Origin of the sequence: Ensifer sp. PDNC004, assembly GCF_016919405.1 — a bacterium.
Lineage (GTDB): Bacteria > Pseudomonadota > Alphaproteobacteria > Rhizobiales > Rhizobiaceae > Ensifer.
In genome coordinates this window covers 1,669,045-1,724,731 of the sequence record NZ_CP070353.1, presented here as the reverse complement: position 1 = coordinate 1,724,731, position 55,687 = coordinate 1,669,045, and the positions used below count along the sequence as shown (strand labels likewise).

General features: G+C 63.0%; 58 protein-coding genes (2 of these 58 running past the window's edge). 38 read left to right on the top strand and 20 right to left on the bottom strand.

Translation table 11 applies throughout. The features are described 5' to 3' along the window. Positions 1-2: a 2-nt sliver of a 4-hydroxy-tetrahydrodipicolinate synthase gene (gene dapA / locus JVX98_RS16645; RefSeq protein ID WP_192447422.1), read on the top strand. 883 nt of this gene lie to the left of the window's left edge; only 2 of the gene's 885 nt are visible here; its start codon lies off the left edge, out of view; only part of the stop codon is in view: it crosses the left edge, with 2 bases visible at positions 1-2. Next, on the top strand, positions 2-481 hold the full coding sequence (gene smpB, locus JVX98_RS16640; RefSeq protein ID WP_043616668.1) for an SsrA-binding protein SmpB: 480 nt from the start codon (positions 2-4) through the stop codon (positions 479-481). The genes dapA and smpB overlap by 1 nt, the downstream gene beginning before the upstream one ends. Before the next feature lie 185 nt (positions 482-666). Here the strand turns inward: smpB and JVX98_RS16635 are convergent, their stop codons facing one another. Continuing rightward, entirely contained in the window at positions 667-1,248 is a 582-nt protein-coding gene (locus tag JVX98_RS16635; protein WP_043616666.1) for an NYN domain-containing protein, read from the bottom strand. Positions 1,249-1,712: 464 nt separating this feature from the next. Here JVX98_RS16635 and rpoZ point away from each other — a divergent pair, with 464 nt between their 5' ends. From rpoZ to era, 8 genes are all read left to right on the top strand, one after another. Continuing rightward, positions 1,713-2,120, top strand: coding sequence for a DNA-directed RNA polymerase subunit omega (gene rpoZ / locus JVX98_RS16630; protein ID WP_034804144.1), 408 nt, complete (start codon positions 1,713-1,715; stop codon positions 2,118-2,120). Between the two features lie 213 nt (positions 2,121-2,333). After that, complete coding sequence (locus JVX98_RS16625) at positions 2,334-4,568, top strand: bifunctional (p)ppGpp synthetase/guanosine-3',5'-bis(diphosphate) 3'-pyrophosphohydrolase (protein WP_192447421.1); 2,235 nt, start codon at positions 2,334-2,336, stop codon at positions 4,566-4,568. Between the two features lie 165 nt (positions 4,569-4,733). After that, positions 4,734-4,883, top strand: a complete 150-nt coding sequence (locus JVX98_RS16620) for a DUF3563 family protein (protein ID WP_065377015.1) — start codon at positions 4,734-4,736, stop codon at positions 4,881-4,883. Positions 4,884-5,070: 187 nt separating this feature from the next. Beyond that, positions 5,071-5,625, top strand: a complete 555-nt coding sequence (locus JVX98_RS16615) for a DUF2062 domain-containing protein (protein ID WP_205239226.1) — start codon at positions 5,071-5,073, stop codon at positions 5,623-5,625. After that, a complete protein-coding gene (gene acpS / locus JVX98_RS16610) occupies positions 5,622-6,041 on the top strand; it encodes a holo-ACP synthase (RefSeq protein WP_034804122.1) in 420 nt (139 codons plus the stop codon). The genes JVX98_RS16615 and acpS overlap by 4 nt, the downstream gene beginning before the upstream one ends. Before the next feature lie 160 nt (positions 6,042-6,201). After that, complete coding sequence (gene lepB / locus JVX98_RS16605) at positions 6,202-6,945, top strand: signal peptidase I (protein WP_205239225.1); 744 nt, start codon at positions 6,202-6,204, stop codon at positions 6,943-6,945. Then, on the top strand, positions 6,945-7,661 hold the full coding sequence (gene rnc, locus JVX98_RS16600) for a ribonuclease III (protein ID WP_156134075.1): 717 nt from the start codon (positions 6,945-6,947) through the stop codon (positions 7,659-7,661). The genes lepB and rnc overlap by 1 nt, the downstream gene beginning before the upstream one ends. An 8-nt stretch (positions 7,662-7,669) precedes the next feature. Continuing rightward, complete coding sequence (era, locus tag JVX98_RS16595) at positions 7,670-8,599, top strand: GTPase Era (protein WP_043616701.1); 930 nt, start codon at positions 7,670-7,672, stop codon at positions 8,597-8,599. A gap of 80 nt (positions 8,600-8,679) precedes the next feature. Here era and arsC read toward each other — a convergent pair whose 3' ends face one another. Both arsC and JVX98_RS16585 read right to left on the bottom strand, forming a co-directional pair. Then, the gene (gene arsC / locus JVX98_RS16590; RefSeq protein ID WP_205239224.1) at positions 8,680-9,108 is read right to left on the bottom strand and encodes an arsenate reductase (glutaredoxin); all 429 of its coding nucleotides are present in this window, start codon (positions 9,106-9,108) and stop codon (positions 8,680-8,682) included. Positions 9,109-9,210: 102 nt separating this feature from the next. Beyond that, the gene (locus tag JVX98_RS16585; RefSeq protein ID WP_205239223.1) at positions 9,211-10,200 is read right to left on the bottom strand and encodes a glycerophosphodiester phosphodiesterase family protein; all 990 of its coding nucleotides are present in this window, start codon (positions 10,198-10,200) and stop codon (positions 9,211-9,213) included. 180 nt (positions 10,201-10,380) lie between these two features. Here JVX98_RS16585 and JVX98_RS16580 point away from each other — a divergent pair, with 180 nt between their 5' ends. The 4 genes from JVX98_RS16580 to JVX98_RS16565 all read left to right on the top strand — a co-directional run bounded on the left by JVX98_RS16580 (position 10,381) and on the right by JVX98_RS16565 (position 15,986). Beyond that, positions 10,381-11,379 carry a glutathione S-transferase family protein gene (locus tag JVX98_RS16580; RefSeq protein WP_205239222.1) on the top strand — a complete coding sequence of 333 codons (999 nt, stop codon included), beginning with the start codon at positions 10,381-10,383 and terminating at the stop codon, positions 11,377-11,379. A 337-nt stretch (positions 11,380-11,716) separates the two neighbouring features. Next, on the top strand, positions 11,717-13,024 hold the full coding sequence (locus JVX98_RS16575) for a cyclopropane-fatty-acyl-phospholipid synthase family protein (RefSeq protein WP_205239221.1): 1,308 nt from the start codon (positions 11,717-11,719) through the stop codon (positions 13,022-13,024). A gap of 140 nt (positions 13,025-13,164) precedes the next feature. Next, entirely contained in the window at positions 13,165-15,474 is a 2,310-nt protein-coding gene (locus JVX98_RS16570) for a Tex family protein (RefSeq protein WP_205239220.1), read from the top strand. Between the two features lie 194 nt (positions 15,475-15,668). After that, positions 15,669-15,986, top strand: coding sequence for a hypothetical protein (locus tag JVX98_RS16565; protein WP_205239219.1), 318 nt, complete (start codon positions 15,669-15,671; stop codon positions 15,984-15,986). A 30-nt stretch (positions 15,987-16,016) separates the two neighbouring features. Here JVX98_RS16565 and rkpK read toward each other — a convergent pair whose 3' ends face one another. The 3 genes from rkpK to JVX98_RS16550 all read right to left on the bottom strand — a co-directional run bounded on the left by rkpK (position 16,017) and on the right by JVX98_RS16550 (position 18,917). Next, positions 16,017-17,330 carry a UDP-glucose/GDP-mannose dehydrogenase family protein gene (gene rkpK, locus JVX98_RS16560; RefSeq protein ID WP_205239218.1) on the bottom strand — a complete coding sequence of 438 codons (1,314 nt, stop codon included), beginning with the start codon at positions 17,328-17,330 and terminating at the stop codon, positions 16,017-16,019. A gap of 169 nt (positions 17,331-17,499) precedes the next feature. Continuing rightward, positions 17,500-18,516: an NAD-dependent epimerase gene (locus JVX98_RS16555; RefSeq protein WP_205239217.1), complete on the bottom strand. Its 1,017-nt coding sequence runs from the start codon at positions 18,514-18,516 to the stop codon at positions 17,500-17,502. 77 nt (positions 18,517-18,593) lie between these two features. Further along, positions 18,594-18,917: a helix-turn-helix transcriptional regulator gene (locus JVX98_RS16550; RefSeq protein ID WP_034804089.1), complete on the bottom strand. Its 324-nt coding sequence runs from the start codon at positions 18,915-18,917 to the stop codon at positions 18,594-18,596. Positions 18,918-18,967: 50 nt separating this feature from the next. Between JVX98_RS16550 and JVX98_RS16545 the strand changes: the two genes are divergently transcribed. Together JVX98_RS16545 and JVX98_RS16540 are read left to right on the top strand one after the other, a co-directional pair. Then, positions 18,968-19,450: an SRPBCC domain-containing protein gene (locus JVX98_RS16545; protein WP_205239216.1), complete on the top strand. Its 483-nt coding sequence runs from the start codon at positions 18,968-18,970 to the stop codon at positions 19,448-19,450. A 184-nt stretch (positions 19,451-19,634) separates the two neighbouring features. Next, entirely contained in the window at positions 19,635-19,994 is a 360-nt protein-coding gene (locus tag JVX98_RS16540; RefSeq protein WP_192447409.1) for a hypothetical protein, read from the top strand. 28 nt (positions 19,995-20,022) lie between these two features. Here JVX98_RS16540 and JVX98_RS16535 read toward each other — a convergent pair whose 3' ends face one another. Further along, positions 20,023-20,766, bottom strand: coding sequence for a L,D-transpeptidase (locus JVX98_RS16535; RefSeq protein WP_205239215.1), 744 nt, complete (start codon positions 20,764-20,766; stop codon positions 20,023-20,025). A 215-nt stretch (positions 20,767-20,981) separates the two neighbouring features. On the opposite strand from JVX98_RS16535, the gene recO reads away from it, so the two are divergent. Together recO and JVX98_RS16525 are read left to right on the top strand one after the other, a co-directional pair. Then, positions 20,982-21,728, top strand: coding sequence for a DNA repair protein RecO (recO, locus tag JVX98_RS16530; RefSeq protein ID WP_192447407.1), 747 nt, complete (start codon positions 20,982-20,984; stop codon positions 21,726-21,728). Positions 21,729-21,743: 15 nt separating this feature from the next. Next, positions 21,744-22,253 (top strand): PaaI family thioesterase, encoded by a 510-nt coding sequence (locus tag JVX98_RS16525; RefSeq protein WP_192447406.1) that lies wholly within the window; start codon positions 21,744-21,746, stop codon positions 22,251-22,253. Between the two features lie 232 nt (positions 22,254-22,485). On the opposite strand, the gene JVX98_RS16520 is transcribed toward JVX98_RS16525, so the two are convergent. Beyond that, positions 22,486-24,498 (bottom strand): PhoX family phosphatase, encoded by a 2,013-nt coding sequence (locus tag JVX98_RS16520; RefSeq protein WP_205239214.1) that lies wholly within the window; start codon positions 24,496-24,498, stop codon positions 22,486-22,488. Between the two features lie 195 nt (positions 24,499-24,693). Here JVX98_RS16520 and JVX98_RS16515 point away from each other — a divergent pair, with 195 nt between their 5' ends. The 3 genes from JVX98_RS16515 (at position 24,694) to JVX98_RS16505 (ending at position 29,215) form a co-directional block, all read left to right on the top strand. After that, positions 24,694-27,528, top strand: a complete 2,835-nt coding sequence (locus JVX98_RS16515) for a DUF2339 domain-containing protein (RefSeq protein WP_205239213.1) — start codon at positions 24,694-24,696, stop codon at positions 27,526-27,528. 6 nt (positions 27,529-27,534) lie between these two features. Continuing rightward, positions 27,535-28,191, top strand: a complete 657-nt coding sequence (locus JVX98_RS16510; protein ID WP_192447403.1) for an HD domain-containing protein — start codon at positions 27,535-27,537, stop codon at positions 28,189-28,191. Between the two features lie 172 nt (positions 28,192-28,363). Continuing rightward, on the top strand, positions 28,364-29,215 hold the full coding sequence (locus JVX98_RS16505; RefSeq protein WP_205239212.1) for an MOSC domain-containing protein: 852 nt from the start codon (positions 28,364-28,366) through the stop codon (positions 29,213-29,215). 57 nt (positions 29,216-29,272) lie between these two features. Here the strand turns inward: JVX98_RS16505 and JVX98_RS16500 are convergent, their stop codons facing one another. Further along, the gene (locus tag JVX98_RS16500) at positions 29,273-30,205 is read right to left on the bottom strand and encodes a phytanoyl-CoA dioxygenase family protein (protein WP_192447401.1); all 933 of its coding nucleotides are present in this window, start codon (positions 30,203-30,205) and stop codon (positions 29,273-29,275) included. Positions 30,206-30,332: 127 nt separating this feature from the next. Between JVX98_RS16500 and JVX98_RS16495 the strand changes: the two genes are divergently transcribed. From JVX98_RS16495 to nadC, 5 genes are all read left to right on the top strand, one after another. Next, positions 30,333-31,199: an AraC family transcriptional regulator gene (locus JVX98_RS16495; RefSeq protein WP_205239211.1), complete on the top strand. Its 867-nt coding sequence runs from the start codon at positions 30,333-30,335 to the stop codon at positions 31,197-31,199. A gap of 98 nt (positions 31,200-31,297) precedes the next feature. Then, positions 31,298-32,536, top strand: coding sequence for an MFS transporter (locus JVX98_RS16490; protein ID WP_192447399.1), 1,239 nt, complete (start codon positions 31,298-31,300; stop codon positions 32,534-32,536). Between the two features lie 173 nt (positions 32,537-32,709). Further along, positions 32,710-33,789 carry a quinolinate synthase NadA gene (gene nadA / locus JVX98_RS16485; RefSeq protein ID WP_205239210.1) on the top strand — a complete coding sequence of 360 codons (1,080 nt, stop codon included), beginning with the start codon at positions 32,710-32,712 and terminating at the stop codon, positions 33,787-33,789. A 55-nt stretch (positions 33,790-33,844) separates the two neighbouring features. Beyond that, positions 33,845-35,443 (top strand): L-aspartate oxidase, encoded by a 1,599-nt coding sequence (locus JVX98_RS16480; protein ID WP_205239209.1) that lies wholly within the window; start codon positions 33,845-33,847, stop codon positions 35,441-35,443. Positions 35,444-35,493: 50 nt separating this feature from the next. Then, entirely contained in the window at positions 35,494-36,402 is a 909-nt protein-coding gene (gene nadC, locus JVX98_RS16475; protein ID WP_192447397.1) for a carboxylating nicotinate-nucleotide diphosphorylase, read from the top strand. Positions 36,403-36,414: 12 nt separating this feature from the next. Here nadC and JVX98_RS16470 read toward each other — a convergent pair whose 3' ends face one another. The 9 genes from JVX98_RS16470 to JVX98_RS16430 form a co-directional block, all read right to left on the bottom strand. Continuing rightward, entirely contained in the window at positions 36,415-36,660 is a 246-nt protein-coding gene (locus tag JVX98_RS16470) for a hypothetical protein (RefSeq protein ID WP_192447396.1), read from the bottom strand. Between the two features lie 156 nt (positions 36,661-36,816). Next, complete coding sequence (locus JVX98_RS16465) at positions 36,817-37,851, bottom strand: NAD regulator (protein WP_192447395.1); 1,035 nt, start codon at positions 37,849-37,851, stop codon at positions 36,817-36,819. Next, the gene (locus JVX98_RS16460; protein ID WP_192447394.1) at positions 37,787-38,326 is read right to left on the bottom strand and encodes a tyrosine phosphatase family protein; all 540 of its coding nucleotides are present in this window, start codon (positions 38,324-38,326) and stop codon (positions 37,787-37,789) included. The genes JVX98_RS16465 and JVX98_RS16460 overlap by 65 nt, the downstream gene beginning before the upstream one ends. 1 nt (position 38,327) lies before the next feature. Next, complete coding sequence (locus JVX98_RS16455; RefSeq protein WP_192447393.1) at positions 38,328-38,936, bottom strand: YfbR-like 5'-deoxynucleotidase; 609 nt, start codon at positions 38,934-38,936, stop codon at positions 38,328-38,330. Beyond that, entirely contained in the window at positions 38,933-39,781 is an 849-nt protein-coding gene (locus JVX98_RS16450; protein WP_192447392.1) for a folate-binding protein YgfZ, read from the bottom strand. Before JVX98_RS16450 ends, JVX98_RS16455 begins: the two co-directional genes overlap by 4 nt. A 156-nt stretch (positions 39,782-39,937) precedes the next feature. After that, positions 39,938-40,732, bottom strand: coding sequence for a hypothetical protein (locus JVX98_RS16445; protein WP_205239208.1), 795 nt, complete (start codon positions 40,730-40,732; stop codon positions 39,938-39,940). A 15-nt stretch (positions 40,733-40,747) separates the two neighbouring features. After that, positions 40,748-41,017, bottom strand: a complete 270-nt coding sequence (locus JVX98_RS16440) for a hypothetical protein (protein WP_089043914.1) — start codon at positions 41,015-41,017, stop codon at positions 40,748-40,750. Positions 41,018-41,175: 158 nt separating this feature from the next. Further along, complete coding sequence (locus tag JVX98_RS16435; RefSeq protein WP_192447390.1) at positions 41,176-41,628, bottom strand: TIGR02301 family protein; 453 nt, start codon at positions 41,626-41,628, stop codon at positions 41,176-41,178. Further along, positions 41,625-42,098 (bottom strand): NUDIX hydrolase, encoded by a 474-nt coding sequence (locus JVX98_RS16430; protein ID WP_205239462.1) that lies wholly within the window; start codon positions 42,096-42,098, stop codon positions 41,625-41,627. Before JVX98_RS16430 ends, JVX98_RS16435 begins: the two co-directional genes overlap by 4 nt. Positions 42,099-42,156: 58 nt before the next feature. On the opposite strand from JVX98_RS16430, the gene JVX98_RS16425 reads away from it, so the two are divergent. Continuing rightward, a complete protein-coding gene (locus tag JVX98_RS16425; protein ID WP_205239207.1) occupies positions 42,157-42,936 on the top strand; it encodes an SOS response-associated peptidase in 780 nt (259 codons plus the stop codon). Positions 42,937-42,956: 20 nt separating this feature from the next. On the opposite strand, the gene JVX98_RS16420 is transcribed toward JVX98_RS16425, so the two are convergent. After that, a complete protein-coding gene (locus JVX98_RS16420; protein WP_192447388.1) occupies positions 42,957-43,100 on the bottom strand; it encodes a hypothetical protein in 144 nt (47 codons plus the stop codon). Positions 43,101-43,513: 413 nt separating this feature from the next. On the opposite strand from JVX98_RS16420, the gene cysS reads away from it, so the two are divergent. The 8 genes from cysS to rarD all read left to right on the top strand — a co-directional run bounded on the left by cysS (position 43,514) and on the right by rarD (position 50,629). Continuing rightward, a complete protein-coding gene (gene cysS / locus JVX98_RS16415; protein WP_205239206.1) occupies positions 43,514-44,905 on the top strand; it encodes a cysteine--tRNA ligase in 1,392 nt (463 codons plus the stop codon). A gap of 107 nt (positions 44,906-45,012) precedes the next feature. Then, positions 45,013-45,396 (top strand): VOC family protein, encoded by a 384-nt coding sequence (locus tag JVX98_RS16410; protein ID WP_192447386.1) that lies wholly within the window; start codon positions 45,013-45,015, stop codon positions 45,394-45,396. Between the two features lie 12 nt (positions 45,397-45,408). Continuing rightward, positions 45,409-45,900, top strand: coding sequence for a GFA family protein (locus JVX98_RS16405; protein WP_192447385.1), 492 nt, complete (start codon positions 45,409-45,411; stop codon positions 45,898-45,900). Beyond that, positions 45,897-46,373, top strand: coding sequence for a GFA family protein (locus JVX98_RS16400; RefSeq protein ID WP_192447384.1), 477 nt, complete (start codon positions 45,897-45,899; stop codon positions 46,371-46,373). Before JVX98_RS16405 ends, JVX98_RS16400 begins: the two co-directional genes overlap by 4 nt. Next, positions 46,346-46,867, top strand: a complete 522-nt coding sequence (locus JVX98_RS16395; protein ID WP_205239205.1) for a GFA family protein — start codon at positions 46,346-46,348, stop codon at positions 46,865-46,867. Before JVX98_RS16400 ends, JVX98_RS16395 begins: the two co-directional genes overlap by 28 nt. A 2-nt stretch (positions 46,868-46,869) precedes the next feature. Then, positions 46,870-47,838 carry a prolyl aminopeptidase gene (gene pip / locus JVX98_RS16390; protein WP_205239204.1) on the top strand — a complete coding sequence of 323 codons (969 nt, stop codon included), beginning with the start codon at positions 46,870-46,872 and terminating at the stop codon, positions 47,836-47,838. 24 nt (positions 47,839-47,862) lie between these two features. Beyond that, entirely contained in the window at positions 47,863-49,479 is a 1,617-nt protein-coding gene (cimA, locus tag JVX98_RS16385) for a citramalate synthase (protein WP_205239203.1), read from the top strand. Between the two features lie 217 nt (positions 49,480-49,696). After that, on the top strand, positions 49,697-50,629 hold the full coding sequence (gene rarD / locus JVX98_RS16380) for an EamA family transporter RarD (protein ID WP_043616557.1): 933 nt from the start codon (positions 49,697-49,699) through the stop codon (positions 50,627-50,629). Positions 50,630-50,696: 67 nt separating this feature from the next. Here rarD and JVX98_RS16375 read toward each other — a convergent pair whose 3' ends face one another. Beyond that, complete coding sequence (locus JVX98_RS16375) at positions 50,697-51,317, bottom strand: TIGR00730 family Rossman fold protein (protein WP_192447381.1); 621 nt, start codon at positions 51,315-51,317, stop codon at positions 50,697-50,699. Positions 51,318-51,560: 243 nt separating this feature from the next. Here JVX98_RS16375 and JVX98_RS16370 point away from each other — a divergent pair, with 243 nt between their 5' ends. The 3 genes from JVX98_RS16370 to JVX98_RS16360 form a co-directional block, all read left to right on the top strand. After that, positions 51,561-53,324 carry a LysM peptidoglycan-binding domain-containing protein gene (locus tag JVX98_RS16370; protein WP_205239202.1) on the top strand — a complete coding sequence of 588 codons (1,764 nt, stop codon included), beginning with the start codon at positions 51,561-51,563 and terminating at the stop codon, positions 53,322-53,324. A gap of 205 nt (positions 53,325-53,529) precedes the next feature. Next, on the top strand, positions 53,530-55,416 hold the full coding sequence (locus JVX98_RS16365; protein ID WP_192447379.1) for an ABC transporter ATP-binding protein/permease: 1,887 nt from the start codon (positions 53,530-53,532) through the stop codon (positions 55,414-55,416). Positions 55,417-55,594: 178 nt separating this feature from the next. Further along, positions 55,595-55,687, top strand: the 5' portion of a protein-coding gene (locus JVX98_RS16360; protein WP_192447378.1) for a phosphatidylserine decarboxylase. Its footprint extends 606 nt past the window's final position; 93 of the gene's 699 nt are visible here — the first part of the coding sequence; its start codon is at positions 55,595-55,597; the stop codon falls past the right edge of the window.

The window sequence follows — 55,687 nt, the reverse complement described above, 5'->3', positions numbered from 1 at the left end:
GATGGCACCCAAAGGAAGCCAGCGCACGGTCAACAAGGTTGTGGCGGAAAACCGCAAGGCCCGCTTCAACTACGAGATCGTCGATACCTACGAGGCCGGTCTGGTTTTGACCGGCACCGAGGTCAAGTCGTTGCGCGAAGGCAAGGCCAACATTGCCGAGTCCTATGCGACGGACGAGGGCGGCGAGATCTGGCTGATCAACTCCTATCTGCCGGAATATCTGCAGGCGAACCGCTTCAACCATGAAACGCGGCGGCGGCGGAAACTGCTTCTGTCGAAGCGCGAGGTTAACCGGCTACAGGGTGCTGTCAACCGCGAAGGCATGTCGCTGATCCCGCTGAAGATCTACTTCAACGATCGCGGCCGCGCCAAGCTGGAACTGGCGCTGGGCAAAGGCAAGAAGCTGCACGACAAGCGCGAGACGTCGAAGGAACGCGACTGGAACCGCCAGAAGAACCGCCTTCTGAAGGACCGCGGCTAAGAGAAATCCCTTTGCGTTGCATCCGCCAAAGACGGCCGGTGCAACGCGACAGTCACCCACCGCGCGCTGAAAAACCTGCCGGCAATTTTGAGATTTTTGAGAGAAGTTCAACGATCGACGTCGTTGATGCGGGGCGTTTCGAACGGCGCTCGGGCAATCGCGCGCCTTGCGTTCGGATGAACGCTTCAGATCTCGACCGGATCGGCCACCGGCTCGGTGTTGTGGCGCGGGGTGCGCTCGGACGGTTCGCGGCCGATTTCGGCACGCAGCGTTGCAAGATCGATAAAGTGGTCGGCCTGACGGCGCAGGTCGTCGGCGATCATCGGCGGTTGCGTCGACATCGTCGAGACGACGGAAACCTTACGCCCCTTGCGCTGCAGCGCTTCCACCAGAGTGGTGAAATCGCCGTCGCCGGAGAAAATGACGAGGTGATCGACAGTTTCGGACTGCTCCATGGCATCGATCGCCAGCTCGATATCCATATTGCCCTTGATCTTGCGGCGACCGAGCGAGTCGGTGAACTCCTTGGCCGGCTTCGTCACGACCTTGTAACCGTTATAGTCTAGCCAATCGATGAGCGGGCGGATTGAAGAGTATTCCTGATCCTCGATGAGAGCCGTGTAGTAGTAGGCGCGCAGCAGATAGCCGCGCTTCTGAAATGCTTTCAGGAGCTTACGATAGTCGATGTCGAAGCCGAGGCTTTTCGATGCCGCGTAAAGATTCGCGCCGTCGATAAAGAGTGCGATTTTTTCGCGGGGGTCGAACATCGTCTTTCCTTTTTCAATAGCGGCGCATCAAAGGCCGCCTGCCGGCGGGTGCGCAAAAGTAAGTCGATTACATTAATAATTGCTGATATGGCAAATAATGTAGCTTATGTATTGCATTATTCCAGCCGCGCGCTCGCGAATATAGCTAGTTTTAGCAGTTGCTATAGATCGTCCACACCTCTGGGCCGCCTTTTCCATCAGGGGCTTCATTCCTGATCTAAAGATGCAACCTAAATGTGTGAGCGACGTTTCCAGCTCATTCGCATCGCATTTTATCACGAAGTGTGACGTTACGTGAGCGTCCCTTGAAGGAAAAACTTGAACTTGCCTTGTTTTGATTGTATCCGGGCGCTTAATTCCAGAAATCGGACCCGATGAGGCGCCATCAGGCGACTGCTCCGGTTTCGTGTTGTCAATCCGTGCAGCGGCGATGCCGCCGCGCTTCGAGCCCAAAAGGACAGGCAATGGCCCGCGTCACCGTCGAAGATTGCATCGACAAGGTCGATAACCGTTTCGAACTCGTTCTGCTTGCCAGCCACCGCGCGCGCCTGATTTCTCAGGGCGCCGCCATCACCATCGACCGCGACAACGACAAGAACCCCGTCGTCGCACTCCGCGAGATCGCAGATGAGACCTTGTCTCCTGGCGACCTCAAGGAAGACCTGATCCACTCGCTGCAGAAGCATGTTGAAGTGGACGAGCCCGAGCCCGATCCGGCTTCGCTGCTCCAGACCGATGCCGAGACGACCTTTACCGAAGTCGCCGAGGACGAAGATCAGCCGGAAGCCATCACCTTCGACCGCATGTCGGAAGAAGAACTGCTTGCCGGCATCGAAGGTCTCGTGCCGCCGGAAAAGAGCGACGACTACTGAGATCCGTCGCGGAACGCCCGTTCCCACGTGTTTTCAAAGCAGTGCGCCACTCGTATGATTGGCGCACTTTTTTATTGATTTCTTCTAGAGCGGGAAATGGAAAGTGTTTGCGGTTTTCCGCCTGCATCCCGCTCTAAATTAGGAGAACGATCACGTTTATGATTTTAGGTCGGTGGGACCTGAAATCATCATGATCTAGAGGATCGCCAGCGAATGATGCGCCAATACGAGCTCGTTGAGCGCGTGCAAAAATACAAGCCCGACGTCAATGAGGCCTTGCTCAACAAGGCCTACGTCTATGCGATGCAGAAGCATGGCCAGCAGAAGCGGGCAAGCGGCGATCCCTATATATCCCACCCCCTGGAGGTGGCGGCGATCCTGACGGAGATGCGTCTCGACGAGTCGACCATTGCCGTTGCTCTTCTGCACGACACGATCGAGGACACGACGGCCACGCGGCAGGAGATCGACGATCTCTTCGGCGAGGATATCGGCGCGCTCGTCGAGGGGCTGACGAAGATCAAGAAGCTCGATCTCGTTACCAAGAAGGCCAAGCAGGCGGAAAACCTGCGCAAGCTGCTTCTCGCCATTTCGGACGATGTGCGGGTTCTGCTCGTCAAGCTCGCCGACCGGCTGCACAACATGCGTACGCTCGACCACATGTCGGCGGAGAAGCGCGCCCGCATCTCCGAAGAGACCATGGATATCTACGCGCCGCTCGCCGGCCGCATGGGTATGCAGGACATGCGTGAGGAGCTCGAAAACCTTTCGTTCCGCCATATCAACCCCGAGGCGTTCGAAACGGTCACCCGGCGGCTGGAGGAATTGTCCGAGCGCAATGAGGGCCTGATCAAGAAGATCGAAGACGAGCTTCGCGAACTGCTTCAGGCGGAGGGCCTGAAGGCGGCACAGGTCAAGGGCCGGCAGAAGAAGCCCTATTCGGTCTTCCGCAAGATGCAGTCGAAGTCTTTGTCCTTCGAACAGCTGTCCGACGTCTGGGGCTTCCGCATCATCGTCGATGATATCCCGTCCTGCTACCGTGCGCTCGGCATCGTCCATACGCGCTGGCGCGTCGTTCCCGGCCGTTTCAAGGACTACATCTCCACCCCGAAGCAGAACGATTACCAGTCGATCCACACGACCATCGTCGGCCCGTCCCGCCAGCGCATCGAGCTGCAGATACGCACGCGCCGCATGAACGACATCGCCGAATACGGTATCGCGGCCCATTCGCTCTACAAAGACGGGGAGGGGAAAGAGGGTGCGTCGGCAGATGCGGCCCTGTCGCCGACGTCGAATGCCTACTCCTGGCTCCGGCGCACGATCGAATCGCTCGCGGAGGGCGACAATCCGGAAGAGTTCCTGGAGCACACCAAGCTCGAACTGTTCCAGGATCAGGTCTTCTGCTTCACGCCCAAGGGCCAGTTGATCGCGCTGCCGCGCGGCGCGACGCCGATCGACTTTGCCTATGCCGTCCACACCAATATCGGCGATACCTGCGTCGGCGCCAAGATCAACGGCCGTATCATGCCGCTGGTCACCCGCCTCAACAATGGCGACGAAGTGGAGATCATCCGCTCGGGCATCCAGGTGCCGCCGCCCGCCTGGGAAGAAATCGTCGTTACCGGCAAGGCCCGCTCGGCGATCCGTCGCGCGACGCGTGCGGCAATCCGCAAGCAATATGCCGGCCTCGGCTATCGCATTCTGGAGCGCACCTTCGAGCGCGCCGGCAAGACCTTTTCGCGCGAGGCGCTGAAGCCGGCGCTGCATCGGCTCGGTCAGAAGGAGGTCGAGGACGCCATCGCCTCCGTCGGCCGCGGCGAGCTTTCCTCGCTCGATGTGCTGCGCGCAGTGTTCCCGGATCATCAGGACGAGCGGGTCACGGTGAAGCCCAGCGCCGACGACGGCTGGTTCAACATGCGCAGCGCCGCCGGCATGGTGTTCAAGTTGCCGGGCCGCGGCAAGGATGCGAACGGCGTCGCCCAGGCCGAAGGGCCGGAGGCTCTGCCGATCCGTGGTCTTTCGGGCAATGCCGAAGTGCATTTCAGCCCGGCCGGGGCCATTCCCGGAGACCGCATCGTCGGCATCATGGAGAAGGACAAGGGCATCACCATCTACCCGATCCAGTCGCCGATCTTGCAGAAGTTCGATGACGAGCCGGAGCGCTGGATCGATGTGCGCTGGGATCTGGACGAGGCCAACAGCAGCCGCTTCATTGCCCGCATCGCGATCAGCGCCTTGAACGAGCCGGGGACGCTTGCCGAGGTGGCCCAGGCGATCGCCACCAGCGACGTCAACATCCGGACGTTGTCGATGGGGCGCGTGGCTGCCGACTTCAGCGAACTGCAGTTCGACCTGGAAGTCTGGGACCTGCGTCAGCTCAATCACCTGATCACGCAGCTCAAGGAATTGCCGAGCGTGTCCATGGTGAAGCGCCTGTTCGAATAAGGCGACCGGCTGCGCTCTGCGCAATTGCCTGCAAAACAGGCAGGCTGCGCATGACGAAACGGCAAGCCATGCCATTGGCGCATGGCTGCCGCCATTTCCTGTATCTGGTGGAACAGGGACCTCTAAACTATCTTCTCGGTCGGGAGGTAAACAAAGAGGTTTGCCATGTTTAATCAGTTGAAGAAGATCACGCGCGCTCTGCGCGTGCCCACTCAGGAAGAGCGCGAGCTCGCCTATCTCAATAGCTCGGTCGATCGTATCGACCTCGAGTACCGCCAGCGCCAGATCGATCGCGGCCTGTTCCGTAACTACTAAGCCCGCTGCGTCCGTCTTCTGGCGGGATGCTGAGCCATGCGTTCGCCGGATGGCTCGCCTGCGACATGCGCGCGGCGCCTGGGCGGGTTGCAAGCGACAGGCAGGACGCCTATCTTGCGGCCAGCAAACAGGCGGACGCGCGGTCTTGTGCCGGCTGACGGCTTAAAGACGCGGTCATGACGGCATAATGTTATTCAGGCGCAGAAAACCGGTTACGATTTCCGAAAGGCTGCGGTCCATCTTTTGGCCGCGCAAAGGGTTTGCGCGCGGCCTGCGTTATGTGACGCTGCGCGTGTTGCGCCTTTCATCGACACCGCATTCGATCGCCGTCGGCGTGGCGGCGGGTGCCGCTTCGTCCTTCACGCCATTTTTCGGCCTGCACATCATTATCGCCGTTGCGCTCGCTTTCCTGTTCTCCGGTAATCTCGTCGCGGCCGCGATCACGACAGCGCTCGCCAATCCCGTGACGATCCCGATGATCCTGACGGCGTCCTACGAACTTGGGACGGCGATCCTCGGTGTCGAGAGCGCGCACGCCGCAAGCTCGGCCGACGTCATGCGCATGGTGGAGCACCTCGACCTTCCGGCTCTTTGGGGTCCGGTGTTCAAGCCGATGCTGGTGGGCTCGTTGCCGCTCGCGGCAGGCGGCGCCCTTCTTTCCTACATTGGGGCTTACCAGGCGGCCCGGCTCTTTCAAAAGCGCCGCCGGGCACGCACCAAAGAGCTCGGATCCTCTTCATGATCATAGGCATAGGCAGCGATCTGATCGATATCAGACGGATCGAAAACTCGCTTTCCCGCTTCGGCGAACGCTTCGTTCAGCGCTGTTTCACCGAGATCGAGATCGCCAAGTCCGAAGGGCGGAAGAACCGCGCGGCATCTTACGCCAAGCGCTTCGCCGCCAAGGAAGCCTGTTCGAAGGCGCTCGGCACGGGCCTCGCGCAAGGCGTCTTCTGGAAAGACATGGGCGTCATCAATTTGCCGGGCGGCAAGCCGACGATGAACCTGACCGGAGGTGCCGCAGCGCGTCTGGAGCAGATGCTGCCGCCGCATCATCGCGCCGCCATCCATCTGACGATTACCGACGATTTCCCCCTGGCCCAGGCCTTCGTGATTATCGAGGCGCTGCCCGTTGCCCCGATTGAGGGAACGGTTTAGAGCATTCCGCTGGAAAAACCGGCCCTGACCAATTGAAGGGGCGGCGGTTTGCAGCATATGAGACCGGGATTGCGCGCAGTCCAAAGCCGGACCGAGAGTCCGGACAAAAGTTGAGAGCAAGCCCCGCGCGGGCGTTGCGATGATAAAGGAACACAGTAGCGTGGCAGAAAAGACAGAAGCGAAGCAGAGCGGCCTCTGGGAGAACGTGAAGGTCGTCATCCAGGCGTTGCTCCTGGCTTTGGTCATCCGTACGGTTCTCTTTCAGCCCTTCACCATTCCGTCCGGCTCGATGATGCCGACGCTGCTGGTTGGCGACTACATCTTCGTCAACAAGTTCGCCTACGGCTTCTCCAAGTATTCGCTGCCGCTTTCGCCCGACCTGTTCTCCGGCCGCATCTTCGCAAGTGAGCCGAAGCGTGGCGATATCGTCGTCTTCCGCTTCCCGCCGAACCCGGATATCGACTACATCAAGCGCCTCGTCGGCCTTCCGGGCGACCGCATCCAGGTGCGCAACAGCATTCTCTACATCAACGACAAGCCGGTCGAGCGCACGCCGGATGGCGGTTTCCGCGCCGACGACCAATATGACACCGGCGCCGACGTTCCGGTTTTCCGCGAAACGATGGACAATGGCGTCTCCTATGACACGCTTGACCAGTTCCCGGATGCACGCGGCGACAACACCCGCGAGTTCATCGTGCCCGCCGGCCATTACTTCATGATGGGCGACAACCGCGACAACTCGGCCGACAGCCGCTTCGACGTCGGCTTCGTGCCTGCCGAAAACCTCGTCGGCCGCGCCACCATGATCTTCTTCTCGCTGGGTCACGACACGTCGTTCCGCGAAGTGTGGAAGTGGCCGACGAACCTGCGCTACGACCGTCTGTTCAAGGCGGTCGAATGATGAAGTCGCGGTCGCTGGGCGCGGAGGATCGGGTAAAGCTTGAGGCCGTGATCGGTTATCAGTTCGCGGAGAAGGAGCGCCTTGACCGGGCGCTCACCCATTCCAGCGCGCGAAGCGCCAAGGGTTCGAACTATCAGCGCCTCGAATTCCTGGGCGACCGGGTACTCGGGCTTTGCGTGGCGGAACTTCTGTTCCAGACCTTTCGCGATGCCAATGAGGGCGAGCTTTCGGTCCGGCTGAACCAGCTCGTCAGCGCCGAAAGCTGCGCGAAGGTCGCCGACGACCTGGAGCTGCACCAATTCATCCGCACCGGCTCGGACGTCAAGAAGATAACCGGCAAGGCGATGATGAATGTAAGGGCGGATGTGGTAGAGTCGCTGATCGCCGCCATTTATCTCGATGGCGGTCTCGAAGCTGCCCGCGGCTTCGTGCTGCGCCATTGGAAGGATCGCGCAGTGCGCGCCGATGGGGCTCGCCGCGATGCAAAGACCGAATTGCAGGAATGGGCGCATGCCAAGTTCGGCATCGCGCCAGCCTACCGGACGGATGAGCGTTCCGGCCCTGACCACGACCCCCGCTTCACGGTAACCGTCGAAGTCACGGGTGTCGCGCCGGAGACCGGAACGGACAGATCCAAGCGCGGAGCCGAACAGGTAGCCGCGACGAAATTGTTGGAACGCGAAGGCGTATGGCGGAAGAGTTCTGCCGGAAATTGACGGAAAACATGACGGACATGGAAAAAGATACGGCCGCCGAAGGCGCGCCGACCCACTCGGGCTTCGTGGCGATGATCGGCGCGACCAACGCCGGCAAGTCGACCCTGGTCAACCGCCTCGTCGGCGCCAAGGTTTCGATCGTCAGCCACAAGGTGCAGACGACGCGCGCGATCGTGCGTGGCATCGCCATTCATGACAACGCCCAGATCGTTTTCATGGACACGCCCGGCATCTTCAAGCCGCGCCGCCGGCTCGACCGCGCCATGGTCACGACCGCCTGGGGCGGCGCCAAGGATGCGGACGTGATCATGTTCCTGATCGACAGCGAACGCGGCCTGAAGGGCGATGCGGAAGCGATCCTCGAGGGCCTCAAGGAAGTGCACCAGCCGAAGATCCTGGTGCTGAACAAGATCGACCAGGTGCGTCCCGAAGACCTTTTGAAGCTGGCGGCTGCCGCCAACGAGACGATCAAGTTCGAGCGCACCTTCATGATCTCGGCGCTGAACGGCTCGGGCTGCAAGGATCTGATGGATTACCTGGCCGAGACGCTGCCGGAAGGCCCCTGGTACTATCCGGAAGACCAGATTTCCGATCTGCCGATGCGCCAGCTCGCCGCTGAAATCACCCGCGAAAAGCTCTTCCTGCGTCTGCACCAGGAGCTTCCCTACGCCTCGCATGTCGAGACCGAGAAGTGGGAAGAGCGCAAGGACGGCTCGGTGCGCATCGAGCAGGTGATCTATGTCGAGCGCGAGAGCCAGAAGAAGATTGCGCTTGGCAAGGGCGGTGACGCGATCAAGGCGATCTCGACCGCATCGCGCAAGGAGATCTCCGAGATCCTCGAGCAGCCGGTGCACCTGTTCCTGTTCGTCAAGGTGCGCGAGAACTGGGGCGACGACCCTGAGCGCTTCCGCGAAATGGGCCTGGAATTCCCGCGATGAGGCCGCGCGCACACCGTCTGGTGTGATATTTTTCGGCACCCGTTGAAACGGGTGCCGTGCCGCTCACCGCCCAGGTGGGCTCAAGCGCCTGAAATGCGCTTTCCATTCGCATCGAGAACCGTTTCGCCGTCCTCCTTCGAGAACGGGCCCTTGTGCGTGTCGGGCAGGATGTCGAGCACCCGTTCGGACGGGCGGCAGAGCCGCGTGCCGATCGGGGTGACGACGAAGGGGGGGGTGATAAGGATCGGGTGCGCCATCATCGCTTCGAGCAGCCGTTCGTCGCTGACCGTGGGGTCGCCGAGCCCAAGCTCCGCGTAGGGTGTGCCTTTCTCGCGAAGAGCGTCACGCACCGTCAGGCCGGCATCGGCAATCATCTTTTCCAGCGCCTGCCGAGACGGCGGCGCCTGCAGATACTCGATCACCGTCGGCTCGATACCGGCGTTGCGGATCATCGCCAGCGTGTTGCGTGAGGTGCCGCAGGCGGGGTTGTGGTAGATCGTGACGTTCATGTGCTTGCCTTCCGCGGGATTGAGACCGCCGTTGCGGCCAGCGTCGACGGTTGCTCAAAGCCATAGGGTCGAAGCTCGCCGCAGGCAAGCCGGCCGCCCGCGTCAGTTCGTACCGGCGTCGGCGACTTGCCGCTTTGCGAGCGCCGGGCCGATCATCTCGATCCGGTTGGTCCAGATGTAGCCGGAGAACCCTGGCGGTACCATTTCCAGATCCTGCATCGTGTCGATGCCGGTGGTGGAGTCGCCACGGTCAAAGGGGCCGAGCAAGATGATCTCGCTTCCGGCCGCCTTCATCCGCGCAGCAAAGCGGTCGGGCCAGCCCCAAAGAAACGGCGCATAGTTTCCCGGTACGGCGACGAGGGTGTTCTTGCACGCGTCCGGGACGATGCCGGTCCAGCCGTAGCCGAAATACTGCGTCAGGCATGCCTTCGTCGACGTCCGGTCGTAACCGCGCATGCCCTCCAGGCGTTTAAGCGTCTCGCGGGTCGGCTCTTCGCCGCCGTAAACGCCGAAAACGGCCTCCCGCCATTGCGGTTGCGCCTCGACGCGCGTTGCGAGTTCAGCGCCTTCTTCGGCGCGCCGGCTCTTGAAGTTGATCAGGAACTTGCGGTCGGGCAGGGCGGCCAGCACCTCCTCGAGCGTCGGCATCTGGCCGACGCCCTTGCCGCGGAAGGGGAAGGTCTTGCCGCCATCGGCCGTATAGCCGTAGCCGATGTCGAGGGACTTCAGCGTCGCCATCGGCGTTTCCTCGGTCACGCCCTTGGCCTCTGTCCGGCAATCGAGCGTCCAGTCGTGGAAGACGGCGAACTGTCTGTCGGGCGTCAGATGCACGTCGAGTTCGACGACATCGGCGCCGGCCTCGAAGGCCGCCTGCATCGAGGCAATCGTGTTTTCGAGATAGGGATGCTCCGGCGTCCTGATGATCGTCGCCGTACACGTGTCCCTGCCGACATTCTCCTTCGGATAGGTTTGATGCATGCCCCGGTGGGCAAGCAGCTTTGCGGCACCCGCCGGCGGCGCGATGAACAACGATGTGTTCATCAACCACACGACCGCGACAAACAGCCCGAAAATGGCAAGCGCTTTCTTCATCCTGATTCTCCTCTGTGAATCGGGATTGCCCGACATTGTGGCGCGACGATGTTGCTTTACACGTATCGCGTGCGTGCGTGTCGCTGATTGCGAACAATGTGTCACCCGCGCGCGCGATTGACCGTGAGCCGGGGCCCGTGAGAGGTAGCCGTCACTGACGTGCGATCCAGGAGAAGTGAGATGCCGCAACTTGTCGAAGGAAAATGGGTCAAGGGCGACGTTGCGGCGAGCGAGATGAAGGGCGGCGCGTTCCACCGCGAGCCGACGCGGTTTCACCGCTGGATCACGCCGGATGGCAGGCCGGGCCCGGACGGGCAGGAAGCCTTGCCGGCCGAGGCCGGGCGCTACCGCCTGTTCGTTTCCTATCTTTGCCCCTGGGCCTCGCGCACGATCGCCCTCCGCAATCTCAAGGGCTTGCAGGACATTGTCGGTCTGACGGTTTCCAATCCGGAACTCGGCGAAGACGGCTGGGTTTATGACGAACCCGTTGATGCCGGCGCGCGTGTCGGCAAGATCCGCTTCCATCACGAACTCTATGTGGCGAGCGACCCGACCTACACCGGGAAGGTCTCTGTTCCGGTGCTCTGGGACATGCGCGAAGGGCGGATCGTCAACAACGAGTCCGCCGATATCATCCGCATCTTGAACTCGGCCTTCAATGGGCTCACCGGCAACCGGCTCGACTTCTACCCCGAGGCGCTGCGTGCCGAGATCGACCGCTGGAACGGCCCGATTTACGAGCGTGTCAACAATGGCGTCTATCGCTCCGGCTTCGCCAAGACGCAGGGCGCCTATGAGGAGGCGGTGGCAAGCCTGTTCGGCATGCTCGACGAACTGGAAGCTTACCTTGCGGAGAACCGTTATCTTGCCGGCGAGCACCTGACCGAGGCCGACATTCGCCTCTTCGTCACCCTGGTTCGCTTCGACGCGGCCTATCACGGCGCATTCAAATGCAACATCCGCCGGATCGAGGACTATCCGGCGCTGTCGAACTATTTGCGCGAAATCTACCAGTGGCCAGGCATCCGCGAGAGCGTGCGCATCGACCATATCAAGCGCGGCTACTACGGCATTGCCCACATCAATCCGACGCGCATCGTGCCTGCAGGCCCGCTGCTCGACTTCGACCGACCCCATGACCGCGCGCGTCTGCCCGGTCTAGGCGTCGCTGAAATCTAGGTTTGTTTCTCAGCATTTGCTAAGGAAACATATTTATGAGGGGCCATAAAGAACCCATTGCCAATCGATCGAAGCCTCCTACCTTAATTTGAGTTCTGATGGATAAGAGCCCGATGGCGGCGGCCTGACGAATTCTCGGCGCGGCACCGAAGAGGAGCCAGATGTGTCCCGCCGGATACGCGTGAGGCTACGCCCGTGCCGGTTCTCGCTGCTTCCGGACGCGCTGGCGCCTGTTCCCGATGCGCCCCGCGCAACCACTCCTGAAGCCCCGAACGAGCCGATCCTTCGCATCTCTCATGCACCAGGACACGTTCTGTAGGTCTGCTAGGGGTGGGATATGAATGCAGCATTGTTGACATTGCTTCGCCGTCTGGTGCGCAACGGTAACCTGACGGTCGTATTTTCTTCCGGTGAAGAAGTGATCCTGGGTGACGGCAGTGGAAAGCCGGCATCAATCCGCATCATCGATGCGGAGGCGGAGGCGGCGATCGTTCGCGATCCCGCTCTTCGCTTCGGTGAAATGTACATGGACGGGCGTGTCGTCATCGAGAAGGGCGATATATTTGACGTGCTCTCGATCGTGAAGAGGAACGGGCTCGACAACGCCGCAACGGCGACCAATACGTTGACGGCCCTCTGGCATGTGTTGCGCCAGCAGATGCTGAGCCGCATGCCGGTCAACCGCAACCGGCACAACGTCGCCCATCACTACGATCTCGATCGCAAGCTCTTCAATCTGTTCCTCGACGAGGACTGGCAATATTCCTGCGCCTACTTTCAACCGCGCGGAATATCGCTCGACGCGGCCCAACTCGCCAAGAAACGGCACATCGCGGCAAAGCTCCTGCTGGAGCCCGGCCAGAAGGTGCTGGAGGTCGGCTCCGGCTGGGGCGGCATGGCCATGTACCTGGCCGAATCTTCGGGCGTTGAGGTTACCGGCATCACGCTCAGCGAAGAGCAACTGAAGGTCTCGCGTGACCGCGCCGCCAGGCGCGGGCTCTCCGATCGGGTCCGCTTCGAACTGCAGGACTACCGCACGTTGCAAGGCCGGCAGTTCGACCGCATTGTCTCCGTCGGCATGTTCGAGCATGTTGGCATCGGCAACTACGGCAACTTCTTCGAGAAGATGAACGCGCTGTTGAAGCCTGACGGCGTCATGCTGCTGCATTCGATCGGCCAGATCTACAAGCCCTGGGCCACCAATCCGTGGATCGAGAAGTACATCTTTCCCGGCGGCTATATCCCGGCGATTTCGGAGGTTTTGCCTTCCGTCGAGCGCACGCGGCTCCTGGTGAAGGATGTCGAAATCCTGCCGATGCACTACGCCTGGACCCTGAAAGCCTGGCGCGAGCGCTTCGTCGCCCGGCGCGAGGAGGCGATCAAGCTCTACGACGAGCGGTTCTTCCGCATGTGGGAGTTCTATCTGGCTGCGTCGGAGACGGCCTTCCTCTACGACAAGCACTTCATCTTCCAGCTGCAGATTTCGCCGTCTCTCGGTGCCGTTCCGGCCTCGCGCGGCTATATCGAGGAGAGGGAGCGGCAACTGATCGAGTTCGAAAAGCGCCGCCCACCGCTCGAACCCGTCAACACCTGGGACGTCGTGCCTGAGCGGGAGCATGTCGAGCCTGCCGCCATGGCGTGCTGAACAATCGGCCGTCCCGCCTGAAAGCGGGGCGGCCGATCCATCTTCTGTGGAGTTCCGGTTTTCCGCGGAAGGCCTTCACTTGGCCTTCAAGGTCTGCGCCTTTATGGTCGCCGACCAAACAGCAAAGACGGAATTCCCATATGGCCAGCCCTGCAAAACCCATCGCCGCCATCATCGCCAGCGAAATCAAGGCAACACCTTCGCAGGTCGTTGCAGCGGTCGAGCTGCTCGACGAGGGGGCCACGGTTCCGTTCATCGCACGTTACCGCAAGGAAGTGACGGGCGGGCTCGACGATACGCAGCTGCGTACGCTTGCGGAACGGCTGACCTATCTGCGCGAACTCGAGGCGCGTCGGGCATCGATTCTCGAATCGATCCGCGGCCAGGACAAGCTGACCGCCGAACTCGAAGCCAAGATCGCCGCCGTCGAAACCAAGGCCGAACTCGAAGACATCTATCTGCCCTATAAGCCGAAGCGCCGGACCAAGGCCGAGATCGCCCGCGAGCGTGGCCTCGGGCCTCTGGCAGAGGCGATCCTTGCCGATCGCTCGATCGCGCCTGCCGACCGCGCCGCCGCCTTCCTGACTGCTGAGGTGGCCGACGTGAAGACGGCGCTTGACGGTGCGCGCGACATCATCGCCGAAGGCATGACGGAGAATGCCGATCTGCTCGGCCGCCTGCGCAACCACATGAAGGGCGCCGCCTTCCTGCGCGCCAAGGTCGTCGACGGCAAGCAGGAGGCGGGCGCCAAGTTCTCCGACTATTTCGATCATTCCGAGCGCTGGGCGACGACGCCGGGCCACCGGGCGCTGGCCATGCTGCGTGGCTGGAACGAAGAGGTGCTCTCCGTCGACATCGTCGTCGACCAGGACGATACCTCGCCGGTCAAGCCGGTCGAGCGCATGATCGCCGCCGCCTACAATGTTGGCGGTCACCTGCCGGGCGACAAGTGGCTTGCCGAGATGATCGGCTGGACCTGGCGCGTGAAGCTTTCCATGTCGCTGTCGCTCGACCTCATGCGCGAACTGCGCGAGCGCGCCGAGGACGAGGCGATCCACGTTTTTGCCCGCAACCTCAAGGATCTGCTGCTGGCGGCACCTGCGGGATCGCGGGCGACGATGGGGCTCGACCCGGGCATCCGCACCGGCGTCAAGGTCGCCATCGTCGACGGCACCGGCAAGTTGCTCGAAACGACGACCGTGTACCCGTTCCCGCCGAAGAACGACGTCCGCGGCACCCAGGCCGAACTCGCATCGCTGATCCGCAAGCACAAGGTGGAGCTGATCGCGATCGGCAACGGCACCGGCAGCCGCGAAACCGAAAAGCTCGTGGCCGACATGCTCTCGCAGCTTCCGGCGCCGAAGCCGACAAAGGTCATCGTCTCCGAGGCCGGCGCCTCGGTTTATTCGGCGTCCGAAACCGCCGCCCTGGAGTTCCCCGGCCTCGACGTTTCGCTGCGCGGCGCGGTCTCGATCGCCCGTCGCCTGCAGGACCCGCTGGCCGAACTCGTGAAGATCGAGCCGAAGTCGATCGGTGTTGGCCAGTACCAGCACGACGTCGACCAGTCGAAGCTCAGCCGCTCGCTGGATGCTGTGGTGGAAGATGCGGTGAATGCCGTTGGTGTCGACGTCAACACGGCTTCTGCTCCGCTGCTTGCCCGTGTGTCCGGCCTCGGCAAATCCTCGGCCGAGGCGATTGTCGCCCATCGCGACGCGACCGGTCCCTTTGCGAGCCGCAAGGAACTGTTGAACGTGCCGCGTCTTGGCGCTCGCACCTTCGAACAATGCGCGGGCTTCCTGCGCATTCCGAATGGCAAGGAGCCGCTCGACGCCTCCTCGGTCCATCCGGAGGCCTATGGTGTCGCCAAGAAGATCGTTGCGGCCTGTGGTCGCGACGTCCGGGCGTTGATGGGCGACAGCGTCGCGCTGAAGAGCCTCGATCCGAAGGTCTTCGTCGACGAGCGCTTCGGCTTGCCGACGGTTAAGGACATCCTTGCGGAACTGGAAAAGCCCGGCCGCGACCCGCGCCCGAGCTTCAAGACCGCGGCCTTTGCCGACGGTATCGACGACATCAAGGATTTGAAGATCGGCATGCAGCTCGAGGGCACCGTGACCAATGTCGCCGCCTTCGGCGCCTTCGTCGATATCGGCGTGCACCAGGACGGCCTCGTGCACGTGTCCCAGCTCGCGGATCGCTTCGTCAAGGATCCGCATGAGGTGGTTAAGGCCGGCGATGTGGTGACCGTTCGTGTCACCGAGGTCGATGTTCCCCGCAAGCGGATCGGCCTCACCATGCGCAAGGATGGTGGCGTCGAGACGGGCCGCGAGCCACGGTCAGGCGCACCGGGCGGCAACAACAATCGTGGCCCGGCCCCGCGCCAGCAGAAGCCGCAGCAACCGGCTCAGGGCGCCTTCGGTGCGGCGCTGATGGAAGCGATGAAGCGCAAATAGCGCAGGCATTCGCCGCGGGCGCATCCGGCGCCCCGGCTGTTTGCTTTATAAATTAGCTAATTGTAATAATCCGGCCTTTCCACCATACTGGCTGCAGGGCGGCGCGGGCACACCGTGCCCATGCCGCAGCCGGCCGGCGACGGAAAGGTCAACGCAAACTCCTTCGCCGCGCGTCCGGTGAAAGGAGTTCGGTGATGGTGGGCAGTGCGATCCGCGGCCTGGCATTGGCCGCCCTCTTGGCGGCGGGCGTGGTGGCGCGTCCGGTTCCCGCGATCTCCCAGGCTCCGGTCAATTGTGCCGACCGGTCCGAAGTGATCGAGTTTCTGACGCGGCAATATCAGGAGAAGCCGGCGGCAACCGCGCTGATCAACCAGCAGGCGATCATGGAAATATACGCTGCCGACAATGGCAGCTGGACGCTGATCGTCACCGACGTCAACGGGCGAAGCTGCGTCATCCTCGCCGGCAAGAGCTGGGAAACCCTGCCGCCCTTGCCGATACCCAAGGCCTAGCCTCTGGGGAAGCGAGCTCAGCCGCTCCCGTCAGAGCGACCGGCCGACGCTCGAATAGCTGAAGCCGTGCTTCACCACCTCGTCCTCGCGGTAGATGTTCCTGAGGTCGACGAGAATGGGCGTCTTCATCACGGTCTTGAGCCGGCGGAAGTCGAGTGCCCGGAACTCGTTCCATTCGGTAACGATCACCAGTGCATCGGCTTCGTTGGCGGCCTCGTAGGGGTCGCTGGCATAGTCGATCCCGTCGATCAGCTTCTTCGCGTTTTCCATGCCTTCCGGATCATAGCCGATGACATGGGCGCCGGCATCCTGCAGCGTCTGCACGACCACGATCGCCGGGCTGTCGCGCATGTCGTCAGTGTTCGGCTTGAAGGTGAGGCCGAGGATTGCGATCTTGCGGCCGCGCACGTCGCCACCGGCGGCAGCGATGACCTTGCGGCCCATGGCCCGCTTGCGGTTGTCGTTGACGGCCACCGTCGTCTCGACCAGCCGTACCGGGCTGTCATAGTCCTGCGCGGTCTTGACCAGCGCCAGGGTGTCCTTCGGGAAGCACGATCCGCCGTAACCGGGGCCGGCATGCAGGAACTTCGAGCCGATACGGCCATCGAGGCCGATGCCGCGGGCGACATCCTGGACATTGGCGCCGACCCGTTCGCACAGATCCGCCATCTCGTTGATGAAGGTGATCTTCATCGCGAGGAACGCATTGCCGGCATATTTGATCAGCTCGGAGGTGCGGCGCGAGGTGAAGACCAGCGGCGACTGGTTGAGATAGAGCGGGCGATAGACCTCGGTCATCACGTCCCGTGCGCGCGCGTCGTCGCCAGAAAGGCCGATGACGATGCGGTCCGGCCGCTTGAAGTCTTCGATCGCGGCACCTTCGCGCAGGAATTCCGGGTTGGAAACGACGGCGAAATCGGCGTCCGGATTGGTTTCGCGGATGATGCGCTCGACCTCGTCGCCGGTGCCGACCGGAACGGTCGATTTCGTCACGATCACGGTGAACCCCTTGAGGTTCTGGGCAATCTCGCGGGCAGCGGCATGCACATAGGAAAGGTCGGCATGGCCGTCGCCGCGCCGCGACGGGGTGCCGACCGCAATGAAGATGACGTCGCTGTCGGCGACGGCGGCAACGAGATCGGTCGTGAAGGTGAGACGGCCCGAAGCGACGTTGCTTGCCACAAGCTGGTCGAGACCGGGTTCGAAGATCGGAATGCGCCCCTGCATCAAGGCGTCGATCTTGCTCTCATCCTTGTCGAGACAAACGACGTCGTGACCGAAGTCCGCAAAACACACGCCGGAAACAAGGCCAACATAGCCGGCGCCGATCATCGTGATTTTCATAGGCTCTTTCCCTTGTTGTGTTCCACAGCGAGCTCAGTTCATAGAACGTGCAATTGCGTATTTTTGCAATTGCTTATGCGCTCAGGTTCACACCCATTTATGCTCGATTGCGCGTAAAGCAAGCCGTCTCGCCAACAGAATAATCAGTGGGGATTAGCTGGCGAGCGGCTTACCGGTTCGCGTTGTAGTAATCCTTGTACCAGGCAGCGAAGCGCGCCACGCCCTCTTCGACAGGAAGCGAGGGCTTGAAATCGGTCAGCGCTTCGAGAAGGTCGGGGCAGGCGTAGGTGCGCGGCACGTCGCCCTGCTGCATCGGCAGCATGTTGCGCACCGCCGGCTTGCCGACCGCCTTCTCGACCGTTTCCACGAAGGTCATCAGTTCGACCGGCTGGCCGCCGCCGATATTGACCACGCGGAAGGGCCCCTGGCGCGACAGCGTGTCCTCGGCCTTTTCCTCAGGCACTCGGTTTTCTTCCGCCGGCGCCACGTGGGAAAGCCGAAGAATGCCTTCGACGAGGTCGTCGATATAGGTGAAGTCGCGGCTCATGCGGCCTTCGCCGTAGATGTCGATCGGCTGCCCCTTGTGGATGGCGTCGACGAACTTGAACAGCGCCATGTCGGGACGCCCCCAGGGGCCGTAGACCGTGAAGAAGCGGAAGGCCGTGGTCGGCACCTTGTAGAGATGGGCGTAGCTGTGCGCCATCAGCTCCATCGACTTCTTGGTGGCGGCATAGAGCGTCATCGGCTCGTCGGCGCGGTCGGTTTCGGCAAACGGGATTTTCTCGTTGGCGCCGTAGATCGAGGACGTCGAGGCCAGCATCAGGTGCTTCGGGTTAAGCTCCCGCGCCAGTTCCAGAATGTTCCAGGAGCCGACCAGGTTGGAATCCACGTAGGCCTTCGGATTTTCGAGGCTGTAGCGCACGCCCGCCTGGGCGGCGAGGTGGATGATGACCTCGGGTTCGGCAAGCTCAGCGGCCCGGCGCAGCGCGTCCCTGTCCTCAAGCATGCCGACGACGGGCTTGAAGCCGTTCGAGCGGGCGAGGATCGCATGCCGATTCTCTTTCAGCGTCACGTCGTAATAGGGGGTCATGCCATCGAAGCCGACCACGAAATGCCCTTCGTCGATCAGCCGCTTGGCGAGGTGAAAGCCGATGAAGCCTGCGGTGCCGGTGATGAGGTAGCGCACGACGATGTCCCCAATTTACGTATCGGCCGTTCATACGAAGAAAGGCGATCGATTGAAAGCCGAAACCATCGGTCTGGTTACCGGTCGAGGTCCTGTTGCAGGGCAGACAGCACCGACATCGCATGGCCGGCATACTGGCTGATCCAGCGATCATGGATCGCCTGGATCGGCAATGCGTTCAAATGGTTCCAGCGTTCGCGCCCCTCGCGACGGACGAGCACGAGCTCGGCCTGCTCAAGGACTTTGAGGTGTTGCATGACCGTGCAGCGGTCGAGATTGCTGAAGCGCTCGCACAGCATGCCGGTGGTCTGCGGCTCCTGCCGCATGGCGTCGAGCATCTGCCGGCGCAGCCCGTTGGCGAGCGCCTTGAACACCAGGTCGTCTTTCGAATCGGTTGACATGTTGTATTTCTATAACATAATCTCGTTGGTATCGACAGGAGGAATACGCCATGCCCTTTGAATTTCGCGTGAACGGACGGATCGGCCGCCCTGTCGCCCAGGTTTTCGACGCGGTCGTCAATCCGGACCAGCTCAGCCGCTACTTCGTGACGCTCGGTGGCATCAGCGGGCCGCTGGTCGCCGGCGCAACCGTGACGTGGTGGGGCGAAGTGCCGGTCCAGGTGGAGGTGGTCGAGCCCAACGAGCGAATCGTCTTTTGCTGGGGTGCCATGGTCGCCGAAGGCGAGGATGCCTACCAGACCCGTGTGGAGATGCGCTTCCAGTCACTGGAGGATGGCGCAACGATGGTGACCATCGCCGAAACGGGCTGGCGCGAGAACGGGCAGGGGCAGAAAAGCTCCTACGTCAACTGCGAGGGCTGGTCGCAAATGCTCGCCTGCATGAAAGCCTGGCTCGAATACGGCATCAATCTGCGCGACGGCTATTACCTCAGCGAACTCTCAGGCAAGCCGGCGCTCGAGCCGCAGGCCTAGAAACCCGCCTGGAGCGGTAACGCCGCAAGCGGAAGGACATCTCGAGGCAGCAGCAGGAGCGCCCGTCGCACGTTCGTGCAAGCGGGCGGCGCTTTCGCTCGCTTGCGGCAATTCTTCGTGGGCTTTGACAGATCAACATCGCAGCCGCACCCAGACGGGTCGGCGGCCAACAGGAGCGTGCGTCATGACGAAAATTACCGGTGGTATCAACATCGCAATGAAGGTCCCCTCGCATCAGTACGAAGCGGTGGTCGCCTTCTATCGCGACACAGTTGGCCTCGAACCCATCCCGGAAAAGTTGCCTGCCGTCGGCTTCAAGCTTGGGCCGAACCAACTGTGGATCGACGAGGCTGCGAATTTCAGCCAGGCGGAAGTCTGGCTCGAACTCTTCACCGATGACCATGCTGGTGCCCTTGGGCAGCTCGCCGCCAAGGGGGTCGTACGCTGCGACGCGGTCGAGGATCTGGGCGAGGGCTTTCGTGGCGGCTGGATCATGAACCCGGCCAATATCGTACACATGGTCAGGGCGCCGGACGCCTGGTAAGGCGCCCGGCCGTCGCTTTCACCTGTCCTCAGTACATCGGAGGGAGGCCACCATTGGTGGCGCTCGCCATCGGGATGCCGCCGGCCGGCTCGGTCATCGGCGGTTCGGCCTGCAGCACGACGACGCGTGAATCGAGCGGCACGCGGCTGTAGAGGTCGATGATATCGGGGTTGAAGAGGCGGATGCAGCCGCTCGAAACGGCCTTGCCGATCGACCAGGCCTCGGTCGTGCCGTGGATGCGGAACAGCGTGTCGCGGTTGCCCTGGAAGAGATAGAGCGCGCGCGGTCCGAGAGGATTGCGCACGCCCGGCTCCATGCCGCCGGCAAGCGGGCCGTAGCGTTCCGGCTCGCGCTCGACCATGCTTTGCGTCGGCGTCCAGCGCGGCCATTCGGCCTTGCGCGCGATGCGCGCTTCGCCTTCGAATTCGAGACCGGCCTTGCCGACGCCGATGCCGTAGCGCATCGCCATGCCACCATCTTGCACGAGGTAGAGGAAGCGGTTTTGGGTATCGATGACGATCGTGCCCGGCGGCTCATGCGTCTGGTAGGCGACCTGCTGGCGCAGATAGCGCTTGTCGACCTTGCTGATGTCGATGGCATCCAGCGGGAACTTTTCGTTCGGCAGCGGACCGTACATCGCCACGTAGTATGGATCCGGTCCCTTCGGCTTGGCAGGCCCCGACGTAGTGACGCAGCTTGCGAGCGTCGAGGTGGCGAGAAGAAGGGCGAAGAGCTGCGCCAGGCGGCCGGCGCTGTTCCGGGACACACACATAATTTGAATTTTGATCCTGCTGATTGTCATTTTCGGGCGGGAGGCACGGCTTTTGCCGCTCTTCCGTTCTAATGTCAAAGACGGCGTCGGGGCGGCGACAGCATGTCGCAAATGAGGCAACCGATGAGTGTGGCCGAATGGCGACAGTCGGCAATGGTGCTTTGCGCTCGCAACATAGCTTGATCCGCTTTCGACCACGGGTGTATGCCATAGCCATGCAATGGAGCGATCAGGCCATCATTCTCGGGATCCGGCGGCACGGCGAAAGCTCTGCTATAGTCGAGGTCATGAGCGCCATCCACGGCCGGCATCTCGGCATGGTGCGTTCCGGCCGCTCGCGCTCGATGCAGCCGGTGCTGCAGCCAGGCAACTCGGTGGAGGTCACCTGGCGCGCCCGGCTCGACGAGCATATGGGCGAATTCCGAATCGAGCCGGTTGAGTTGCGCGCCGCCCGGCTAATGGAGACGGCGACCTCCGTCTACGGCATCCAGGCGCTGGGCGCGCTCTTGCGCCTGCTTCCCGAGCGTGACCCGCATCCTCATCTCTATGAGGCGCTGACCGTTATCGTCGATCATCTGGCCGATCCCGCCGATGCCGGCGAATTGTTCGTGCGCTTCGAACTCGCAGTCCTCAACGATCTCGGCTTCGGCCTCGATCTGACCGAATGTGTCGCAACCGGCACCCGCACCGAACTCGTCTACGTCTCGCCGAAATCGGGCAGGGCGGTTTGCCGGGAGGCGGGAGAGCGTTATGCCGATCGCATGCTGGCGCTGCCGGATTTCCTTTCGGCCGAAGCGCGAAGGGCTGCGGACCACGACAGCCTTGCCGCCGCCTTCCGGCTGACGGCCTTCTTCCTTCACCGCCATGTCTATGAACCGCGCGGCCTCGATGTTTCTTCCGCCCGCGACGGCTTCGTCCATGCGGCGCTGAAGGCGCTGAAAGCGCAATCCTCGGCCGCCTGACCCCAGGAGTTTTCGATGCACCAGGAACTTTACCCCGGCATGGCCGTGTCCGGCATCGGCGTGTTGTCGCTTGACCGCGTCGCCCGCGACGGCGGCCTGAAGGCGATGCAGGATCTTTTGAGCGGCGACCTGCCGGCCCCGCCGATGTCAAAGACGCTGAAGTTCGGATTAAGCGAAGTGGAAGAGGGGCGGGTGGTCTTCAGGGGACTGCCGACCGAAGAACACCTCAATCCGCTCGGCACGGTTCACGGCGGATGGACGGCAACGATCATGGATTCGGCCCTCGGCTGCGCGGTCTTCACCACGGTCAAACCGGGGGAGGCCTATACGACGGTCGAGTTCAAGGTGAACCTCGTGCGCCCGCTGCTGCCCGATATGGGCGAGGTTTTCTGCGAGGGACGCATCGTGCATCGCGGCCGCACCATCGCGACCTCCGAGGCCTGGCTGCGCGACCGGAACGGCAAGCTGCTCGCCCACGGCACCGAAACCTGCGCCATCTTCCCGATCGACAATCTCAGGCGTTAAGCAATTCCAGGAAAAGTGCGCAGCGGTTTCCCGTCCGGAATTGCGAACCGGGAAAGCCAATTCCAGGAAAAGTGCGCAGCGGTTTCCCGTCCGGAATTGCGAACCGGGAAAGCCAATTCCAGGACAAGTGCGCGACGGTCTTCCGTCCGGAATAGCGTCGCTGTAACCACCTTTGAAATAAGAAACGCCGCGCTGAGTTGCGCGGCGTTCTTGCTTGTAATCGCAGTCCTGGTCAGCCGATGCGGCCGCCGCCCTGCTTGGTCACGGCAACGACGGCCGGACGTACCGGCATGTCGTCCTTGAAGTCCGGCCAGCGAGTAGCCGGGGTCTCGTAGGTAGCAAGACCGGCGTCGCCCGGATGCTGGACGGCCAGGAAGAAGGTGTCCGACGTCGGGTTGAAGCAGGGGCCGCACATTTCCGCACCGACCGGCACGCGGAAGAAGAGCTTCGACGTGCCGCGGGCGGCACCGTCCGTGTCGATCGCCCAGATACCGTCGGTGCGGCCGGTGTCCTTCTCGTTGTTGCCGTCGGTCGAAACCCAGAGACGGCCGTCGGTGTCGATGGCGCAATTGTCGGGCATGCCGAACCAGCCGTTCTTGGTGGTCGCGGTCGAGAACGAAGCGCCGACATCGGCCACGCTTGGGTCGCCGCACTTCAGGAGCACGTCCCAGCGGCTCTTCAGGGAGGCGAAGTCGCCATCGGTCTCGGTGATCTCGACGATATGACCGAAGGCGTTCTTGGCGCGCGGGTTGGCGGCGTCGACTTCGTCGGCCTTGCGCTTGGTGTTGTTGGTCAGCATCACGTAGACCTTGCCCGTCTTCGGGTTCGGCTGAACATCTTCCGGACGGTCCATCTTGGTGGCGCCGAGCGCGTCGGAGGCGAGACGGGTGTTGATCAGCACGTCAGGCTGCGAGGCAAAACCGTTGGCTTCGGTCAGCGGGCCCTCACCGTGCGTCAGCGGCATCCAGGTGACGGTGCCGTCCTCGTCGAACTTGGCGACGTAGAGCGTGCCCTCGTCGAAGAGGTCCATGTTGGCGGCGCGGTCGTCAGGGTTGAAGACGCCCTTGGTCACGAACTTGTAGACATAGTCGTAGCGCTCGTCGTCGCCGGAATACAGCACGACGCGGCCGTCCTTGTTGACGATCGATTCGCAGCCTTCATGCTTGAAGCGGCCGAGAGCCGTGCGTTTCTTCGGCACCGAGGTCGGGTCCAGCGCATCGACCTCGACGATCCAGCCGAAGCGATTGGCTTCGTTCGGCTCCTTGGAGACGTCGAAACGGTCGTAGAAGGACGCCCATTCATACTGTCCGCCCGGTGCGCCGAGCCGCTTCAGCTGCTTGTATTCCGGATGGTCCTCGGCGATCTCGCCGCCGAAATAGCCGTTGAAGTTTTCCTCGGCCATCATGTAGGTGCCCCAGGCGGTGACGCCGCCGGCGCAGTTGTTGAGCGTGCCGAACACCTTTTTGCCGGTCGGGTCGGATGGCGTCTTCAGGCGGTCGTGGCCGGCGGCAGGGCCGGTGATCTGCATCTCGGTATTGACGGTGATACGGCGGTTGTTCTTGCCGTCGAGAACCGGCTGCCACTTGCCGTCGACCTTGCGGATCTCGATGATCGTGCCGCCATGGGCAGCCATCTCGATGTCGACAAGCTCCTTGCTGTATTCGCCGAGAACGACCTTCTCTTCCTCGACCTCCTTGCCGTCCTTGGTCACCTTTTCCTTCACGACGCTGGCGAAGGCCGGGAACATCAGCTCGGCATTGGTGTATTCGTGGTTGACGACGAGCAGGCCATGGTCGGCGCTGCCGTCGAGCGGGATGAAGCCGACATAGTCGTTGTTGTAGCCGAACAGCTTTTCCTGGGCAGCAGCCGTCTGGTTCTTCGGGTCGAACTCCGGGCTGTCGGCGAAGATCTTGTCGCCCCAGCGCAGCAGGACGTCGGCATCGTAGCCTTCGGCGACATGGTGCTTCTCGTCGACGCCGGCTTCGATCTCGGTGAAGTCGAACTGTGAACCATCCTCGGCGCGTGCCTCTTCGGCGGTCAGGAGAGCGAGCGGGCTGACGGTGGTCGAGATCGCGGCAACGGCCAGCGAACCGCCGATGAACGAGCGGCGGGAGAAGCGGCGATGGATGATGTCGCCCATCGTCGGATTGGCGGAACAGTTATGGCCGACATCTTCCAGCTCTTCCCTGCGTTCCGTCAGCGTCTTGAATTCGGTCTCTTCCGTCTGGGCGAGATGCTTGTCCATGATCGGGTCTCCTGGTTGAACGATGGAAACCACCGCGCGAGGCAGCGGTGTTCATCCGCCTGTACCAGCTGCCCGATGACAGTTCTGCGACATTTCCGTGAAGAGATTACAGCGCTCGGCCGTCTATAGATTTGGCGCTTGCACAAAAGTCTGTATGGTTGCGCGCGCCGGCGATTGCGACTGCCAGGGGAAAGTATGTTCGAACTTATTGCTTTAGCTGCCTTTATTCTGGCCCTGTCCGCCTATCTCGGCAACCGCAGGACGACCGAGCGCCTTGGTGCCGAACTGGCCGCCCTCAAGGCGGAGGTCGTGGCGCTGAAGGCTGCGCCGGGCGATCGCGCTCCGGCCGAAGGAGCGACCGAGGCGCTTACGGCTGCGGACGAATTGCCGGCTGTGCTGGAGACGCTGGGGCCAGAGACACTGGACGATGCTGCCGCCGCCATGTCGGCCAGCGCGCGCGAAGGCGCCCGGACTTTCGGCGATTCAGAAGGAGCCGCGGCCGAAATCGAGGGCGAGGAGACGATCGCTGCCAGCACCGAAGCACCGCAGCCGGTTGCAACGCCACCCCGTCAGACCGAGAGCCTCGAGAGCCGCCTCGGCGCCCGTTGGGCGGTCTGGGTTGGCGGCATCGCGCTGGCGCTCGGTGGCGTCTTCATGGTCAAGTACTCGATCGACGCCGGCCTGCTGAGCCCGGCTGTTCGTCTGACGCTTGCCGCTTTGTTCGGCCTCCTGCTGATGGCCGCTGGCGAGGTCATCCGTCGGCGCGCCGTGCCCGTGATCGCCAACGAATTCCAGAATGCCATGATCCCCGGCATCCTGACGGCCGCCGGCGCCGTCACACTCTTCGGGGTCGCCTATGCCGCCTACGGCATCTACGACTATATCGGCACAGGCACGGCCTTCGTTCTCTTGGCGGCGATTTCGCTTGCGACTGTCGGCCTGTCGCTGCTGCATGGGCAGGCGCTCGCTGGCCTCGGCCTGCTTGCCTCGCTCGCAACGCCGCTGCTCGTCTCGAGCAATGAACCGCGCCCCTGGGTGCTCTTCGGCTTCCTCTCGATCGTGTGGCTCGCGACCTTGCTTGCGTCGCGCCTGCGCAGCTGGACCGTCGTTCCGACCTTGGCCAATGCGGGCGTCGGGCTTTGGGGCCTGGCCTACATCACCGCGGTCGCGCCATTCGAACCGCGGCCGGTCGCCTTTGCGCTGCTGGTGATGATCGTTGGCATCGGCCTCATCTGGCCGGGCGCCACGGAAGCGGCGCCTGCGCCCGAAGCGCCAGAAGGGGCCGAGCGACGCGGCGCCGTTGCCGGTCCCTGGGAGCGGCTGTTCATCCCGCCGCATGCGGCCATCTCCATTTCGGCTGCCGTCGCCGCCACCGTGCTTGCGCTCCTTCTCATCAGCCCGGCCGTGGCCGCGGTCAAATATCCGGTGACGGAGTTTGCCGTCGTCGTTGCCGGACTGGCGATCCTTGGGGCGTTCAGGCCGACCGCAGTCTATCCCGCCGTGCTCTCTGCCCTCGGCGCTGTCGTCGGCGTCTGGAGCCTGACGGCGCTGAGCGGCGTGCTCGCCTATCTAGATCCTTCGCTGGCCGATGCCCTTCCGGCTGTCGTCCTGTCCGGGCGCACCGCCATGTTCACCGCTATGCTGCTTGCTGCGCTGTTTATCGGCCTCGGTGGTTTCGTGTTGTCGCGCCGGCTCGTCGCCCAGCCTCAATATTCGACGCTCTGGGCGGGCATTGCCGCGGTCGTTCCGATCGCGCTTGTCGCCATGTCGTTCCTGATCACCGGCAACTATTCCTTCGACCTGCCGCACGGCCTGTTCTCGCTCGTCGCCGGGGCGGCGCTGCTGGCGCTTGCGGACTGGCTCTACCGCCGCGACGGCGCGGCCGAGGCGCGCGAAACGGCGGCCAGCCTGCTGGTGGCCGGCTCGTTCGCCCTCTTCGTGCTTGCTCTCCATGCCTGGACGGACGGGCTGGTCACGACGCTTGCGATCGCCGTGCTCGGCACCGCCTACACACTCGCGACCCGCGTCCGCACCTGGCCGATCCTGCCGTGGATGACCGGCGCGGCGGCCATCGTCGTTCTGGGGCGCATCGCCTGGGAACCGACGATCGTCGGTGCCGGCAATCTTGGCACGACGCCTGTCTTCAATGCCTTGCTGCCGGGTTACGGCGTTCCCGCCGTGCTGCTTGCAGGCTCCGCCTATTTCCTGAGATCCTGGCCCGGCACGCGGGTGCGCAACCTTTTACAGGCGCTCGCCAGCCTCTTCGTATTGCTGACGCTCGCGATCCTGGTGCGCCACGCGATGAACGGCGGCGTGCTCGACAGCGCTGTGCCGACGCTCGGCGAGCAGTCGATCTACACGCTGCTGGCAATCGGCGCCTCGGCGATCTTCATGAGCCTCGACATGCAGTCGCCGAGCCCGGTCTTCCGCTATGGCGGTATGGGCCTCGGCGTGCTTTCGATGCTGTCGGTGCTTTCGGCGCATCTCCTCGGCCTCAACCCCTATTTCAGCGGCGAACTGCTTGGACGTATTCCGTTCTTCGATCTGCTGTTGATCGGCTATCTGCTGCCGGGGCTCGGCTATGCCGGCCTTGCCTGGTATGCGCGCGACAAGCGGCCCTTGCCCTATGTCATGGCGCTTGCCGTCAGCGGCGCGGTGCTTGCCTTCGCCTGGGCGAGCCTCACGGTCCGCCGTGTCTGGCAGGGGGAAAACATCGCGGAGTGGAAGGGCTTCCTGCAGGGCGAGACCTACACCTACTCGGTCGTCTGGCTGCTGCTCGGCGTGTTGCTGCTGGTGCTGGGCTCGCGCTTCCACGCCAAGAGCATCCGCATCGCTTCGGCCGTTCTCGTCTTCGTCGCCGTGCTGAAGGTGTTCCTGATCGACATGTCCAACCTCGAAGGTTTCCTCCGGGCTCTGTCCTTCATCGGCCTTGGCGGGGTATTGATCGGAATAGGGCTCTTCTACCAGAAGATCCTGTCCGGCGTTGTCGCTGCACCGACGGCGCCGGCAAAGCCTGCCGAACAGCAATAGGAAAGCATGACAGAGATTTCGAAACTCGCGGCCGCCTTCGCGCCGCATGAGGAGCTTGCTGCAGCGCTGCTGCCGCATGCCTTTGCCGCCGATGACGGCTCGCACGATGCCGCGCATCTGATCCGGGTCTGGAAGAATGCCGCCCGCATCCAGGCGGAGGAGGGTGGTAACGCGCGTTTGCTCGCCGCCGCGGTGCTGCTGCATGACTGCGTCTCGGTCGAGAAGAATTCGCCCTTGCGCACCCAGGCGTCGCGACTGGCGGCTGAGAAGGCGGCGGGCATTCTGAAAGATCTCGGTTGGGGCGCGGATGAGATTGCCGCGGTGGCGCACGCCATCCTGACGCACAGTTTCTCGGCCAACATCCCGCCGGAAACGCTGGAGGCGAAGATCCTTCAGGATGCCGATCGGCTGGATGCGATCGGCATGGTCGGTGCTGCCCGCTGTTTCTATATCGCCGGACGCATGGGCAGCGGCCTTTACGACCCGCTCGATCCATTGGCCGAGGCGCGGGCGCTCGACGACAAGGCGTTCGCCATCGATCATTTCGAGACCAAACTTTTCCGGCTGGCCGACGGCTTCAAGACCAAGGCCGGGCGCCGGCTCGCCACGGAACGCGAGCAGCGGCTGCGCGACGTGCTTGCCATGATGCTCGATGAAATCTAGTTGCCGGGAAGGGCGTGTCGCGCTTCTTTGTGCGGGTGTGTAGATTGCACCGGAACATTTCTCCGTTTCCATCAATCCGAGAAATGATCTAGGCCTTTCAACACATTGTGCCGTGCTGATGAATCGGATCGTCAGGCACGTGAATCAGTTTCTGAAGACGAGGGAAGTGCCCATGAAGGTGACCGGTCTCAACATTCATCCGCTAAAGAGCGGTCGCGCGATTGCCCGCGAGACGGTCTCGGTCAATCTCGACGGTGTCGAGGGCGATCGGCGCTTCATGTTGGTGGAACCGGACGGGCGCTTCATCACCCAGCGCGAATTGCAACTGCTGGCGCAGGTTGAGGCGAGCCACATCGATGGCGGCGTACATCTGAAGATGGGTGACCGGGAGATCTCGATTCGCTTCGATCCCGACCGCCGGCTGAACGTCGTCGTCTGGGGCAGCGAAGTCGATGCCGCCGTGTCGGACGAAACGACGGACGCGGTCCTCTCCTCATGGTTTGGCCGCCCGGTCAGGCTCGCCCATATGGATGCCTCGGCCGAGCGCCATGTCGGCGCCGAATGGGCGGGTACCGCCGCGCCCGTCGGCTTTGCCGATGGCTTTCCGGTGCTGATTACGACGACAGGTTCGCTCGCCGACCTCAACCGGACGCTTGCCGAAAAGGGACAGGAGCCCGTCGGCATGGATCGTTTCCGCACCAATATCCTCGTCGATTGCGATGACGCCTGGGATGAAGACTTCTGGGAAAGCGTCGAGATCGGTGGCATCCGCTTCGATCTCGTCAAACCCTGCGCCCGTTGCATCATGACCACGCAGGACCAGGTGACCGGCGAGCGCATCGGCGGCAACCCGATCCAGGGGCTCGCGGAAAAACGCATGTCCTCTGACCGGCGTGTGCCCGGCGTGCTCTTCGGCTGGAACGCGGTGCCGCGCAGCGAAGGCACCGTGAAGCTCGGCGACGCGGTCAAGATCATCGGCCGACGCGGCGAGCGCTGGCCGATGAAGGTGCGTGCTTCGGCTTAATTCAGAAGCATTCCGGACAGAAAACCGCTTCGCACTTTCCCCGGATGGGCTTGGCTCTCACGCCCAGGGCGTGATGCCGAGAAGTTTGGCACCGAGATCCGAGAGGCTGGCGGGGGAAGCGTTGTGCTTTTCCCATTCGCGCGGATCGCCGGGGAAGGCGTCGCGCTTCGGATGATCGAGCTCGCGCCACAGCCGCACCCGCTCCTCGCGCTCGGCGACATTCTCCCATTCCGCCGGATGCATCGAGATGTATTGCGCCATGCGCACGCGGCCATCGGAGTGATTGGGGCGCACGCCATGGGCAAGCAGGCTGTTGAAGATCATCAGGTCGCCCGCCTCCATCTCGATGTTGACCGTTGAAAGACCGGTCATGTCGGGGTGCATCGGGTCGCGGTCGGTGCTTTGTGTCTTTTCCCAGCTTTCGAAGTTTTCGAACAGTTCCGGCACGCATTGGAAGCCGCCGACGTCGCCGTCCTGCTTTTTCAGGCTGAGCACGCCCTGAACGCCGATCGGCAGCGGCCGGATCGAGGTGTCGACGTCCCAGTGAATGAAGCCGTTGGGATTGCCCTTCACCTTCTTCGGCGGATTGAGGTTGGCGCGGTCGATCGTCACCCACAGGTCCTCGCGGTCCCAGATGTCGACGAAGGCACCGTAGATGCGCGGCTCCTGGCGATTGTCCCAGAGATACTGGTGATTGTAGATCTCCAGCATGCCGGTGTTGTTGAGTTCCTTCATCTTGTGCTCGCGTCGCTGCGGCGCGTACCAGGTCGAGGGATCGTTCGGATCCTTCTCGTCGAAGCGCCAGAGCAGATCGACGAGGCGCTCGACATTGGCCGGCGCTACCGCCTGGCGGACGATGACATAGCCCTTGGTCACCCAGTGCTGCCAGTCCGCTTCCGACAGCACGCGCAAAGGCAGCCGCTTCTTGATGTCCTTCAGTTGAATGTCGAGATGGGCTGCCGTCGGATGGCTGTCTCTGAGTGGCTGCATGGGTATCTCCTCGCCTGGCATGTTTGATGGGTGATGGAGAAAACCTAGCCCTTTTGCCGGTGCCGCTGTTGCACGTAGCCTGCCAAAATTGATACTATTCTGGCTTTTAAGGGGGGAGTGGCGCAACATGAAGGCTGTTTTGCAGAAGATATCGAGGCCGACCAATGCCTCATCCATCCTGCTCGACCGCCGGCTCGACGATGCCATCCCGTTCCAATGGCACCATCATCCCGAGTTCGAACTGACGCTGACCCTCAACTCGCGTGGCCAGCGTTTCATCGGCGACCATATCGGCGCCTATGACGACGGCGACCTCGTGCTCGTCGGTTCCAACCTGCCGCACACCTGGCATTCCGCCGGCAAGCTCGAGGGGGCGGAGCCGCACGTGGCGCTTGTGCTCTGGTTTCATCCGGAATGGGTGGAGCGCCTGGAGGAGGGCTTCGTCGAACTCGCCGGCGTCAAGGCGATGTTCGAGCGTTCGGCCCCGGGGCTGCAATTCTCAGCGGACGTGGCCGCCCGTGTCAGGCCGCTGTTTGAAGGGTTGCGCCGGTTGGCGCCGGAGGAGCGGCTGCCAGATGTTCTGTCGATGCTGACAATCCTGGCGCGCGAGCAGGCGGTCACACCGCTCTCGAGCCGGGTCGTCACGCCGTCGGGTCGATCGGTCGATCGCGGCCGCCTCGACCGGGTGCTCGACCATATCCATCTGCATTACGCCGAAAACCCGTCGATGGACGAACTCGCCGATCTGGCAGCACTCAGCCTCTCCGGCCTGCATCGCCTGTTCCTGCGCCACCTCAACATGCCGGTCTCGGAATATCTGATGCGGCTGCGGATCGGCGAGGCCTGCGCGCTGCTCAGTGGTTCGGCGCGCTCGATTGCCCATATCGCCGATGCCGTCGGCTACCGTTCGCTTGCCAACTTCAATCGTCAGTTCAAGGCCGCCAAGGGCATGACGCCCCGAGCGTTTCGCGACCGGTTCCGAAGTGCCGCTTGATCAAGGCATCAATTCCGGTGATTGCGGCGTCAATTTAATTGGCTTTTATCTGTTTTAGCAGCCGCATAGGATCGCGCTCCATCAATCGGAGAGATTCCATGTCCGCTGTTTCCGGAGCATCCGCGCCGTCCAGTGCCCGCCAGGAGATGCCCTGGCTGATCATTGCGGCCGGCTCGGTCGTCGCGATGCTCACCTTCGGCCCGCGCTCGGCGATGGGCTTTTTCCAGCTGCCGATGCTTGCCGATACCGGCTGGGACCGGACGACCTTCGGCCTTGCCATGGCGCTGCAGAACCTCTGCTGGGGCCTGAGCCAGCCGTTTTTCGGTGCGATCGCGGACAAGTTCGGTACGTGGCGAGTGCTTGCCATGTCGGGCCTTCTCTACGCAGCAGGCCTGTTCATCATGGCCTTTGCCGATGCGCCGATCTGGCTGCACATCGGCGGTGGCGTGCTCGTCGGCATGGCGGTGGGCTCCGGCTCCTTCGGCATTCTGCTCTCCGCCTTTGCCCGCAATGTCACGCCGCATCAGCGCTCGCTTGCCTTCGGCATCTGCACGGCGGCCGGTTCGGCCGGCATGTTCCTGTTCGCGCCTCTCAGCCAGGGCCTGATCTCCGCCTATGGCTGGTCGGACAGCCTGGTCTATCTCGGTGTCCTCATGCTGCTGGTGCCGTTCTTCGCGATCCCGCTGCGCGGCAACGCGTCCTCCGGCCGCCAGAGCGAGGCTCAGTACAAGCAGTCGATCGGCGAGGCGCTGAAGGAAGCGCTTGGCCACAAGAGCTACCTGCTCTTGGTTTCCGGCTTCTTCGTCTGCGGCTACCAGGTCGCCTTCATCACCGCGCATTTCCCGGCCTATATCGGCGATATCGGCATCGACGCGCGCTACGCGGTGATTGCGCTGGCGCTGATCGGCTTCTTCAACATCATCGGTTCGCTGTCGGCAGGCTTCATCGCCCAGCGTTATTCGAAGCCCTATTTCCTGGCGCTGATCTATATCGCGCGCTCGGTGGCGGTGACGGCCTTCCTGCTTTTGCCGCAGACGCCGACCTCGGTCATCGTCTTTGCCATTGTCATGGGCCTGCTCTGGCTTTCGACGGTGCCGCCGACCAATGCGCTGGTCGCGATCATGTTCGGCACACGGCACCTCGGCCTGCTCGGCGGCATCGTCTTCCTGTCGCACCAGGTCGGCTCGTTCCTGGGTGTGTGGATGGGCGGCTACCTCTACGACCACTTCGGTTCCTACGATCCGGTGTGGTGGCTCGGCGTAGCGCTTGGCATCTTCGCGGCAATCGTCCATTGGCCGATCGAGGAGAAAGGCGTGGCACGCCCTGCCATGGGCTGAACGCAAACGAAAATCAGAGGCGCCGCGAAAAGCGGCGCTTCTATTCTTGAATTCTGTCACAAAACTTTCTAAATCAACCCATGCGGCTTTGCCGCTTTTGTTTTGGTTCAATTATGCTCATATTGAGCATAATTGAAGAGCCGCCCAGGAAGAGGGGCGGAGAGGAGATGTCGATGACGCACCTTGCACCCCGCACCGCGACCGTGGCGAAACCGGTTTTTGTCAGCGCCGCTGAGCGCTTCGGCATCATCGAAAGACCCGAGCTTGCCTTTACGCCGGCGGTCGCGCGCGAAACCGAGCATCTTTACGAGAAGGTCAAGGATTTCATTCCGGCGATCGAGTGGCCGGTCTATGCGCCCTATGTGCACGCCATCAACCGGCTGAAGAAGGAGCGCAACGCCGTCATCCTCGCGCATAATTACCAGACACCGGATATCTTCCACTGCGTTGCCGATATCGTCGGCGACTCGCTGCAGCTGGCGCGCGATGCCGCCAAGGTCGATGCCGAGATCATCATCCAGTGCGGCGTGCACTTCATGGCCGAAACCTCCAAGCTGCTGAGCCCGGAAAAGACCGTGCTGATCCCCGACGCCAAGGCAGGTTGCTCGCTATCGGAATCGATCACCGGTGCGGATGTCCGCCTGCTGAAGCAGCGTTATCCCGGCGTTCCCGTCGTCACCTATGTCAACACGTCTGCCGACGTGAAGGCCGAGACCGACATCTGCTGCACCTCGTCGAACGTGCTCGACGTCGTCGAGAGCCTGGAATCCGATACGGTTCTCTGCATCCCTGACGAATATTTGGCGATGAACGTCGCGCGCCAGACCAACAAGAAGATCCTGACCTGGAAGGGCCACTGCGAGGTGCACGAGCGCTTCACCGCCGCCGAACTGCTCGCCTACAAGGAAGCCAATCCGGGCATCGAGATCATCGGCCATCCGGAATGCCATCCGGACGTAATCGCCGTCTGCGACTTCGCCGGCTCGACGTCGGGCATGATCAACTACGTCAAGGACAACCGCCCGTCGAAGGTGCTGCTCGTCACCGAATGCTCGATGGCGTCGAACATCCAGGCGGAGATCGAAGGCGTCGAGTTCGTCAAGCCGTGCAATCTCTGTCCGCACATGAAGCGCATCACGCTGCCGAAGATCCTCGACAGCCTGCTGACCATGACGGAAGAGGTTCTCGTCGATCCCGCGATTGCCGATCGCGCCCGCCTTGCGGTCGAGCGCATGGTGAACCTCAAGCAGTAACAATTTCAACCGGCTCACACCGGATGCAGGCATGCGCATTGGAGGAGAATGAATCATGCTGACCGACCATTTCCGCCCGCAATCCTTCAACGGGATTGACGACATCGTCATCGTCGGTGGCGGCCTGGCCGGCCTCTTCTGCGCGCTGAAGCTAAGCCCGAGGCCGGTGACGATCCTGGCCGCCGCCCCGATCGGCCATGGCGCCTCGTCGGCCTGGGCGCAAGGGGGGATTGCCGCCGCCATGAGCCCCGGCGACACCTTCGAAAAACACGTCGCCGATACGCTTGCCGCGGGTGCCGGGATCGTCGACGAGAAGATGACGCGCATGATGGTGGCCGAAGGCCCGGCGCGCATCCATGACCTGCTCGACTATGGCGTGCCATTCGACCGGGATCTCGAAGGCAAGCTGCTGCTCTCGCGTGAGGCGGCGCATTCCGAGCGCCGCATCGTCCGCGTCAAGGGCGACATGGCCGGCAAGGCGATCATGGAAGCGCTGATTGCCGCCGTCCGCCGGACGCCGTCGATCCGGGTGATCGAAGGCTATGTGGTCGAGGAGCTGGTGCGCGAAGGCCGCTTCATCTCTGGCGTCATCGCGCGCCCGGATGCCGGACAGTCGAAGAAGCGCGTGGCTTTCCCGGCCCGCGCCGTCGTGCTCTGCTCCGGTGGCGTTGGCCACCTCTATGCGGTCACCACCAACCCGTGGGAGGCCTGCGGGCAGGGGCTCGGCATGGCTGCGCGTGCAGGCGCTATCATCGCCGATCCGGAATTCGTGCAGTTCCACCCGACCGCTATCAACATCGGCAAGGACCCGGCGCCGCTTGCGACCGAGGCGCTGCGCGGTGACGGCGCCCAGCTTCTGAACGCCGCCGGCCATCGCTTCATGCTGGACATCCATCCGGACGGCGAGCTGGCGCCGCGCGATATCGTTTCGCGCGGGGTCTTCGCCGAAGTCCAGGCCGGACGCGGCGCTTTCCTCGATTGCACCAAGGCGGTCGGCAAGCATTTCCCCGAGATGTTCCCGACCGTTTATGCCTCCTGCATGGCGGCCGGGATCGATCCGGTGACGCAGCCGATCCCGGTCGTGCCGGCGGTCCACTATCACATGGGCGGCGTGCTCACCGATGCCGAAGGTCGCACCTCGATCGATGGCCTCTGGGCAGCCGGCGAGGTGACCTCGACCGGCGTGCACGGCGCAAACCGCCTTGCCTCCAACTCGCTGCTCGAAGCCGTGGTATTTGCCGCGCGTATTGCCGAAAACATCAAGGGCACGCTGCCGACACCGCAGTTGACCGAATGGGGCGACAATGCCGGCGAGAACGACGATCCGGTGACGGTCGAAGACAGCCCTCAGCTGACGATCCTGCGCAAGGTCATGAGCGACTGCGTCGGTGTGATCCGCACGCGCGAAAGCCTGGTGCGGGCGATCCGCGAGATCGAGCAGCTCGAGCGCGACAACACCCGCATGCGCTTCACCAACATCATCACGACCGCCAAGCTGATCGCCGTCGGCGCGCTGCGGCGCACCGAAAGCCGCGGCGGTCACTTCCGCGCCGACTGCCCGCAGGACCGCCCGGAATGGCGTCGCCGCACCTATCTGACGCTCGCTGAGGCCAACCGCCTGGCGCGTGAACTGGCAGAGACGGAAGCAGCCTGAGGCAGCTGGGTCGGCCGCTTTCGAATTGAACCTTTGGAATGAGTGACACGATGACAGCAGCCCTCCGCCCCGAACTGCCCGCACTGATGATCGAGGATCAGGTGCGCGCGGCACTGCTTGAGGATCTCGGCCGCGCCGGCGATATCACGACACTTTCGACGATCGGGCCGGACCTGACGGCAACGGCCGGTATGAATGCGCGCGATCCCGGCGTCATTGCCGGACTGGAGCTCGCGCGTGCAGCCTTCCGTCTGGTCGATCCGTCGATCCGCTTCGAAGCCCTGGTGGCGGACGGCGACCGGGTCAAACCGGATACGGCAATCGCCCGGATCTCCGGTCGCGCTCGCGGCCTGCTGTCGGCCGAACGTGTCGGCTTGAACTTCCTCATGCATCTCTCGGGCATCGCCACCTATACGGCGAAATTCGCCGACGAGATCGCCCACACGCGTGCGAAGGTCTGCTGCACCCGCAAGACCATTCCGGGCCTGCGTGCGCTGGAGAAATACGCTGTGCGTCTGGGCGGCGGCTCCAATCACCGCTACGGGCTGGATGACGCGGTGCTGATCAAGGACAACCACATCGCCGTTTCCGGCGGTGTCGCCAGCGCCGTCCACGCGGCGCGCGCCTATTGCGGCCATCTCGTCAAGATCGAGATCGAAGTCGATGGCCTCGACCAGATGCGCGAGGCGCTGACGGCCCAACCCGACGTCATCCTGCTCGACAACATGGGGCCAGACTTGCTCCGCGAGGCCGTTGCGATCAACCGGGCGCACTGGCAGCTCTCTGCCGACGTCTATGCGGTCGATGCGCGCCGGACCCGGTTGGAGGCTTCAGGCAACGTCAAGATCGATACGGTGCGGGCAATCGCCGAGAGCGGCATCGACTACATCTCGACCTCGAAGATCACGATGGCGGCACCAACGCTCGACATCGGTCTCGACATCGCCATCAACAAATAGCCAGAGAAAAGATCAACGCTGCATGATGAAGGGGCAGGAGAAGCGTTCGCCAACGGTGATCTGCGTGCCGCAATCATAGCGGCAGGTCCGGAACTGCCCGTTCGTGTCCTGACTGTTGAGATTGCAGATGGTGGTCTGCGGCTGCATGCCACCACCCTGCTGGTTCTTGAAGTAGTCGGGCATCTTCGGCTTCTCGTCGGTTCCCGATTGCGGCGAGGTGCCGAGCAGCGACGTCAAAAAGGCCAGTGCGAGCAGCATGGTTGTCACCTCGTCGTAAATATCGGGTCGTTCGGCGGCAGGTGGCGACTGTCCGGCCTCGTCCCGCAGCACCTATCATAGCATCATCCCTCCTATGTAGGGCGTGCCGTCGGATGTTTTTAGATGCCGGTCCCGCTCAGGGATTGGTGGCTACGGTCATCGCCCGCCGACCTTGAGCCCCGGGGCGGGGCGCTCTTCGAGGATCTGACGGCGGAAACGGAAGAGGGCCGCCGGCCGCCCACCGGTCGAAGAGAGAGTCATGCCCGTCGGCTCGACCAACTCGGCCCCTTCGACGAGGCGGCGGAAGTTCTGCTTGTGCAGGTGGCGCCCGGAGATCGCCTCGACGGTTGCCTGCAGATCGGTCAGCGTGAACTCGGGCGGCATCAGCTCGAAGACGACCGGCCGATATTTAATCTTGCCGCGCAGCCTCGCCATTGCGGTGGCGACGATGCGGCGATGGTCGTGGCGCATTGCCAGCCCGACGGTCAGAATGTCGCTGCCGTTGCCGCGGCCGTCGATGGCCGCCTCGGGCACGAGCCCCGCCTCGTAGAGCAGCTCATAACGCTCGAGCACGCGCTCCTCGTCCCAGGGAAAATCGCCGAGGCCGAACGCCAGGCGAATGCGCGCCCGGCGCCCGGCAATCCGGGCGGCCTGCTCGTCGCCGGACACGCCGGTCTCCCAGCGGGCAAGTGCTGGCAGTATTGCCTGGTCGAGCACCGCCGGGCGTCCCTGCCGCCAGTCTTCCCAGGGCAGGTAGCCGTACCAGTCGCGCCAGTGCGCGCCGGCCTCGGCCAGCCGCTCGGTATTCTCGGCATCGGTTCTGGTCAGCGCCAGATAGCCGACCGAGACCATGTGCTTGCCCTCTTCGCCCGGCAGCCGCTGGCGGCCGCGATCGCCGAAGGTGTAGAGCTGCTCGATGTAGCCGAGCTTCAGCGCCGTGCGCTTCTCGACGCGATCGCGCAGACTCGTCTCAAAGGTCCGGTGGAGCGCCGGATCGAAGGGGCCAAAGGGCAGGCTGTCGCGCGCGTCGCCGTCGCTTTCACTGACGGCGAGGATGCGCGGGCTGCGGTTGACCACGGCGACGATCGCCGCATTGAGGCCGATCTCGACCGTTGTCGGCTGTGTCTCAATCGGCAACGGCTGCTCCTTCGAAAGCAAGCGGCAGAAGGAACGGTGCGTTGCCGTCGGCATCCGCGCCGCGACCGATCGCGCGAACGGCGGCGACGAGCCGGCCGTTGCGCTCGAGTACGGCGTCACCGATCTCGACAAGTCGACTGTTGGGGGTCGCAAAGGGCGAGGCTCGGCGCAGCCGTTGCACCAGTTGCGTGTCGTCCTGGTCCGGCTCGGCCGCCAGCGCGGCGATGAGGGCGGCTGCGGGCGAGCGGGAGACGCCCATCCAGCAATGAACGAGGAGCGGCCGTGCGCGGTCCCATTCGCGCGCAAAGGCGACGATCTGCCGGACATGGTCTTCCTGCGGCGCGATGAGGTCGCCGGTGCCGGCAAAGGTGATGTCGTTCATGCCGAGCGTGAGATGCCGCGCCTTGGCGATGACGCCGGGGCGATGAAAGTCCTGGCCCTTGGCAACGAGGCTGATCATCTCCGTGCAGCCATGTCGGACGGCCATTTCGGCGATGCGGGAAAGCGGTGAAACGATGATGTCGGGCATGTCAGATTTCCGCGCGTGAAGGCAGGCGCTGCGCTTCCAGCGCCAGGAACCGCTCGGTGAACAACCGCTGCGCCTCGACCGCCGGCACGGGATCGATCAGCAGCGTCTCGCGGGTGATGCCGCGCGGCTGGCCGAAGAATTTTCGCGCTTCCTCGACCGAGAAGCCGGCAAGCACGGTCGCTTCGAAATAGGCGGCGACATGGTCGGCCTTCTTGATCTTGTCCTTCAATTCCTTGGAGCAATGCGGCGGCAGGCCGAAACGGAGATGGATGGCGCTTTCCAGCCGCTTCTCGACCGATTTGTAGCCGCCGCCGACCACCGCCTTGAACGGCGAGATCATGTCGCCGATCACGTATTCCGGCGCGTCGTGCAAAAGCGCCAACAGGCAATCGTCGCTGCTGCATTTGTTGCTGCGGCGAAAAATGTCCTCGACCATCAGGCTGTGCTGGGCGACCGAGAAAGCATGGTCGCCGGCGGTCTGCCCGTTCCAGCGGGCGACGCGCGCGAGACCGTGGGCGATATCGCCGATCTCGACGTCGAGCGGCGACGGGTCGAGCAGGTCCAGCCGGCGGCCGGAGAGCATGCGCTGCCAGGCGCGGGCCGTCGTCACGCGCTCGCCTCGTCGGCAGACGTCGGGAAGGTGAGCCCGGCCCATTCGGGCAGGACCAATGTCACCAGCACGTCGCCGGCAAGCAGCGGGATGCCGTTCGCCATCGCTTCGCCGGCCTTGTCGATGCGCACGATCGCGAGTGCCGACTTGCCCTGTACCGTGCCGAGCGTGCCGATCGACTTGTCGTTCGCGGTGATCGTCGTTCCCGTCGGGGGAAGGGCGGCGTCGGCAGAAACGATCACGACCCGGCGGCGCGGCGTGCTGCGGTGCTGCATGCGCGACACCACTTCCTGGCCGACATAGCAGCCCTTCTTGAAGGAAAGACCGCCGTTCTTGTCCATGAGCACATCATGGGGGAAGGCGTCCTGCACCGCATAATCGGCGCCGGCATTGGCAATGCCCGCCGCGATCCGCAGGCGTTCGAGGTCTTCTGCGCCGGCCGTGTCGCCGGTGGCTTCCCCATAGGCGCGAAAGAGCGCGATGCCCGCCTTCTCGAAACGGTGGTCGCGATAGGCATCTGTCGGTGCTGCTTCGTCGAATATCACGGTAACGGCGTCGGATGTCTTGATCGAAAGCTCCACTGCCGAGCGAAGCTTGTACATCGTCAGGCGCTTCAGCAGCGCTTCGGCCTGGTCATGTGCCGTTTCCAACCGTAGGCCGTCGCCGTCGCGGGAGATCAGGAACTCGAACAGGATCTTGCCCTGTGGCGTCAACAGAGCGCCGGGACGTGCCTCGTCGGGCGCAAGCGCGTCGAGGTCGGTGGTGATCAGTCCCTGGAGAAGATCTTCGGCGTCCTTGCCGGAAATGGCGACGATCGCGCGATCGTCGAGGCGAACTCTGGGCATCGTTCGAATCCTGTTCGACGGGAGGGGAGAATCCCGCGCTAACCTAGCAAACGATCACCTGGATGGCCGCGGCCGACTCGGGCCCCGGTCCCACCGGCGATCTCTTGGCGAAGAGGTAGGATGTTCGGCGATGATCGGCAAGCAGGTCGCCGGCGCTCAGTCGCCGGCGATGAAGAATTTCCACTTGCCATCCGGCATGATGCCGACGCGATAGAAGTTGTAGCTGCCGAATTCTTCCATGTCGGCAAAGTCGCCGGCGGTGACCAGCCGGAACAGGTCGACCTTTTCCGGTGCGGTCAGTGTCGAAAGCTTCTTTTCCGCGAAATAGGGCCAGACATAGACCTCCTGCGGCGTGCCCTTGTCCACCAGCACGAAGCCGGTCGACAGCACGTCGAGCAGGATCGCGAGGATTTCGACGCCTTCCTGGTCGCCCGAAAGGCTCTTCAAGATCGAGACCGGGTCTTCGTCGCCGGTGACGCCGGTGACCTGGGTCTGGTTCGGGCCCTTGCCGAGCAGCGAGCGCAGCCGCTCGATATCGCCGGAAGCCGCTGCCTCGACGATCAGCTCACGCATGCGGGCGACCGGCGCTGGGATTTTGGAAATGTCGGTCAGCACTTCGACAGGCCCGGTCTGCTCCGGCTCTTCGGCTTCGGGAGCGTCTTCCTTGGTGGCTGTCGCCGACTTGTTGATCAGCGGATCGGGCATCGGGATTTCGAGCGGAAGCTTCTCTTCCTCATCCGGCTCTTCGGCGACGGGTTCGGCTACGGGCGGCGTCGCCTTCTGGTCGCCGGCGGCAGGCTGTTGCTCGGCCGGGACGGGTTGTGGCGCGCCCTGCAATTCGCTGAGAGCGAAGGCGGGAGAAACCGCTGCCGGGGTGGTCAAGGCGACACCGGCCAACAGCAGTGTAGCGAGGCGAACCGGAAGGGTCCGGTTTGCGAGATTCCGATGCATCGGGCAGTCCTGATATTACTGAATCGTGCGCTGGGGCGAGAACTCGCCGGCGAGCACGCGCTCGCGAAGCGAATTGAGCATTGCTTCGGCGCCGTCTTCGCCATGAAGCCGAACGGTTTCCCGCATGGCAAGGGCAATGGCTGCATCGGCGATGATTTCCGGCTCGATACCGTCGGCCATTCCGTCCGCCCAGGCCTCGCTCTGGTGTTCCAGCGCAGCCTGCATTTTCTCGTGGACGATCATGTCATCGATGTCGGTCAGGCTTGGTTCCATCATTCGTTCCATGCGACTTCCATTGTGCAAGCGGTTCATTTTATGGCCGTTCGGCTGAACTCCGACTGAACGGCCGTGACGGACTCGCCACTTCTTACCACTCTCTTAACGAACTTAGCAGCCTTTTCCCGAAACGACACGGGGTCGTGAGAAAAGAGGTTAATTTATTGCTAATTTCCAAAGCGGGCGACGATTTCTGACGCAAGTGTTGCCCCTTCGGCACGATATCGCTGTTCGGCGACGATCGCAGGCCCCGTGCAGCTCGTATAGACGGATGCGAAGGTGCGATACCCGCGGTTGAAGGCGGCCGTCATCCGCTCGCGCCGTTTGATTTCGGTGGCGGTTTCCTTGTCGATCAGTTCCTGCATCGAGCGGCGCCAGACATCCTCCGGTTCCTTGACGCAGAGATTGCGGAGGTAGTGCACGGAGCCGAGGATCTCGGAGAGCCGAACCAGCCGCTGGTCATAGGGCGTCGGCTTTTCCTCCACGGCGGCCGGGGCAGGGGCTGCGGTCTCGGTCTTGGCCGGCTCTTTCGTCGGTGATTTTTGCGCTGCCGCGCCAGTGGCGACTGTCAAGGCGATGCCGGCGAGCGTAAGCCTTGTAAGGATCGGGACAGGGATCATGATTTCACCAAGCCCGAATTGGCGGCGGTTTCAAGGCCGTCGCCTGATGTCGCGGCGTTCGCTCCGGCGCCGGAGAGCCTTTCCACACATTCGCGCACGCTGTCGGGGATCGGCAGGGCGAAGATCTCGTCAGCCGTGAACCAGCCGAGCCCTGCGGCGTCGTCGCTGGCGACGGCAACTGCGTCGGCATCAGCATCGGCCCTGAAGACCGACAGCAGGAAGTGTCGCCCTTCGGACTCCTTGCCCGGCAGATCGTAGACTTCGAACAGCACCGGATCGCGCGCCTTGATGCCGGTTTCCTCGAGCAATTCGCGAAGTGCTGTCTCCGCCGGCGTCTCGCCGGCTTCCGCCCGGCCGCCGGGAAAGGCGTACATGTCGGCCGACGGCGGGTTGGCCCGGCGGACGAGCAGATAGCGGCTGTCGCGTTCGAGGATGACGGAGGAAGCAAGTTCGGGCTTGGTCGGCATCAGGGAATCAAATCGTCTCGGTAGCGTTGACCCATCCTACGTGAAGTGCCACATCGATGTCATGTGCGGACGTTTTGCGCTGACGGCGACACCCGACGAAATAATGGAATTGTTCAGCCTGCTGGAAAGCGACGACTTTCCGGCGCGCTTCAATATCGCGCCAACCCAGCCGATCATGGTTGTCGTGGCCGGTGAGCGTGCGGCACCCGGCAGCAACCTGCCGGAGCGCCGGGCGCTGCTCGTGCGCTGGGGCTTCATGCCGGGCTGGGTCAAGGACCCGCGCGACTTTCCACTGTTGATCAATGCGCGGGTCGAATCGGCAATCGAAAAGGCGTCGTTCCGTGCAGCCATGCGGCACCGGCGGGTCCTTGTGCCGGCCTCCGGCTTCTACGAATGGCGACGGCCGCCGAAGGGCAGCCGCGAGCCGTCGCAGGCCTATTGGGTGCGTCCGAGGAAGGGCGGCATCGTCGCCTTCGCCGGTTTGATGGAAACCTGGTCCTCGGCCGACGGCTCCGAGGTCGACACCGCGGCCATCCTGACGACGGCCGCCAACGCCTCGATCCGGCAGATCCATGACCGCATGCCGGTCGTCATCCAGCCCGAGGATTTTGCCCGCTGGCTGGACTGCAAGACGCAGGAGCCGCGCGAGGTTGCCGATCTCTTCGGCCCGGTCGCGGAGGACTACTTCGAGGCGATCCCGGTTTCGGACAAGGTCAACAAGGTCGTCAACACCGGGCCCGAAATCCAGGACGCCGTCACACCCAGGCCCGTCGCGGATGCCCAGCTAAAACGCAAGAGCAACCCGACCGAGCCCGATGGCGGGCAGATGTCTCTCTTTTAAGGAAAAGAGCGTCGGAAGCGTCAGGCCGGCCGCTTGGTCAGCTTGCCAGCCGGCTTCGCCTTCACCTGCAGCGCTGCGGCAAGTACGGCCTTCAGGCCGAGTGGGCGATACTGTTCGACGAGGTTGGCGGATTTGACGATGTCTTTGGTCTTTGCGGCTTTCACTTGCACTCACTCCTTGATGCTTCCCGAACCGGATACACTGCCGCTTTCGCACGTCTTCACGAAAGCGACGCTCCTCCTTGCTCTCCGGAGACAGGACTTCGTGGTGCGTTACCAACTACACCGCGAATCTGTTTTCCGCATGGCGATCTCAGATAAGCCTAATCATGACAAATCCATGACCGCGGAATCCTTTCGATAGTCGGCTGTGCTTGCATGCGGCTGACCTCTTGACCGAAATCGGGTGACGCGCGATAAGTGAGGCCATGAAAACGGTTATCTGCATTATCTGCCGGAACATTATTCGCTAGCGCTCCGCTGGCCTGGCCGTTTTCGTCTCCTAAAATCCAAGATGACAAACGCGCGGGCCTCCCGGGCGCGGTATTTTACGGTCGTATGCATCTTGGAGAATGGCAATGGGCGGAACGCCGACACTGAAGCTGTACAACACGCTGACGCGGGAGAAGGTCGAGTTCAAGCCGATCGATCCCGACAACGTTCGCATGTATGTCTGCGGCCCGACGGTCTATGACTATGCCCATATCGGCAATGCCCGGCCGGTCATCGTCTTCGACGTCCTGTTCCGGCTGCTGCGTCATGTCTATGGCGCGGATCACGTCACTTATGCGCGCAACATCACCGACGTCGACGACAAGATCAACGCGCGGGCGCTGCGGGACTACCCGACCCTGCCGCTCAACGACGCGATCCGGCGGGTGACGGAGAAGACCGAAACCCAGTTTCTCGACGATGCCAAGGCGCTCGGCTGCCTTGACCCCGATGTCCAGCCGCGGGCCACCGACAACATCGCGCAGATGATCGACATCATCGAAAAGCTCATCGCCAAGGGCCACGCCTACCAGGCGGGTGGCGAGGTGCTGTTCGATACCAAGTCGATGGCCGATTACGGTCAGCTCTCGAAGCGCAATCTCGACGAACAGCAGGCCGGCGCTCGTGTCGCCGTCGAGGCGCATAAGAAGAGCCCGGGCGACTTCGTGTTGTGGAAGCTTTCTGGCGACAACGAACCGGGCTGGGAAAGCCCGTGGGGCCGGGGGCGTCCCGGCTGGCACATCGAGTGCTCGGCCATGAGCAGCCGCTACCTCGGCGAAGTCTTCGACATTCACGGCGGCGGGCTGGATCTGATCTTCCCGCACCATGAAAACGAGATTGCCCAGTCCCGTTGCGCTCACGGCACCGAGGTGATGGCGAATGTCTGGATGCACAACGGCTTCCTGCAGGTCGAAGGCCGCAAGATGTCGAAGTCCGAAGGCAACTTCGTCACCATCTACGAACTGCTGCACACGGAAAAGTTCGCCGGCCGCCAGTGGCCGGGCGATGTGCTGAGGCTCGCCATGCTGATGACGCACTATCGCGAACCGATCGATTTTTCGGTGAAGCGGTTGGAAGAAGCAGAGCATCTGCTCTCCAAGTGGCCGGTCCCAGGTGACGCCAAGGGTGAGGCCGATCCGGCCGTGGTCGCCGCACTTGCCGACGACCTCAACACGGTCGCAGCGGTCCAGGCGGTCCATGCGCTCGCCCAGAAGGCGGCGGCTGATCCGAAGCTGCTCGGGACCTTTGCCGCAAGTGCCGCGTTGATCGGCGTGGTGCCGCAGGCGGTCGAACTCGACGAGGGGCTGGTCCGCGACATCGACAGCCGCGTGCGGGCCCGTCTGGAACTGCTGAAGGCGAAGAACTTCGCGGAAGCCGACAAGATCCGCGACGATCTGCTGGCGCGCGGTGTTCAGCTCAAGGACGGCAAGGATCCGGCAACCGGCGAGCGGGTGACGACCTGGGATATCAAACGGTGACGGCTGCCTAGGCATAGAGCCCTGTCCGATCCATCTGATCGGTTCGGACACGGTATCTGAAAGGGCGGCGAAAAGTGGAGCGCATGCATGAAAGAGGAGTTCGTGCGATGATCGACCATACGGGCATTCCAGTCGCGGATTTCGACCGGGCGCAGTCGTTCTACGACAAGGCCTTTGCTCCGCTTGGTGCCTCCTTGCTGATGATGGTGCCGCTGGAACACACCGGCGGCCTCAAGGTGGGCGGTTATGGCCGCGAGCGGCCGGTCTTCTGGCTGCATGAGACGGCTGCGACGGGGCCGGGCCGGCACTACGCCTTTTCGGCGCGCAGTCGCGCCGAGGTCGATGCCTTCCATCAAGCGGCAATGGCCGCCGGCGGGCGTGACAACGGCAAGCCGGGGCTGAGACCGCACTACCACCCGGACTATTACGGGGCCTTCGTATTCGATCCCGACGGCAACAATATCGAAGCCGTCTGCCACGCGCCGGGCTGAGGAGAGATTGCGATGAGTCTGGACAACAGGCCCTATTACACAGGCGGTTGCCAGTGTGGCGCAGTGCGTTTTCGCATCAAGGGCAGGCTCGGCGATGCGTCGGTCTGTCATTGTCGCATGTGCCAGAAGGCCAGCGGCAATTTCTACCTGCCGCTGGTTTCCGTCGGCGGCGCGCATGTCACCTGGACGCGCGGCGAGCGCAAGCGCTACCAGTCGTCCAATTTCGGCTGGCGCGGTTTCTGCGGCGATTGCGGCACGCCGCTGACCTATGAGGCGCCCGACGGCATGGCATTGGCGATTGCCGCTTTCGACGAACCGCAGGGCATCACGCCAACGGTGCAATGGGGCATTGAAAGCAAGTTGCCCTATACCGACCACGTGGCCGCGCTGCCCGGTGTTCACACGATGGAAGACCCGGACGCCGTGGAGTTCCTGGAGAAACTCGTTTGCTATCAGCATCCCGACCATGACACCGAGACCTGGCCCCCGGAGGAGAAGCGATGACCGAAAACGTTCGAACAGGTGGATGCCAATGCGGCGCGGTCCGCTTCCGGATCAAGGGGGAACTCGGGCGCGCGTCGATCTGCCATTGCCGCATGTGCCAGAAGCAATTCGGTTCATTCTTCTCGGCGCTGGTGACGGCGCCGAAGGATGGTGTCGAATGGGTGCGGGACGAGCCGAGCTACTTCCAGTCCTCGGTCAACATCGACCGCGGCTTTTGCCCGAAATGCGGAACGCCGATGACCTACCGGCATCCGGGCGGCCTCGAGATCGCCATCGGCACCTTCGACGATCGTTCCGATCTTGCGCCGAAAATCCAGGTCAACCACGCCTCGCGTCTGCCCTGGGTCGAGACGATCTTCGAGCAGCCGGTGCTTGAGGATCAGGATTTCTACGCCAGGCAGGAAAGCATCATCTCGTTCCAGCACCCGGACCACGAGACAGATCAATGGCATCCTTCGGGAGCATTCCGGTGACCATCGCGCGAATCTATACGGGTGGATGCCAATGTGGCGCCGTGCGCTACCGCGCCGAGGGCGTGCTTTCGGACCCGCATATCTGTCATTGCCGCATGTGTCAGAAAGCGACCGGCAACTACTTCATGCCGCTCGCCAATGCGCCGCGCGACACGTTCGACATCACCCGCGGCCAGCCGTCCTGGTTCCGCTCGTCGCATCTGGTGCGCCGCGGCTTCTGCAGCGATTGCGGCACGCCGCTGTTCTACGATATGCCCGACGAGAACTTCATCAACATCGCGCTCGGCTCGCTCGACGACCCTGATGACGTGCAGCCCGTTTACCAGTCGGGCGTCGAATCTCGCGTCATATGGTTCTCGCGGCTCGCGGGCCTGCCGCCGAGGGAGACGGATGACGGCACCGAGGTGTCGGCGACCCGCCATCTGATCGTCCTCGAAACCAACCGCCAGCATCCCGACTACGACACCGTGCACTGGCCGCTTACGAAAGACTGAAAATGACGACTGTTTTGCGTACACTTTATCCGGAAATCGAGCCCTATGCGTCGGGCCATCTCGACGTCGGCGACGGCCACACGATTTATTGGGAGAAGGCTGGCACACCGGGCGCGAAGCCCGCCGTCTTCCTGCATGGCGGCCCCGGCGGCACGATCTCGCCGAGCCACCGCCGTCTGTTTGATCCGGCGCTCTACGACGTAACGCTGTTCGACCAGCGCGGTTGCGGCAAGTCGACGCCGAATGCCAGGATCGAAGCCAACACCACCTGGCATCTCGTCGCCGATATCGAGCGGCTGCGCGAGATGGCCGGCGCCGACAGGTGGCTGGTCTTCGGCGGTTCCTGGGGATCGACGCTGGCGCTCGCCTATGCCGAGAAGCACCCGGAACGGATTTCCGAACTGGTGCTGCGCGGCATCTACACGCTGACCAAGGCCGAGCTCGACTGGTACTACCAGTTCGGCGTCTCGGAAATGTTCCCGGACAAATGGGAGCGTTTCATCGCGCCCGTTCCCGAGAACGAGCGCCACGAGATGATGCAGGCCTATCACCGCCGCCTGATGAGCGACGACAAGGCGACGCGCCTTGAGGCCGCCAAGGCCTGGAGCATCTGGGAAGGCGAGACGATCACGCTTCTGCCGGAACTTGCAACCAGCGCGCCCTTCGCCGAGGACGATTACGCCGATGCCTTCGCGCGGATCGAGAACCACTTCTTCGTCAATGCCGGCTGGATGGAAGAGGGCCAATTGCTGCGCGACGCCCACCGGCTGCACGGCATTCCAGGTGTCATCATCCATGGGCGCTACGACATGCCGTGCCCGGCGAAATACGCTTGGCAACTGCATAAGGCCTGGCCGGGATCGGAGCTTCATCTGATCGAAGGCGCAGGCCACGCCTATTCCGAGCCCGGCATCCTCGATCGGCTGATCCGCACCACGGACCAGTTCGCAGGCAAGACCGAGCAAAACTAAACAGAGCATTTTTGGACGAGAGCCATGACCAGGGAACGCATCTACCTCTTCGACACGACGCTGAGAGACGGGCAACAGACGCCCGGCATCGACTTTTCCGTCGAGGACAAGATTGCGATTGCCGGCCTGCTCGATCAGTTCGGCATGGACTATATCGAAGGCGGCTATCCCGGCGCGAACCCGACCGACACGGAGTTCTTCGGGCGCAAGCGAACCCAGAAGGCCTCCTTCGTCGCCTTCGGCATGACCAAGCGCGCCGGGGTTTCCGCGTCGAACGACCCAGGCCTCGCAGCTCTATTGGCGGCGAAAAGCGACGCTATCTGTCTTGTCGCCAAGAGCTGGGACTATCACGTCGAAGTGGCGCTCGGCTGCACCAACGAGGAGAACCTCGACAACATCCGCGCCTCGGTCGAGGCGGTGGTCGCCTCGGGCCGCGAGGCGATGGTCGATTGCGAGCATTTCTTCGACGGCTACAAGGCCAATCCCGCCTATGCGCTTGCCTGCGCGAACACGGCCTTTGCCGCCGGCGCGCGCTGGGTGGTGCTCTGCGACACCAATGGCGGCACGCAGCCGCCGGAGGTCCGCGAGATCGTCGCCGCCGTGATCGCTGCCGGCGTGCCCGGTGCCAATCTCGGCATCCATGCGCATAACGATACGGGCCAGGCGGTCGCCAATTCGCTGGCGGCGGTGGAGGCCGGCGTGCGGCAGATCCAGGGAACGCTGAACGGTATTGGCGAGCGTTGCGGCAACGCCAATCTCGTCACGCTGATCCCGACGCTGGCGTTGAAGGAGACCTATTCAAGCCGCTTCGAAACGGCGATCGACGCCGATCGCTTGCTGGAGCTGACGAAGCTCGCCCATTCCTTCGATGAACTCTTGAACCGCTCGCCCGACCAGCAGGCCCCTTACGTCGGCGCGTCGGCCTTTGCCACCAAGGCCGGTATCCACGCCTCGGCGCTGCTCAAGGATCCGCGCACCTATGAGCATGTGGCGCCCGAGAGCATCGGCAACCTTCGCAAGGTCATGGTGTCCGACCAGGGCGGCAAGGCCAATTTCATCAACGCGCTGAAGCGACGTGGCATTGTCGTCAGCAAGGACGATCCGAAGCTCGACAAGCTGATCGCCATCGTCAAGGAACGCGAAGCGACCGGCTATGCCTACGAAGGCGCGGATGCGAGCTTTGCGCTGCTCGCCAGCCGCATCCTCGGCACGGTGCCGGATTTCTTCCACGTCGAAAGCTTCCGGGTGATGGTCGAGCGTCGCTTCGATGCCAACGGCCATCTGAAGACCGTCTCGGAAGCGGTGGTGAAGGTGGTGGTCGACGGCGAGACGATGATGTCGGTTGCCGAAGGCCACGGCCCGGTCAACGCGCTGGACCTGGCGCTGCGCAAGGACCTCGGCAAGTACCAGTCGGAAATCGAAGACCTGGAGCTCGCCGACTACAAGGTCCGTATCCTCAATGGCGGGACCGAGGCGATCACCCGCGTTCTGATCGAATCGACCGATGGAACGGGCGCGCGCTGGTGGACCGTGGGGGTCTCCGACAACATCATCGATGCGTCTTTCCAAGCGCTGATGGACAGTATCGTCTTCAAGCTGCTGAAGAACCGCGACCACGTCGGACTGATCGCAGCCGAGTAATCTCGGCGATCGGTCCATAAACGCTGATGGACTGGGCATGGGAGAGGGTGAGCAAAACTCATTCTCCCTTCACGGAAATGAATTGGTGCATCACCGGCCATTGGGGTAGGACGCACCAATGGGAGATCGTGCCGGCTGACAGGCTGTGCCCTCCCTTCTGACCGGAGAGCGGCCATTGCCGCCAGGGCTCTCCGGCAAAACACCAGGAAAAGATGATATGGCCGAGCCGAAAGCACCCGCCGAAAATACCGATTCCGCGAAAGGCTTTGCCTTCGCGCTGACCGCCTATCTGCTTTGGGGCTTCCTGCCCTTCTTCATGAAGGCTGTCGCTCATATTCCGGCGCCGGAAGTCGTGGCGCACCGGATCGTGTGGTCGGTGCCGCTCGCGGGTCTCGTTCTGCTCTGGCTCGGACGCACCGATGATATCAAGGCGGCACTGCGCTCGCCGCGCATGCTGTGCATGGCCGCCCTGACCGCCGTGCTCATCACCATCAACTGGGGCATTTATGTCTGGGCGATCGGTGCGGGCCGCGCCATCGAAACCGCGCTCGGCTACTACATCAATCCGCTCTTCTCGATCTTTCTCGGCGCCGTGCTTTTGAAGGAGAGGCCGAACCCGGCGCAGATGGTTGCCATCGCGCTCGCTGCCTCCGCCGTTGCCGTGCTTGCCTTCGATGCCGGCGGTCTGCCTTGGGTGTCGATCGGTCTCTGCCTGTCCTGGGGCTTCTATGCCTTCTTCCGCAAGACCCTGCCGGTTGGCCCCAACCAGGGCTTCTTCCTGGAAGTCCTGCTTTTGAGCGTACCGGCCATCGGCTACATCATCTGGCTGGAGACGACGGGGCAGGGACATTTCGGCGACACCGGCATGGCCGACGTCCTGTGGCTGCTGTCCTGCGGCATCGTCACGGCCGTGCCGCTGATGATCTACGCCAACGGCGCCAAGCTCCTGCGCCTGTCGACGATCGGCATCATGCAGTACATCGCGCCGACGATGATCTTCGTGATCGCCGTCTTCGTCTTCCACGAGCCCTTCGGCACGGCGAAGCTCATCGCCTTCGGCCTGATCTGGGCGGCGCTGGTGATCTATACAGGCGCCATGCTGGCGGAAAGCAGGGCGCGCCGCGCCCTGCAGGCAAGCCCCGCCGAATAAGGCCAATCGATAGAATCAAAAAAGGCGCGCCGGGTGGCGCGCCTTTTTTGTTGGCCGAATGCGTTTCTTAAAGCTTGGAGATGATCTCGGTTTCGCCCTCACGGCCGTTGCCGCCGCCAGCGGCCGCCAGGATGGTCGGCACGATGTCGGCCGCGTCATTGACGACAAGCGGCTGCACGAGATGCGCCGTGTGGACGAAGCCTTCCTCGCGCATGTGCTGCAGGAGGTCCATCATCGGCCTCCAGAAATTGTTGATGTTGCCGAAGACCATCGGTTTGCGGTGACGCCCGAGCTGCGCCCAGGTCATGATCTCGACGATCTCTTCCAGCGTGCCGATGCCGCCGGGCAGCGCCACGAAAGCGTCGGCGCGTTCGAACATCGTATGCTTGCGCTCGTGCATGTCGGCCGTCACGATCAGCTCGTTCAGCTGGCCGAGCGAATGGCGGGTCGCTTCCTTGTCCATCAGGAATTCGGGGATGATCCCGGTGACTTCGCCGCCATTGGAAAGCACGCCGCTGGCGACCGCTCCCATGATGCCGCGGGTGCCGCCGCCATAGACCAGGCGAAGCCCGTGATCGGCGATGGATCGGCCAAGCGCGCGCCCGGCTTCCATGTAGGCATTGTCACGTCCCGGCTGTGAACCACAGTAGACGCAGATGGATCGAATCGTGCTGTTCTCGGTGCTCATGCCCTCAAAAAACATTGCAGCGCAGCATGGGTCAAGAAAAATGAGGGGAAACCCGGCTTTCTGCGGGTTGCCGCCCCTTCGGCTGCTTGTATGCCGAATCGCGAATCGCTAGCAATTTCAGTGATTGATTGAAGAAATCGGACGAGTTGCTTGCTGTTGCGCTATAATGACGGCGCAAGCCCGCACCGCAGGCCGATGAGAGGGCATGCGCGGAGCGTTGCTCCGCTCCGTGTGGAGAGTGGCATGATCAAAAATAAGGCCGGCTGGGTGGCCATTTCTGTCCTCGTGGCAGCAACAGCGTTGATGGTATTCGTAATTCAACCGAACTTGCGCGGCGACAGCAAGAAGCCGGCGGCCGATCAGGCGGCAGGCACCGCGACGCAGTCGACCGAGGCGACGCCCGCGACCGGTGGACCGCAGGCGACCGGCGCCTCTGCCGAGACCGCCAAGACGGATGCTGTGCCGCAGCAGGAGCAGCCGAAGGCCGAAGCGGCGACCGCCGCCAACGCGCCTGAGACGGATCCGGCCCTTCCCGGTTTCGACGTGCTGCGCGTTGAGCCAGACGGCTCGACGGTGATCGCCGGCCACGCCCAGCCGAATTCGAAGCTTGAGATCCTGAGCGGCGACACCGTGGTCGGCACAGCCGATGTCGGCGCGACCGGCGACTTTGCCGCGGTCTTCGACAATCCCCTTCCGGCGGGCGACCATCAGCTCACACTGCGCAGCACCGGTGAAAACGGTGCGGTGAAGAGCTCCGAGGAAGTAGCGACGGTTTCCGTTCCCAAGGATCCGTCCGGTCAATTGCTTGCCATGGTCTCGAAGCCGGGCACGGCGAGCCGTCTGATCACGACGCCGGGCGCGGCGGAGGAAGTCGCCGCTGCGGACCTCAAGCCGGCCGAGGTTGCTTCCGCAACGCCGCAGGCGGTCGATGCCGCCACGGCGCCGGCGCAGCTTTCCGGCGTTCCGGGCCTGCAGGTGAGCGCGGTCGAGATCGAAGGCAGCAAGATGTTCGTCGCCGGCAGCGCCAAGGCCGGTGCCTTGGTGCGCGTCTATGCCGACGACAGGCTCGTCGGCGAAATGAAGGCTGACGACAAGGGCCACTTCGTCGTCGACGGTCAGATCGAGTTGACGGTGGGCAGCCACATCATCCGGGCGGACATGCTGAACGAGGACGGCACCAAGGTCGTGATGCGCGCCTCGGTTCCCTTCGACCGGCCCGCAGGATCGCAGGTTGCGGCCGTAGCGCCTTCGGGCACGCCGTCGGCAACCGCCGGTCTCGATGGCCTGCGTGCGGAAGCTGGAAAGGCGCTGGCGCTCTTGAAGGGGCTCTATGCCAATGGCAAGGTCCCGAACGGCGAGCAACTGGCTGCCGCCCGTTCGGCGACCGAGATCGCGTTGAAGTCGCTTGCGGATTTCCGTCTTGCCGACAATTCCGATCAGACGCTCGTCGCCTCGGCGACGCGGGCCGCAAAGGCCGCGGCCAGTGCGCTCGCGGCGCTGAAGGCAGCGCCTCAGGACCCGTCGAGCGTGGCGGCGGCCCTTACCAAGGTTGATGCGACCGTCGGTGCGGTCCTGGCCGAGCAGGGCAGCGCCACGCCGGCGTCACCCGAGAAGGCTCAGCCGAAGGACAATGCCCCGGCGCCGGGTGAACTGGCAAAGGCGATGGGTGCTGGGAGCGCGGTTGTAAACGATGCCGCACCGGCACAGCCGGCGACCGAAGCCGCAGCTGTTGCAGCATCGCCCGACCAGCCCCAGGCGCTCGAGCAGGCTCCGCTCAAGGAGAGCAAGAGTTCGGTGATCATCCGCCGCGGCGACACGCTGTGGCAGATCTCGCGCCGCGTCTACGGCGCGGGCCTGCGCTACACCACGATCTATCTCGCCAACCAGGATCAGATCGAGGACCCGGACCGCATTCGTCCGGGCCAGGTCTTCGGCGTGCCGGACAAGGCGCTGCCGGACGAAGAATCGCGGGAAATTCACAAGAAGCACATGAAACAAGAGCAATAAGCAGCCGATCTGCGGCCGCCGACATTGCGGCGGCAGCGGCGGATGCCTATCTCCCGACCAAGGGCGGCGCCTTCGACAGGGCGCCGCTTTTCATTGAACGGTGATGACGGCGCCTGAGGTCTTCGTTTACAGGGAAGGCTCGGCGCAGAGCTTGGATGCGCGACAATCTGCCTCCAAGCGCGCAAACGTAAGAGCGGATCAGAACGTGGCACCCCAGAAGAAAACCGTTTCGGCCGATACCAGCAATCCCCTGCAGACGATCGCCAATCTGTGGCCCTACATGTGGCCGTCGGACAGGGCCGATCTCAAGCTCCGGGTGATCTGGGCAACGGTCATTCTGATCATCGCCAAGGTCGTGCTGATCCTTGTTCCCTATTCTTTCAAATGGGCAACCGATGCGCTGAACGGCAAGCCGGATGTCCTGGGCTTTCTGCCCGTGTTCATGACCGGCGCGGTCATGCTGGTGCTCGCCTATAACCTTGCCCGCCTTTTGCAGGCCGGGTTGAACCAGCTGCGCGACGCGCTTTTTGCAAGCGTCGGCCAGCATGCCGTGCGGCAACTCGCCTACAAGACCTTCATACACATGCACCAGTTGTCGCTCCGCTTCCATCTGGAGCGGCGCACCGGCGGGCTTTCGCGCGTCATCGAGCGCGGCACCAAGGGCATCGAAACGATCGTCCGCTTCACGATCCTCAACAGCGTGCCGACCCTGATCGAGTTCCTGCTGACGGCTGTGATCTTCTGGTGGGGCTACGGCTTCAGCTATCTCCTCGTCACCGCCGTCACCGTCTGGCTCTACATCTGGTTCACCGTGCGCGCGAGCGACTGGCGCATCGCCATCCGCCGTTCGATGAACGACAGCGACACCGACGCCAATACCAAGGCGATCGACTCGCTGCTGAACTTCGAGACGGTCAAGTATTTCGGCAACGAGGAGATGGAAGCCCGTCGCTTCGACAAGTCGATGGAACGCTACGAGGCGGCGGCGACTCAGGTCTGGACGTCACTCGGCTGGCTCAACTTCGGCCAGGCGCTGATCTTCGGCGCCGGTACGGCCGTCATGATGATCATGTCGGCGCTGGCCGTTCAGCGCGGCGAACAGACGCTGGGTGACTTCGTCTTCATCAACGCCATGCTGATCCAGCTTGCGATCCCGCTCAATTTCATCGGTTTCGTCTACCGCGAAATCCGTCAGGGGCTCACCGACATCGAGCATATGTTCGATCTGCTCGACGTGCGTGCCGAAGTGGTGGATCGCCCGGATGCGAGCGAACTTGTCATCGGCAAGGGCGCCATCGCCTTCAAGGACGTGCATTTCGCCTATGATGCGGCGCGCCCGATCCTGAAGGGTATCACCTTCGAGGTGCCCGCCGGCAAGACGGTTGCCGTGGTCGGGCCCTCCGGTGCCGGCAAGTCGACGCTCTCGCGCCTGCTCTATCGCTTTTACGACGTGCAGGAAGGGGCGATCACCATCGATGGCCAGGACGTGCGCACAGTGACGCAGAAGAGCCTGCGCTCGGTGATCGGCATGGTGCCGCAGGACACGGTGCTCTTCAACGACACGATCGCCTACAACATCCGCTATGGCCGCGTTTCGGCGAGCGAAGCCGAAGTCGAGGCGGCGGCCGAAGCCGCGCAGATCGCCGAGTTCATCCGCACGCTGCCGGAGGGCTTCCAGGCGATGGTCGGCGAGCGGGGCCTGAAGCTTTCGGGCGGCGAGAAGCAGCGCGTCGCGATCGCCCGCACGATCCTGAAAGCCCCGCCTATCCTGATCCTCGACGAGGCGACGTCCGCACTGGACACCCGCACGGAGCAAGAGATCCAGTCGGCCCTCGACGTCGTGTCGCGCAACCGCACGACGCTTGTGATTGCGCATCGGCTCTCGACCGTCATCAACGCCGACGAGATCATTGTGCTGAAGGACGGCGTCATTGCCGAACGCGGCACCCATGGCGAACTGATCGACCGCAACGGTCTCTATGCCTCGATGTGGAGCCGCCAGCGCGAAGCGACGCAGGCAGAAGAGCAACTGAAGCGCGTGCGCGAAAGCGACGATCTCGGCATCGTCACGCGTGGCGAGCCGGCGGTTTGATGGTGTCTTTTTCTTTGCTGAGCGCGACGCGTTTTGTCGCTACCGGGCGGGCGGCGTTGCCCGCCGGGACATTTCGCGCTAGAGCGGGGGCAGGAAATGCGTTTGCGGTTTTCCGTCCGCATCCCGCGCTAACTTATAGAAAACGATCACGTTCCACGGAAAATCTGGAGTAGAGTTCATGAGCCTGGTCAATACGATCCGCAACACGCTCGTTCCGGTGCACAAGGAAGGCTATCGCTTCGTCGCGATCTTCTTCGTCGTGTCACTGGTG

Bases quoted from the DNA above. Each gene is read 5' to 3' on its own strand.
- recO (WP_192447407.1), top strand. From the start codon at position 20,982: ATGCAATGGAGCGATCAGGCCATCATTCTCGGGATCCGGCGGCACGGC.
- cysS (WP_205239206.1), top strand. From the start codon at position 43,514: ATGGGCGGAACGCCGACACTGAAGCTGTACAACACGCTGACGCGGGAG.
- JVX98_RS16515 (WP_205239213.1), top strand. From the start codon at position 24,694: ATGTTCGAACTTATTGCTTTAGCTGCCTTTATTCTGGCCCTGTCCGCC.
- JVX98_RS16565 (WP_205239219.1), top strand. From the start codon at position 15,669: ATGGTGGGCAGTGCGATCCGCGGCCTGGCATTGGCCGCCCTCTTGGCG.
- JVX98_RS16450 (WP_192447392.1), bottom strand. From the start codon at position 39,781: ATGCCCAGAGTTCGCCTCGACGATCGCGCGATCGTCGCCATTTCCGGC.
- rkpK (WP_205239218.1), bottom strand. From the start codon at position 17,330: ATGAAAATCACGATGATCGGCGCCGGCTATGTTGGCCTTGTTTCCGGC.
- JVX98_RS16440 (WP_089043914.1), bottom strand. From the start codon at position 41,017: ATGGAACGAATGATGGAACCAAGCCTGACCGACATCGATGACATGATC.
- JVX98_RS16510 (WP_192447403.1), top strand. From the start codon at position 27,535: ATGACAGAGATTTCGAAACTCGCGGCCGCCTTCGCGCCGCATGAGGAG.
- JVX98_RS16460 (WP_192447394.1), bottom strand. From the start codon at position 38,326: ATGCCCGACATCATCGTTTCACCGCTTTCCCGCATCGCCGAAATGGCC.
- JVX98_RS16500 (WP_192447401.1), bottom strand. From the start codon at position 30,205: ATGCAGCCACTCAGAGACAGCCATCCGACGGCAGCCCATCTCGACATT.
- JVX98_RS16395 (WP_205239205.1), top strand. From the start codon at position 46,346: ATGGCATCCTTCGGGAGCATTCCGGTGACCATCGCGCGAATCTATACG.
- JVX98_RS16375 (WP_192447381.1), bottom strand. From the start codon at position 51,317: ATGAGCACCGAGAACAGCACGATTCGATCCATCTGCGTCTACTGTGGT.
- JVX98_RS16520 (WP_205239214.1), bottom strand. From the start codon at position 24,498: ATGGACAAGCATCTCGCCCAGACGGAAGAGACCGAATTCAAGACGCTG.
- JVX98_RS16550 (WP_034804089.1), bottom strand. From the start codon at position 18,917: ATGTCAACCGATTCGAAAGACGACCTGGTGTTCAAGGCGCTCGCCAAC.
- rnc (WP_156134075.1), top strand. From the start codon at position 6,945: ATGAAGTCGCGGTCGCTGGGCGCGGAGGATCGGGTAAAGCTTGAGGCC.
- JVX98_RS16480 (WP_205239209.1), top strand. From the start codon at position 33,845: ATGCTGACCGACCATTTCCGCCCGCAATCCTTCAACGGGATTGACGAC.
- JVX98_RS16410 (WP_192447386.1), top strand. From the start codon at position 45,013: ATGATCGACCATACGGGCATTCCAGTCGCGGATTTCGACCGGGCGCAG.
- nadC (WP_192447397.1), top strand. From the start codon at position 35,494: ATGACAGCAGCCCTCCGCCCCGAACTGCCCGCACTGATGATCGAGGAT.
- JVX98_RS16525 (WP_192447406.1), top strand. From the start codon at position 21,744: ATGCACCAGGAACTTTACCCCGGCATGGCCGTGTCCGGCATCGGCGTG.
- JVX98_RS16570 (WP_205239220.1), top strand. From the start codon at position 13,165: ATGGCCAGCCCTGCAAAACCCATCGCCGCCATCATCGCCAGCGAAATC.
- JVX98_RS16445 (WP_205239208.1), bottom strand. From the start codon at position 40,732: ATGCATCGGAATCTCGCAAACCGGACCCTTCCGGTTCGCCTCGCTACA.
- JVX98_RS16400 (WP_192447384.1), top strand. From the start codon at position 45,897: ATGACCGAAAACGTTCGAACAGGTGGATGCCAATGCGGCGCGGTCCGC.
- pip (WP_205239204.1), top strand. From the start codon at position 46,870: ATGACGACTGTTTTGCGTACACTTTATCCGGAAATCGAGCCCTATGCG.
- JVX98_RS16615 (WP_205239226.1), top strand. From the start codon at position 5,071: ATGTTATTCAGGCGCAGAAAACCGGTTACGATTTCCGAAAGGCTGCGG.
- JVX98_RS16505 (WP_205239212.1), top strand. From the start codon at position 28,364: ATGAAGGTGACCGGTCTCAACATTCATCCGCTAAAGAGCGGTCGCGCG.
- JVX98_RS16535 (WP_205239215.1), bottom strand. From the start codon at position 20,766: ATGTGTGTGTCCCGGAACAGCGCCGGCCGCCTGGCGCAGCTCTTCGCC.
- JVX98_RS16580 (WP_205239222.1), top strand. From the start codon at position 10,381: ATGCCGCAACTTGTCGAAGGAAAATGGGTCAAGGGCGACGTTGCGGCG.
- JVX98_RS16585 (WP_205239223.1), bottom strand. From the start codon at position 10,200: ATGAAGAAAGCGCTTGCCATTTTCGGGCTGTTTGTCGCGGTCGTGTGG.
- JVX98_RS16620 (WP_065377015.1), top strand. From the start codon at position 4,734: ATGTTTAATCAGTTGAAGAAGATCACGCGCGCTCTGCGCGTGCCCACT.
- JVX98_RS16470 (WP_192447396.1), bottom strand. From the start codon at position 36,660: ATGCTGCTCGCACTGGCCTTTTTGACGTCGCTGCTCGGCACCTCGCCG.
- JVX98_RS16545 (WP_205239216.1), top strand. From the start codon at position 18,968: ATGCCCTTTGAATTTCGCGTGAACGGACGGATCGGCCGCCCTGTCGCC.
- JVX98_RS16625 (WP_192447421.1), top strand. From the start codon at position 2,334: ATGATGCGCCAATACGAGCTCGTTGAGCGCGTGCAAAAATACAAGCCC.
- JVX98_RS16370 (WP_205239202.1), top strand. From the start codon at position 51,561: ATGATCAAAAATAAGGCCGGCTGGGTGGCCATTTCTGTCCTCGTGGCA.
- JVX98_RS16425 (WP_205239207.1), top strand. From the start codon at position 42,157: ATGTGCGGACGTTTTGCGCTGACGGCGACACCCGACGAAATAATGGAA.
- rarD (WP_043616557.1), top strand. From the start codon at position 49,697: ATGGCCGAGCCGAAAGCACCCGCCGAAAATACCGATTCCGCGAAAGGC.
- JVX98_RS16490 (WP_192447399.1), top strand. From the start codon at position 31,298: ATGTCCGCTGTTTCCGGAGCATCCGCGCCGTCCAGTGCCCGCCAGGAG.
- JVX98_RS16635 (WP_043616666.1), bottom strand. From the start codon at position 1,248: ATGTTCGACCCCCGCGAAAAAATCGCACTCTTTATCGACGGCGCGAAT.
- JVX98_RS16405 (WP_192447385.1), top strand. From the start codon at position 45,409: ATGAGTCTGGACAACAGGCCCTATTACACAGGCGGTTGCCAGTGTGGC.
- JVX98_RS16435 (WP_192447390.1), bottom strand. From the start codon at position 41,628: ATGATCCCTGTCCCGATCCTTACAAGGCTTACGCTCGCCGGCATCGCC.
- JVX98_RS16465 (WP_192447395.1), bottom strand. From the start codon at position 37,851: ATGCCGACGGCAACGCACCGTTCCTTCTGCCGCTTGCTTTCGAAGGAG.
- JVX98_RS16575 (WP_205239221.1), top strand. From the start codon at position 11,717: ATGAATGCAGCATTGTTGACATTGCTTCGCCGTCTGGTGCGCAACGGT.
- arsC (WP_205239224.1), bottom strand. From the start codon at position 9,108: ATGAACGTCACGATCTACCACAACCCCGCCTGCGGCACCTCACGCAAC.
- nadA (WP_205239210.1), top strand. From the start codon at position 32,710: ATGACGCACCTTGCACCCCGCACCGCGACCGTGGCGAAACCGGTTTTT.
- era (WP_043616701.1), top strand. From the start codon at position 7,670: ATGACGGACATGGAAAAAGATACGGCCGCCGAAGGCGCGCCGACCCAC.
- rpoZ (WP_034804144.1), top strand. From the start codon at position 1,713: ATGGCCCGCGTCACCGTCGAAGATTGCATCGACAAGGTCGATAACCGT.
- JVX98_RS16540 (WP_192447409.1), top strand. From the start codon at position 19,635: ATGACGAAAATTACCGGTGGTATCAACATCGCAATGAAGGTCCCCTCG.
- JVX98_RS16495 (WP_205239211.1), top strand. From the start codon at position 30,333: ATGAAGGCTGTTTTGCAGAAGATATCGAGGCCGACCAATGCCTCATCC.
- smpB (WP_043616668.1), top strand. From the start codon at position 2: ATGGCACCCAAAGGAAGCCAGCGCACGGTCAACAAGGTTGTGGCGGAA.
- cimA (WP_205239203.1), top strand. From the start codon at position 47,863: ATGACCAGGGAACGCATCTACCTCTTCGACACGACGCTGAGAGACGGG.
- acpS (WP_034804122.1), top strand. From the start codon at position 5,622: ATGATCATAGGCATAGGCAGCGATCTGATCGATATCAGACGGATCGAA.